The 54,631-nt window shown below is 63.7% G+C and carries 57 protein-coding genes (2 of these 57 cut by a window edge); 28 read left to right on the top strand and 29 right to left on the bottom strand.

Annotated elements, in window-relative coordinates; genetic code table 11:
- Together ACMGT0_RS13865 and ACMGT0_RS13860 are read left to right on the top strand one after the other, a co-directional pair.
- Positions 1–745, top strand: the 3' portion of a protein-coding gene (locus ACMGT0_RS13865; protein ID WP_054062572.1) for an MFS transporter. 458 nt of this gene lie to the left of the window's left edge; only the last 745 of its 1,203 coding nucleotides appear in the window; its start codon lies beyond the left edge, outside the window; it ends in the stop codon at positions 743–745.
- Positions 746–914: 169 nt separating this feature from the next.
- The gene (locus tag ACMGT0_RS13860) at positions 915–1,511 is read left to right on the top strand and encodes an NUDIX domain-containing protein (RefSeq protein WP_054059120.1); all 597 of its coding nucleotides are present in this window, start codon (positions 915–917) and stop codon (positions 1,509–1,511) included.
- 6 nt (positions 1,512–1,517) lie between these two features.
- Here the strand turns inward: ACMGT0_RS13860 and nadE are convergent, their stop codons facing one another.
- The 3 genes from nadE to ACMGT0_RS13845 are packed head-to-tail and all read right to left on the bottom strand — an operon-like array spanning position 1,518 to position 4,233.
- On the bottom strand, positions 1,518–2,345 hold the full coding sequence (gene nadE / locus ACMGT0_RS13855; protein WP_054059121.1) for an ammonia-dependent NAD(+) synthetase: 828 nt from the start codon (positions 2,343–2,345) through the stop codon (positions 1,518–1,520).
- Position 2,346: 1 nt separating this feature from the next.
- Positions 2,347–3,576, bottom strand: coding sequence for a nicotinate phosphoribosyltransferase (gene pncB / locus ACMGT0_RS13850; protein WP_054059122.1), 1,230 nt, complete (start codon positions 3,574–3,576; stop codon positions 2,347–2,349).
- 3 nt (positions 3,577–3,579) lie between these two features.
- Positions 3,580–4,233 carry an isochorismatase family protein gene (locus ACMGT0_RS13845; protein WP_054059123.1) on the bottom strand — a complete coding sequence of 218 codons (654 nt, stop codon included), beginning with the start codon at positions 4,231–4,233 and terminating at the stop codon, positions 3,580–3,582.
- A 168-nt stretch (positions 4,234–4,401) separates the two neighbouring features.
- On the opposite strand from ACMGT0_RS13845, the gene ACMGT0_RS13840 reads away from it, so the two are divergent.
- The 3 genes from ACMGT0_RS13840 to ACMGT0_RS13830 are packed head-to-tail and all read left to right on the top strand — an operon-like array spanning position 4,402 to position 6,189.
- The gene (locus tag ACMGT0_RS13840) at positions 4,402–4,947 is read left to right on the top strand and encodes an adenylyltransferase/cytidyltransferase family protein (protein ID WP_054059124.1); all 546 of its coding nucleotides are present in this window, start codon (positions 4,402–4,404) and stop codon (positions 4,945–4,947) included.
- Position 4,948: 1 nt separating this feature from the next.
- Positions 4,949–5,665: an NUDIX hydrolase gene (locus ACMGT0_RS13835; RefSeq protein WP_054059125.1), complete on the top strand. Its 717-nt coding sequence runs from the start codon at positions 4,949–4,951 to the stop codon at positions 5,663–5,665.
- An 8-nt stretch (positions 5,666–5,673) separates the two neighbouring features.
- Entirely contained in the window at positions 5,674–6,189 is a 516-nt protein-coding gene (locus ACMGT0_RS13830; RefSeq protein WP_416773053.1) for an NUDIX hydrolase, read from the top strand.
- On the opposite strand, the gene ACMGT0_RS13825 is transcribed toward ACMGT0_RS13830, so the two are convergent.
- From ACMGT0_RS13825 to ACMGT0_RS13815, 3 genes are all read right to left on the bottom strand, one after another.
- Positions 6,184–7,026 carry a PhzF family phenazine biosynthesis protein gene (locus ACMGT0_RS13825; protein ID WP_416773051.1) on the bottom strand — a complete coding sequence of 281 codons (843 nt, stop codon included), beginning with the start codon at positions 7,024–7,026 and terminating at the stop codon, positions 6,184–6,186. The genes ACMGT0_RS13830 and ACMGT0_RS13825 overlap by 6 nt on opposite strands.
- Positions 7,027–7,092: 66 nt before the next feature.
- Positions 7,093–8,067, bottom strand: a complete 975-nt coding sequence (hemB, locus tag ACMGT0_RS13820) for a porphobilinogen synthase (protein ID WP_054056483.1) — start codon at positions 8,065–8,067, stop codon at positions 7,093–7,095.
- 173 nt (positions 8,068–8,240) lie between these two features.
- Positions 8,241–8,564 carry a hypothetical protein gene (locus tag ACMGT0_RS13815; protein ID WP_416773048.1) on the bottom strand — a complete coding sequence of 108 codons (324 nt, stop codon included), beginning with the start codon at positions 8,562–8,564 and terminating at the stop codon, positions 8,241–8,243.
- Between the two features lie 196 nt (positions 8,565–8,760).
- Here ACMGT0_RS13815 and ACMGT0_RS13810 point away from each other — a divergent pair, with 196 nt between their 5' ends.
- Positions 8,761–9,075, top strand: coding sequence for a hypothetical protein (locus tag ACMGT0_RS13810; RefSeq protein ID WP_054056481.1), 315 nt, complete (start codon positions 8,761–8,763; stop codon positions 9,073–9,075).
- Positions 9,076–9,308: 233 nt separating this feature from the next.
- Here ACMGT0_RS13810 and rtcA read toward each other — a convergent pair whose 3' ends face one another.
- The 4 genes from rtcA to ACMGT0_RS13790 all read right to left on the bottom strand — a co-directional run bounded on the left by rtcA (position 9,309) and on the right by ACMGT0_RS13790 (position 14,421).
- Entirely contained in the window at positions 9,309–10,328 is a 1,020-nt protein-coding gene (rtcA, locus tag ACMGT0_RS13805) for an RNA 3'-terminal phosphate cyclase (RefSeq protein ID WP_054056480.1), read from the bottom strand.
- Positions 10,329–10,340: 12 nt separating this feature from the next.
- Complete coding sequence (locus tag ACMGT0_RS13800; RefSeq protein ID WP_416773046.1) at positions 10,341–11,129, bottom strand: nucleotidyltransferase domain-containing protein; 789 nt, start codon at positions 11,127–11,129, stop codon at positions 10,341–10,343.
- 127 nt (positions 11,130–11,256) lie between these two features.
- Positions 11,257–12,483, bottom strand: a complete 1,227-nt coding sequence (locus ACMGT0_RS13795; protein ID WP_054056478.1) for an RtcB family protein — start codon at positions 12,481–12,483, stop codon at positions 11,257–11,259.
- A gap of 390 nt (positions 12,484–12,873) precedes the next feature.
- The gene (locus ACMGT0_RS13790; RefSeq protein WP_054056477.1) at positions 12,874–14,421 is read right to left on the bottom strand and encodes a TROVE domain-containing protein; all 1,548 of its coding nucleotides are present in this window, start codon (positions 14,419–14,421) and stop codon (positions 12,874–12,876) included.
- A 204-nt stretch (positions 14,422–14,625) separates the two neighbouring features.
- Here ACMGT0_RS13790 and rtcR point away from each other — a divergent pair, with 204 nt between their 5' ends.
- The 6 genes from rtcR to ACMGT0_RS13760 all read left to right on the top strand — a co-directional run bounded on the left by rtcR (position 14,626) and on the right by ACMGT0_RS13760 (position 21,969).
- Positions 14,626–16,233 (top strand): RNA repair transcriptional activator RtcR, encoded by a 1,608-nt coding sequence (rtcR, locus tag ACMGT0_RS13785; RefSeq protein ID WP_054062577.1) that lies wholly within the window; start codon positions 14,626–14,628, stop codon positions 16,231–16,233.
- Between the two features lie 174 nt (positions 16,234–16,407).
- Entirely contained in the window at positions 16,408–16,851 is a 444-nt protein-coding gene (locus ACMGT0_RS13780; RefSeq protein ID WP_054056475.1) for a CBS domain-containing protein, read from the top strand.
- Positions 16,852–17,221: 370 nt separating this feature from the next.
- The gene (locus ACMGT0_RS13775) at positions 17,222–17,812 is read left to right on the top strand and encodes a histidine phosphatase family protein (protein ID WP_239687877.1); all 591 of its coding nucleotides are present in this window, start codon (positions 17,222–17,224) and stop codon (positions 17,810–17,812) included.
- A 282-nt stretch (positions 17,813–18,094) separates the two neighbouring features.
- Positions 18,095–19,786: a lipid IV(A) 4-amino-4-deoxy-L-arabinosyltransferase gene (gene arnT, locus ACMGT0_RS13770; protein ID WP_416773042.1), complete on the top strand. Its 1,692-nt coding sequence runs from the start codon at positions 18,095–18,097 to the stop codon at positions 19,784–19,786.
- The gene (locus ACMGT0_RS13765; RefSeq protein WP_416773040.1) at positions 19,783–21,348 is read left to right on the top strand and encodes an ArnT family glycosyltransferase; all 1,566 of its coding nucleotides are present in this window, start codon (positions 19,783–19,785) and stop codon (positions 21,346–21,348) included. The genes arnT and ACMGT0_RS13765 overlap by 4 nt, the downstream gene beginning before the upstream one ends.
- Positions 21,349–21,444: 96 nt before the next feature.
- A complete protein-coding gene (locus ACMGT0_RS13760; protein ID WP_054056472.1) occupies positions 21,445–21,969 on the top strand; it encodes a DUF2867 domain-containing protein in 525 nt (174 codons plus the stop codon).
- Between the two features lie 55 nt (positions 21,970–22,024).
- Here the strand turns inward: ACMGT0_RS13760 and ggt are convergent, their stop codons facing one another.
- On the bottom strand, positions 22,025–23,752 hold the full coding sequence (ggt, locus tag ACMGT0_RS13755) for a gamma-glutamyltransferase (RefSeq protein ID WP_416773038.1): 1,728 nt from the start codon (positions 23,750–23,752) through the stop codon (positions 22,025–22,027).
- A gap of 186 nt (positions 23,753–23,938) precedes the next feature.
- Between ggt and ACMGT0_RS13750 the strand changes: the two genes are divergently transcribed.
- On the top strand, positions 23,939–25,384 hold the full coding sequence (locus tag ACMGT0_RS13750) for a SulP family inorganic anion transporter (RefSeq protein ID WP_054056470.1): 1,446 nt from the start codon (positions 23,939–23,941) through the stop codon (positions 25,382–25,384).
- A gap of 227 nt (positions 25,385–25,611) precedes the next feature.
- Complete coding sequence (locus tag ACMGT0_RS13745) at positions 25,612–26,010, top strand: hypothetical protein (RefSeq protein WP_054062580.1); 399 nt, start codon at positions 25,612–25,614, stop codon at positions 26,008–26,010.
- 7 nt (positions 26,011–26,017) lie between these two features.
- On the opposite strand, the gene ACMGT0_RS13740 is transcribed toward ACMGT0_RS13745, so the two are convergent.
- Both ACMGT0_RS13740 and ACMGT0_RS13735 read right to left on the bottom strand, forming a co-directional pair.
- Positions 26,018–26,998 (bottom strand): arsenic resistance protein, encoded by a 981-nt coding sequence (locus tag ACMGT0_RS13740; protein WP_416773035.1) that lies wholly within the window; start codon positions 26,996–26,998, stop codon positions 26,018–26,020.
- A gap of 66 nt (positions 26,999–27,064) precedes the next feature.
- Positions 27,065–27,676, bottom strand: a complete 612-nt coding sequence (locus ACMGT0_RS13735) for a LysE family transporter (RefSeq protein ID WP_416773033.1) — start codon at positions 27,674–27,676, stop codon at positions 27,065–27,067.
- A gap of 217 nt (positions 27,677–27,893) precedes the next feature.
- On the opposite strand from ACMGT0_RS13735, the gene ACMGT0_RS13730 reads away from it, so the two are divergent.
- Positions 27,894–29,108, top strand: coding sequence for an MFS transporter (locus ACMGT0_RS13730; RefSeq protein WP_416773031.1), 1,215 nt, complete (start codon positions 27,894–27,896; stop codon positions 29,106–29,108).
- An 11-nt stretch (positions 29,109–29,119) separates the two neighbouring features.
- Here the strand turns inward: ACMGT0_RS13730 and ACMGT0_RS13725 are convergent, their stop codons facing one another.
- Positions 29,120–30,475 carry an MATE family efflux transporter gene (locus tag ACMGT0_RS13725; protein WP_416773030.1) on the bottom strand — a complete coding sequence of 452 codons (1,356 nt, stop codon included), beginning with the start codon at positions 30,473–30,475 and terminating at the stop codon, positions 29,120–29,122.
- A 396-nt stretch (positions 30,476–30,871) separates the two neighbouring features.
- Here ACMGT0_RS13725 and ACMGT0_RS13720 point away from each other — a divergent pair, with 396 nt between their 5' ends.
- Positions 30,872–31,498 (top strand): hypothetical protein, encoded by a 627-nt coding sequence (locus ACMGT0_RS13720; RefSeq protein WP_416773028.1) that lies wholly within the window; start codon positions 30,872–30,874, stop codon positions 31,496–31,498.
- Between the two features lie 219 nt (positions 31,499–31,717).
- Here the strand turns inward: ACMGT0_RS13720 and ACMGT0_RS13715 are convergent, their stop codons facing one another.
- Positions 31,718–32,590, bottom strand: coding sequence for a LysR family transcriptional regulator (locus ACMGT0_RS13715; RefSeq protein WP_054056465.1), 873 nt, complete (start codon positions 32,588–32,590; stop codon positions 31,718–31,720).
- A gap of 206 nt (positions 32,591–32,796) precedes the next feature.
- On the opposite strand from ACMGT0_RS13715, the gene ampC reads away from it, so the two are divergent.
- Together ampC and ACMGT0_RS13705 are read left to right on the top strand one after the other, a co-directional pair.
- Positions 32,797–33,966 carry a class C beta-lactamase gene (gene ampC, locus ACMGT0_RS13710; protein WP_152974263.1) on the top strand — a complete coding sequence of 390 codons (1,170 nt, stop codon included), beginning with the start codon at positions 32,797–32,799 and terminating at the stop codon, positions 33,964–33,966.
- Positions 33,967–34,009: 43 nt separating this feature from the next.
- Positions 34,010–34,411, top strand: coding sequence for a hypothetical protein (locus ACMGT0_RS13705; RefSeq protein ID WP_054056463.1), 402 nt, complete (start codon positions 34,010–34,012; stop codon positions 34,409–34,411).
- A gap of 7 nt (positions 34,412–34,418) precedes the next feature.
- Here the strand turns inward: ACMGT0_RS13705 and ACMGT0_RS13700 are convergent, their stop codons facing one another.
- Positions 34,419–35,321, bottom strand: coding sequence for a helix-turn-helix domain-containing protein (locus tag ACMGT0_RS13700; protein WP_416773025.1), 903 nt, complete (start codon positions 35,319–35,321; stop codon positions 34,419–34,421).
- 172 nt (positions 35,322–35,493) lie between these two features.
- On the opposite strand from ACMGT0_RS13700, the gene ACMGT0_RS13695 reads away from it, so the two are divergent.
- The 3 genes from ACMGT0_RS13695 to ACMGT0_RS13685 are packed head-to-tail and all read left to right on the top strand — an operon-like array spanning position 35,494 to position 39,284.
- Positions 35,494–36,852, top strand: coding sequence for a glutamine synthetase family protein (locus ACMGT0_RS13695; RefSeq protein WP_054056461.1), 1,359 nt, complete (start codon positions 35,494–35,496; stop codon positions 36,850–36,852).
- 45 nt (positions 36,853–36,897) lie between these two features.
- A complete protein-coding gene (locus ACMGT0_RS13690; protein WP_054056460.1) occupies positions 36,898–37,986 on the top strand; it encodes a polyamine ABC transporter substrate-binding protein in 1,089 nt (362 codons plus the stop codon).
- On the top strand, positions 37,983–39,284 hold the full coding sequence (locus ACMGT0_RS13685; RefSeq protein ID WP_416773023.1) for an NAD(P)/FAD-dependent oxidoreductase: 1,302 nt from the start codon (positions 37,983–37,985) through the stop codon (positions 39,282–39,284). The genes ACMGT0_RS13690 and ACMGT0_RS13685 overlap by 4 nt, the downstream gene beginning before the upstream one ends.
- A gap of 3 nt (positions 39,285–39,287) precedes the next feature.
- Here the strand turns inward: ACMGT0_RS13685 and ACMGT0_RS13680 are convergent, their stop codons facing one another.
- The 4 genes from ACMGT0_RS13680 to ACMGT0_RS13665 form a co-directional block, all read right to left on the bottom strand.
- Positions 39,288–40,889, bottom strand: a complete 1,602-nt coding sequence (locus ACMGT0_RS13680; protein WP_416773021.1) for an ABC-F family ATP-binding cassette domain-containing protein — start codon at positions 40,887–40,889, stop codon at positions 39,288–39,290.
- A 265-nt stretch (positions 40,890–41,154) separates the two neighbouring features.
- Positions 41,155–41,466, bottom strand: coding sequence for an AzlD domain-containing protein (locus ACMGT0_RS13675; RefSeq protein ID WP_162491338.1), 312 nt, complete (start codon positions 41,464–41,466; stop codon positions 41,155–41,157).
- The gene (locus ACMGT0_RS13670) at positions 41,466–42,164 is read right to left on the bottom strand and encodes an AzlC family ABC transporter permease (protein WP_054062589.1); all 699 of its coding nucleotides are present in this window, start codon (positions 42,162–42,164) and stop codon (positions 41,466–41,468) included. Before ACMGT0_RS13670 ends, ACMGT0_RS13675 begins: the two co-directional genes overlap by 1 nt.
- Positions 42,165–42,281: 117 nt before the next feature.
- Entirely contained in the window at positions 42,282–42,941 is a 660-nt protein-coding gene (locus ACMGT0_RS13665) for a ribonuclease T2 family protein (RefSeq protein WP_054056455.1), read from the bottom strand.
- Positions 42,942–43,237: 296 nt separating this feature from the next.
- Here ACMGT0_RS13665 and ACMGT0_RS13660 point away from each other — a divergent pair, with 296 nt between their 5' ends.
- Positions 43,238–44,062 carry an aspartyl/asparaginyl beta-hydroxylase domain-containing protein gene (locus tag ACMGT0_RS13660; RefSeq protein WP_054056454.1) on the top strand — a complete coding sequence of 275 codons (825 nt, stop codon included), beginning with the start codon at positions 43,238–43,240 and terminating at the stop codon, positions 44,060–44,062.
- 390 nt (positions 44,063–44,452) lie between these two features.
- Here ACMGT0_RS13660 and ACMGT0_RS13655 read toward each other — a convergent pair whose 3' ends face one another.
- Complete coding sequence (locus tag ACMGT0_RS13655) at positions 44,453–45,730, bottom strand: serine/threonine transporter (protein ID WP_416773018.1); 1,278 nt, start codon at positions 45,728–45,730, stop codon at positions 44,453–44,455.
- A 488-nt stretch (positions 45,731–46,218) separates the two neighbouring features.
- On the opposite strand from ACMGT0_RS13655, the gene ACMGT0_RS13650 reads away from it, so the two are divergent.
- Positions 46,219–46,764, top strand: coding sequence for a DUF4946 domain-containing protein (locus tag ACMGT0_RS13650; protein ID WP_054056452.1), 546 nt, complete (start codon positions 46,219–46,221; stop codon positions 46,762–46,764).
- 10 nt (positions 46,765–46,774) lie between these two features.
- Here ACMGT0_RS13650 and ACMGT0_RS13645 read toward each other — a convergent pair whose 3' ends face one another.
- From ACMGT0_RS13645 to galU, 6 genes are all read right to left on the bottom strand, one after another.
- A complete protein-coding gene (locus ACMGT0_RS13645; protein ID WP_416773016.1) occupies positions 46,775–47,233 on the bottom strand; it encodes a DUF2214 family protein in 459 nt (152 codons plus the stop codon).
- Positions 47,234–47,443: 210 nt separating this feature from the next.
- On the bottom strand, positions 47,444–48,403 hold the full coding sequence (locus tag ACMGT0_RS13640; RefSeq protein ID WP_054062591.1) for a quinone oxidoreductase family protein: 960 nt from the start codon (positions 48,401–48,403) through the stop codon (positions 47,444–47,446).
- Between the two features lie 34 nt (positions 48,404–48,437).
- A complete protein-coding gene (locus ACMGT0_RS13635; protein ID WP_017906538.1) occupies positions 48,438–48,611 on the bottom strand; it encodes a DUF1427 family protein in 174 nt (57 codons plus the stop codon).
- Between the two features lie 105 nt (positions 48,612–48,716).
- Positions 48,717–49,484, bottom strand: coding sequence for an AraC family transcriptional regulator (locus ACMGT0_RS13630; protein WP_416773014.1), 768 nt, complete (start codon positions 49,482–49,484; stop codon positions 48,717–48,719).
- A 2-nt stretch (positions 49,485–49,486) separates the two neighbouring features.
- On the bottom strand, positions 49,487–50,845 hold the full coding sequence (gene gorA / locus ACMGT0_RS13625) for a glutathione-disulfide reductase (RefSeq protein ID WP_054059650.1): 1,359 nt from the start codon (positions 50,843–50,845) through the stop codon (positions 49,487–49,489).
- A gap of 131 nt (positions 50,846–50,976) precedes the next feature.
- Positions 50,977–51,816: a UTP--glucose-1-phosphate uridylyltransferase GalU gene (gene galU / locus ACMGT0_RS13620; protein WP_054059651.1), complete on the bottom strand. Its 840-nt coding sequence runs from the start codon at positions 51,814–51,816 to the stop codon at positions 50,977–50,979.
- Positions 51,817–52,096: 280 nt separating this feature from the next.
- Between galU and ACMGT0_RS13615 the strand changes: the two genes are divergently transcribed.
- Positions 52,097–52,273, top strand: a complete 177-nt coding sequence (locus tag ACMGT0_RS13615; RefSeq protein WP_192842751.1) for a hypothetical protein — start codon at positions 52,097–52,099, stop codon at positions 52,271–52,273.
- 19 nt (positions 52,274–52,292) lie between these two features.
- Entirely contained in the window at positions 52,293–52,574 is a 282-nt protein-coding gene (locus ACMGT0_RS13610) for a hypothetical protein (RefSeq protein WP_054059652.1), read from the top strand.
- 20 nt (positions 52,575–52,594) lie between these two features.
- Here the strand turns inward: ACMGT0_RS13610 and ACMGT0_RS13605 are convergent, their stop codons facing one another.
- A complete protein-coding gene (locus ACMGT0_RS13605; protein WP_054059653.1) occupies positions 52,595–52,954 on the bottom strand; it encodes a hypothetical protein in 360 nt (119 codons plus the stop codon).
- A 211-nt stretch (positions 52,955–53,165) separates the two neighbouring features.
- Here ACMGT0_RS13605 and ACMGT0_RS13600 point away from each other — a divergent pair, with 211 nt between their 5' ends.
- Genes ACMGT0_RS13600 through alkB form a run of 3 tightly spaced genes read left to right on the top strand, consistent with a single transcriptional unit; the run spans position 53,166 to position 54,363 of the window.
- A complete protein-coding gene (locus ACMGT0_RS13600) occupies positions 53,166–53,471 on the top strand; it encodes a DUF1883 domain-containing protein (RefSeq protein WP_017906757.1) in 306 nt (101 codons plus the stop codon).
- Positions 53,472–53,504: 33 nt separating this feature from the next.
- Positions 53,505–53,666 carry a hypothetical protein gene (locus ACMGT0_RS13595; RefSeq protein ID WP_162491336.1) on the top strand — a complete coding sequence of 54 codons (162 nt, stop codon included), beginning with the start codon at positions 53,505–53,507 and terminating at the stop codon, positions 53,664–53,666.
- A 31-nt stretch (positions 53,667–53,697) separates the two neighbouring features.
- Positions 53,698–54,363 carry a DNA oxidative demethylase AlkB gene (alkB, locus tag ACMGT0_RS13590; RefSeq protein WP_054059654.1) on the top strand — a complete coding sequence of 222 codons (666 nt, stop codon included), beginning with the start codon at positions 53,698–53,700 and terminating at the stop codon, positions 54,361–54,363.
- On the opposite strand, the gene ACMGT0_RS13585 is transcribed toward alkB, so the two are convergent.
- Positions 54,353–54,631, bottom strand: the final stretch of a protein-coding gene (locus ACMGT0_RS13585; protein WP_416773009.1) for an MDR family oxidoreductase. The gene runs 705 nt beyond the window's last position; the window shows 279 of its 984 coding nt (coding positions 706–984); its start codon lies beyond the right edge, outside the window — the gene reads right to left on this strand; its stop codon occupies positions 54,353–54,355. The two genes, alkB and ACMGT0_RS13585, sit on opposite strands and share 11 nt — an antisense overlap.

The raw sequence follows: 54,631 nt of genomic DNA, 5'->3' as shown, positions 1-54,631 counted from the left end.
CCGGCCGCTGTCGAGCGTGGTGGCCGACCACTTCGGCTGGCGCACGGTGTTCATCGGTGCCGCGGTGTTGATGCTGTTCATCATGCTGGTGATCCTGACCACCATGCCCAGGCGCCAACCCAGCCACAGCGCCACCTACGGGCAACTGCTCGGTTCACTGGGCAAGCTGTTCCGTGACCAGCCGGTGCTTCGCCAGCGGGCCTGGTACCAGGGGTTGATGTTCGCCACCTTCAGCCTGTTCTGGACCGCCGTGCCGCTGGAGTTGTCACGGGTCCATGGCCTGTCGCAGTCGCAGATCGCGCTGTTCGCCCTGGTCGGCGCGATGGGCGCGATTGCCGCGCCACTGGCCGGGCGCCTGGCGGATGCCGGACACACCCACCGCGCCTCACTGCTGGCGATGCTGCTGGCGACCCTGAGCTTCGTTCCGGCGCTGGTTCACCCGGCCTATAGCGTGATCGGCCTGGCCGTGACCGGCGTGCTGCTGGACTTCGCCGTGCAGATGAACATGGTGCTCGGCCAGCGCTCGGTGTATGCCCTGGATGCGGCCAGCCGCGGGCGGCTCAATGCGCTGTACATGACCAGCATTTTCATCGGCGGTGCCATCGGTTCGGCAGTGGCCAGCAGTTTGTACGAGCAAGGTGGCTGGGCGGCGATCATGGCGCTGGGCAGCGCCCTGCCGCTGGTGGCGCTGCTGAGCTTCCTGGTGGTGGCCGGTCGGCAGAAACGGCTGGCTGCGGTGGCCTGACCATCGGGATTGGTGGTGACCGGTCTTTGGTTTTCGCGGATGAATCCGGCTCCCGGTTTTGTGGCGCACACAGGATTTGGGCTCGGCACGTCATTCGCGAAGGCGCCCCCCCACAGCCACCACCGAATCCAAGTATGATCGACATTTTGCTCACCACAGGGCGTGGATCATGACCGCAACGAAAGACCGGGTTCGCATCGTCGACAGCACCGTCCTCTCCGACGACTGGTACCTGCTGAAGAAAACCACCTTCGATTTCCTGCGCAGCGACGGCACCTGGCAACGCCAGAGCCGCGAGACCTATGACCGTGGCAATGGCGCGACCATCCTGCTGTTCAACCGGGAAAAACGCAGCGTGGTGCTGACCCGCCAGTTCCGCTTCCCGGTGTTCGTCAACGGCCATGACGGCATGCTGGTGGAGGCCGCCGCCGGCCTGCTGGAGAACGCCTCGCCCGAAGAGCGGATTCGCGCCGAGGCCGAGGAGGAAACCGGTTACCGGGTGCAGCATGTGCAGAAGATCTTCGAGGCCTACATGAGCCCCGGCTCGGTCACCGAAAAGCTGCACTTCTTCCTGGGCGAGTATGACGGCGACAGCAAGGTCGGCCATGGCGGCGGCCTGGAGGCCGAGGGTGAAGACCTGGAGGTCCTGGAGCTGTCCCTGGAAGATGCCCTGGCGGCAGTAAGGCGCGGGGAAATCGTCGATGCCAAGACCATCATGCTGTTGCAGTACGTGGCCTTGAACAACACCCTCGATACCCCGCGCTGATCCACCTCAGACCGGCGAGTACGGCAAGGCCCGCTTGTGCGCGGTCCGGGCGTAAGCCGCTTCGATGATTGCACTGACCTGCGCCGCCACCGGCTCGCCCAACAGGTAGGCGTCGATCTCGGCGTAGGTGCAGCCATAGGCGGCTTCGTCCGGCTTGCCCGGCACCAGCTCCTCCAGGTCCGCCGTCGGCGTCTTGAACACCAGGTGCTCCGGTGCGCCCATGGCCGACGCCAGCCGACGCACCTGGCCCTTGGTCAGGCCCGACAGCGGCGCCAGGTCGCAGGCCCCATCACCGAACTTGGTGAAGAAGCCCATCAGCGCCTCGGCGGCATGATCGGTGCCCACCACCAGCCCGTCGACGAAATTGGCCAGCGCATACTGGGTCATCATCCGCGCCCGGGCCTTGACGTTGCCCTTGACGAAATCCACCCGGGCCGGGCTGGCTTGCAACGCCTCGACGTCGAGGCTGTCCATCAGCCCCTCGACACAGGCCGAGATATTCGCGCTGCTGATCTCGTCCGGCCGGATGAACGCCAGGGACGCCTGGGCATCGCTTTCGTCGGCCTGGGACCGGTACGGCAGGCGCATGGCGATGAAACGTGCCGCCACGCCCTCCTCGCGCAACTGCTCGACCGCCAGTTGGCACAGCCGGCCGGCGGTCAGCGAATCGACCCCGCCACTGATGCCGAGCACCAACGCCCGGCAGCCGGAACGCTTGAGCGTCGCCTTGATGAAGTCGATACGCCGGGCCAGTTCCACGGCCTCGTCACCACCGGCCAGTTGCCGGTTCACGCCGAGTGCCTGGGCAATACGATCCTGAGTCGCGGTTCCCATCTCACACCTCCAGTTGCCGATTGATTTCAGTCACCTTGAACACCTGCGCCGCGTAGCGCAGGAACGACGGGTCTTCACAGACGTTCTTCACCGGGTCGTCGGAGAACTTCACCACCGGTTCGCCGTGCACCCGCACCAGCTTCATCACGATGCTCAGCGGTTCGACACCCTCGACGTCGCACGCCAGGCTGGTGCCCATGCCGAAGCCGAAACGTGCCTTGCCCCGCACATGGCGCATGATCGGCAGGCACTTCTCGAAGTCCAGGCCATCGGAAAACATCAGTTCCTTGCTCATCGGATCGATGCCCAACTGCCGGTAGCGCGCCAGCACCTTGTCGGCCCAGACCAGCGGATCACCGGAGTCCTGCCGCAGGCCGTCGTAGAGCTTGGCGAAGTACAGGTCGAAGTCCTTGAGGAAAAAGTCGGTGCTGATGCAGTCGGTCAGGGCGATCCCGAGCCGGCCGCGATACTCGCGTACCCAGTTTTCCAGGGCTGCGTTCTGGCTTTCGCGCAGGCGACCGAGTTGCTGGTGCACCATCAGCCACTGGTGGGCCATGGTGCCGATCAGCGGCAGGTCGAACTCGTAGGCCAGATGGGCGTTGCTGGTCCCGACGAACACCCCGGGGAAGTCGCGGCGCATGATGTCCACCACCTCGCGCTGGGCGCGGAACGACAGCCGCCGGCGGGTCGAAAAGTCCGACACCCGCAGGTCGGCCAGTTCCTCGCGGCTGAGGTTCTTCTCCAGCCATTCGAACTTCTGGTAGAGCTTGCGGCTGACGTCCTCCAGCAGCACATCCGGGTACTTCTCGCGGTTGCGCAACTCGCTGACCAAGGCCAGCACCGGCTGCTCGAACATGATGCAGTGCAGCATTGGCCCGCGGACGCGGATAGCCAGTTGCCCATCCACTTCGCTGACGTGGATGTAGCGCAGGTTGAAGCGGAACAGGCCGAGGAACTGCTCGAAGTCCGCCGTCAGGTACTCGCGAAACCGCCGGTTGAACAGGAAGCGCAGCTCGCCTTCGCGCATCTGCAGGCCGGCGAGCTTTTCCAGCTCGGTGCGCACTTCGGGAATCAGGTGGCCGAGCTTCTCCCGGGAACGGACGATGAACTGGTATTCCACCTCGACGTTGGGGTGCTGGTGCAACACCGCCTGCATCATGGTGAAGGTGTAGTAGTCGGTATCCAGCAAGCCCTGGATGACGCCGCCTTCGCGGTTGAATGCGCTTTCCATGAATTACTCCTTGTGGCCGGTCGCACGGACCAGCTGTTCGCGACTGTTGACGACTTCGATACGCGCCTGCTGCAGGTCGTGGATGGCCTGCTGCGCGCCCTCGGCGCTGATGGCCCGGCAGGCCGGCAGGTAGACGATGACCTTGAAACCGGCCCCCGCCAGTTGCAGCGCGGTGGTCTTGACACAGAAATCCAGGGCCAGGCCGCCGACGATCACCTGTTGGACCCCGCGGGCATTGAGGTACTCGATCACCCCCGTGGAGAGCTGGTGGTAGAGGTCATGGAAACAGGCCCCGTAGGGGTGCAGCGCCGGCTCCACGCCCTTCCAGACGAAGTAGTCGTAGTCCTGGGGCGCCGGCAGTTCGTCAAGCAGGGTGAAACCTTCGGTACCGGGGACGCAGTGGCTGACCCAGGTCAGGTCGGCATGTTCCAGGCCGGTGGGCTTGAGCATGTCCTCGTGGGACTCGACCACCCAAGGCGCCTGGGGACTGTGGGCGTCCTTGCTGCCGACGCGGATCCCGGCCAGCGAGGCCATGAAGTTCAGCTCGGCACCGATCAGGTGGCCACCGACGACCGGCAGTTCATCCGGGCAGAGTGGCGTGAAGCCCTTTTGGGCATCGACATCGAAGGCGGCGGTCGTGATCACTTGAGCAGTCATGGCAGGTTCTCCCTTTGCGATAAGACAAAGGTACATGTCATGTACTTTCAAATCAAGCCCGATTTCAAAAATATTCAGATCACCCATTTAAAAGCTACGAACCGCGAGGAACCCTTCTTGACCAATAAGTACATGACAAGTACTTTTAAGAAAAAGGAGATACCTTCCATGTACGAGCTCGCAATTTATGGCGGCGCCTTCAACCCGCCCCACGCCGGTCACGCCCAGGTCATGATCGAGGCTTCGCGCCATGCACGTTCAGTGTGGGTGGTGCCCTCCTTCAGGCACCCCCATGGCAAGCGCATGGCCGAATACGAGCGGCGCCTGGGCTGGTTGCAGGCAATCGTCGAACAGGTGCGGCCGGCCTGCGCCTCGGCGATCTCGGTGAGCCGGATCGAGCAACAGTTGGCCCGACTGACCGACGCACCGATCTACAGCTATGGGCTGCTCTGCACCCTGGCCGACATCACCAGACTGCCAACCCGACAGATCGCCCTGGTGGTCGGGCATGACGTCGCCGCGCAACTGCCGGACTTCCATCTGGGTACGCAACTGCTCGAACGGTTTTCGGTGCTGTGCGTGGATGAACAGGTGGGAGTGCGCAGCACCCTGCTGCGCGAACGGCTGGCCCTGGGCGAGACACTGCCCGCCCACTGGATGGCACCGGGGATGAATCCGGTAGACTACGGACTCTATGCCGCACACAGGAACTGACATGCCGGACCCGATCCCCAGCTCACCGAAGAAAAGCGACTACCTGCACACCGTCGACCTGTGCGTGCTTTTCTACTGCCGCGAGACGCAGGCGCTGCAGATCCTGCTGCACAAGCGCGAGGCCGAGCCGTTCCAGGGCCATTGGGCGCTGCCCGGCCTGGTGGTCAACGGCGCGGTGCCCGACCTGACACTGGCCGACGCGGTGGAACGCCTGCGCGCCAGCGACAAGGTCAACCTGCCGCTGGCCTGGATCGAACAGGTCGGTACCGTCGGCGATGCCTTCCGCGATCCCCGCTGCTGGTCCTCCTCGACCTACTACCTGGCGATCGTCGCCGAACCGCCGAGCCTGAACGAACACCAGGCCTGGTTCGCCCTCGACAGCGTTGCCGACGGCTCGTTGCGCCTGCCGTTCGATCACAACACGCTGGTGGCGGCGACCCAGGAACGCCTGCTGTCCAAGTCGCTCTACAGCAGCCTGCCGTTGACCTTCCTCGGCGCCGAGTTCAGCGCCCCCGAGGCCACTGCGATCTTTTCCCTGGTGCTGGCGCGCCCGGTGCTCAAGACCAGCACCCGCCAGCGCCTGCTGAAGATGACCGAAGCCGGTTACCTGCGCGAAACCGGGCGCAAGAAACAGGGGGACGGCGGCCGCCCGCAGGCCACCCTGGAAAACCTCAAGCCCGGTGCCCTCTACCTGTTCGACCGCTGTTTCCTGGAGTGAAAGCCCGCATGAAGCCCGATACCGAATCCGAATGCCTGTTGCACACGCCCTACTTCGACGTGGTCAAGCAAGGCGGCTATTTCATCGTCAAGGAACGCCAGGCCATCAACGGCGTGGTGGCGATCCCGGTGATGCCCGACGGACGCCTGATGCTGGCGGTGCTGCAGCGCCGGGCCATCGGCGCGCAATCCATCGAGTTTCCCCGTGGCGCGATCGACCCGGGCGAGACCGCCCGCGATGCCGCGGCCCGCGAGCTGCTGGAGGAGACGGGCTGGCCGGCGCGCAATGTCACGGAGCTGGGGTTGCTGCACAGCAACACCTCACTGATCGCCAGCGCGGTGGCCGTGTGCAAAGTGGACATCGAGGGGGTGGCCAGCGAAAGCACCGATGGCGAAGTCGACAAGGTACTGTTCGTCACCCGACAGGAACTGATGGCGATGATCGCCGCGGGCAGGATCACCGACGGCCACACCCTGTCGGCCGCCATGATGCTGGTCGCCCAGGCTCCCGGCCCGACGTTATAGCGTCACGCTGCCGCTGATGCAGGTCACGGCGGCACCGCCGACCCAGATCTCGTCGCCGACCTGCTCCACCCGGACCCGCCCGGCACGCCCCATCGCCGTACCCTGGCTGACCCGATAGGACTGCGGCGCCCGCCCCTCGCCCAGCAGCCAGCGGGCGATGCCGGCGTTGAGGCTGCCGGTGACCGGGTCCTCGGGCATGCCGTCGCCGGCGATGAAGGCCCGCACCTCGAACTGGCACTCATCGCCATGGAGTTCCGGATGCCAGGGCGCAACGACACCCACGGTCAAGCCTGCCAGTTGCACGTAGTCGGGCCTGATCGCCAGCACCCGCCTCCGGTTGGGCAACATCAGCACCATCCAGTCCGCCCCGTTGTCGACCCACTGGGCCTCGAGCACGTCTTCAGGCGCCAGGCCAAGGCCCAGTCGGGCCCGCTCGCGCAGTTCCGGCTCGACCGGGCCGGCACGCAGCAGCGGTGGCGCAAGAAACGCCAGGTCCTCGCCCTGGCGGCGAATCCGTACCAGGCCGACGCCACACTCCTGGATGATCTCGTCGCCCCTGGGGACACCGCCGACCTCCAGCCAGGCATGACAACTGCCCAGCGTCGGGTGGCCGGCAAAGGGCAGTTCCCGGGTGGAGGTGAAGATCCGCACCCGATAGTCCGCCCGCGGGTCGCGGGGTACCTGCAGGAAGGTGGTTTCGCTGAGGTTGGTCCAGGTCGCGAAGGCCTGCATCTGCTCGTCGGTCAACGCATCGGCGGCGAACACCACGGCCAGCGGATTTCCCTTGAGGGGTTGGCGACTGAACACATCCAGTTGCTTGAAATCGTGCTGGCTCATGGCGCTACTCCCTGTCGAAAGAACGTGATCGGTGGTCAGTGCGCCATTTCAACACACAACCCTCGTTCAAATCCCGTCGCGGGCAATGTCCATCGCAAAGTAGGTCAGGATGATATCGGCGCCGGCGCGCTTGATCGCCCCCAGGCTCTCGCGCACCACGCGATGCTCGTCGACGGCACCGGCCTGGGCGCCGAACTTGATCATCGCGTATTCACCGCTGACCTGGTAGGCCGCCAGCGGCAGGCGCGAGGCTTCGCGGATATCGCGGATGATGTCGAGGTAGGCCCCGGCCGGCTTGACCATCAGCGCGTCAGCGCCTTCCTGCTCGTCCAGCAGCGACTCGCGCACCGCTTCGCGGCGGTTCATCGGGTTCATCTGGTAGGCCTTGCGATCACCTTTCAGCGCGGTGCCACCGGCTTCGCGGAACGGCCCGTAGAGGGCCGAGGCGAACTTGGTCGAATAGGCCATGATCGAGGTATCGAGAAAGCCGGCGGCATCCAGCGCACCGCGGATGGCCTGGACCTGGCCATCCATCGCCGCGGACGGCGAGATGAAATCGGCCCCCGCCTGGGCCGCGACCACCGCCTGGCGGCCGAGATTGCGCAGAGTCGCGTCATTGTCCACCGCATCGCCATGCAGCACGCCGCAATGACCGTGGGAGGTGTACTCGCAGAAACAGGTATCGGACATCACCACCATTTCCGGCACGGTGTCCTTGCAGATCCGCACCATGCGCGCCACCAGGCCCTGCTCGTTCCAGGTGTCGCTGCCATCCGCGTCGAGGTGGTGAGACACCCCGAAAGTCATCACCGACTTGATCCCGGCACGGGCGTAGCGCTCGATCTCGCTCGCCAGCTTCTTCTCGGGAATTCGCATCACCCCGGGCATGCTGGTGATGGGTACGAAATCATCGATGCCCTCCTCGACGAAGATCGGCAGGACCAGGTCGTTGAGGCTGAACTCGGTTTCCTGGAACAGGCCGCGCAGGCTTTCGTTACGGCGCAGGCGACGCAGGCGCGTGGTCGGGAATAGCTGTGACATGGAATTTCCCAAAGCAGATTCAGAGACGGATTCAGAGGCTGCCGAGCTTAGGTCAATCGACCAGCGGTTTACACCGGCAGATCAGGAAAGCTCTATTGCACCCCCTGCAACAGTCTGCCGCCCACAAGACCCGCGGCACCAGCGGTTTTCACCGCGAAATCAAGACTTGCCGGTCATTTTCCGGCCATCCGGCCTATTGGCCAAACCGCCAGCGGTGGTGAATTTGCAACATGTAGTGCGATAAAAAAATCACTACAAAACCATTGACGGGCGCTTTTTGCCCTTGCATGATGAAGCCACTCCCCGATCGGGAGTGCTGCAAAAAGCTGTTGTGACAACAGGCTCGACAAGCCGTCGAGCTGTTCCGGATCTGTACTGCCCACAAGGCAGATTGATGAAGCTGACCTGTCGTGATCGTCCCAACGGGCGAGAAGCACCGGCCTAACATCCTCAAAATGCTTGTGGCTGACTTCGTTACTGTCGTCGGCGCCGTTCAAGGATCGCGCTGCTGCTTCTTTTCGTCGAGACGTCCTGTGTAGCGGGCCTGAACCCACGCTACACGAATCATCACCAGGGCTGGCGCCACATTCCACGGGCAGTATTGCCCGCATGCGGCACCTCAGCAATTCGCCGTCTTGGCAACGATACACGCGTAAACCAGACAGATTAACGAGTGGTCAAAGGGGCTTTAACATGAATCTGAACAATCATCCAACTCTCGATCAACTGGCTGAACTGTTCGCATCCCGCAAGGACAGCCACGACGACCATATCCTCTGGATCAGCGAAACCGGAGAGGTAAGGCTCGATCGCCGCGCGTCCCATGTCGACGAGCAGCATTTCAGCCGCGCCCAGCCCAACCTGCTGGCCTGCCTCGTGATGTACCGTCGCGGTCAGGGCTACACCGGGAAAAAGGCGGCGGCGGACAAGGACTTCATGGGCCGCGTCATGCAGTCCCTGAAGGCCGAATGGGCCTCCCACCATCACGCGCTGGCCAAGAGCGCCTGACGGCCTGAGCCATCGAGCCCACCCATGATGGGTGGGCTCACTCCCACCGACGTGCAAAAATCCAGAGTCCTGCCGGATTTGCCCAGCTCAGCGTAGCGCCTCTCTTCCACACTGAAGTCATTGCCTATCACCTGCGGCCCGATTCCATTGAGGAGAACCCCACGGGCGACCGCGCCTTCGCGCCCAGGGCCTGCCACCGGGTCAGTTCCGGCGCCAGCGGCAGCCGCGCTTAGTCAGGCCCGACACTCGACGTGCAGCACACCGTCCGCGCCTGACGTGCAGCGCATTTCCAGTGGCAGGAAGGCTTCGATCACCCGCATGTTGCTCTGCAGGTGCCCGGTCATCTGCGGCGTGGTAAAACTCCCACCGCCCGCCATCGCCATGGGCAGTAGCAGTTGATCGGCCAGATGCTCGCCCACCGCCGCCTTGCTGTTCAACCAATGCCGTGCCGCGTCGACCGCCGCATCGGCGACCGCCTCGGAGCGCACGTTGAACTGCCCGAAGGCGCAGAACACCTCGCTCAACCGCTCGCAGCGAAACTCCAGCAACAACACGTTGCCAGGGCTGTCCGCCGCGATACGCTCCGTGCGACAGGCCTCTTCGGGCAAGTGCAGGCGCTTCGCTACCCGGGCCAGCTCACGCTGGGCAACGTCTTCGACAATACCGCCGAGCAGCACCCGCGCATCACGCGCCAGCACTTCACCGCGCTCGGTCAGGTACAAGGGCTGCAAGGTGGAAGGCTGGACGAACACTTCCAGTTCGCCACCCCCGGCCGGCACGAAGCCGTGGCGCAGCAGTTGCAACTCGACCTTTGCGCCCATCCGCCGCAGCAGCGGCAACCAGGCGCGCTCGAGGAACTCGTATGGCGGTGCCAACGGGTTGTGGGTTCCACCACTGATCAGCACCCGGCTAGGCTCCGGCGCCCGCAGCAAGGCCGGCAGCAAGGTCTGCAACACCAGCGAACAACTCCCGGCCGTACCGATGGCAAAGCGGAAATCCCCGCCCCGAATCGCCCCCGGCTCGAAATACAGGCTTTGCGAACCCAGCTGTGCGCCTTCCACCTGAGCCCCACAAACTTCGGCAGCCGCCAGCACCGCCGTCAGGTGCTGACGCAGCAGGCCGGGCCGGCTGCGCCGTGCCCGAATGTTACCGATACGCAGTGCCCGCCCGGTCAACATCGACAGGCTCAGGCCGCTGCGCAACACCTGGCCGCCGCCCATGGCGCCGTCCAGTTCGATCATGTCCTTTTTCATAGGCTTCCTGAATCATGCATAAGTACGGACCATCTCCCTCAGGTAGTGGTCCAGTCGTTCACTGTTCTCATGGTTGCGCGGCAAGACCGGCACCGGCCGCTCCAGTTGCGCCTCGATGAAGCCGTGCAACGCCGGGCGACGCGGGCCATGGGCGGCCTCGTCGGCGCTGCGCTTGAGTTGCAGCAACTCATCGACTTCCGCCAGCAGCATCGGATCGTCGACCGTCCCGAGCAGCGCATCGAAGGTCATCGGCGGCCGCCCCCGTCCCAGGTCAATCCAGCGCACCGCCAGCAGGGGCCGCAGCACGTAGAAGTACTTCTTGAAGCGCACCGTTTCCCCTTGCAGGTAGCCACGAAAAGTCTTCCTGGCCATCGACAGGTAGTGATTGCGCGCGGCGGGCGGGCTGTAGAACGCCTCGGCCAATTCACGCAACGAACGGGTCGCGGCCTCCTCACGGCGATACACCAGGGGCGAATCGAGCCATTCGAGCAGGGTCGGGTTGGACTTGCGCAGCAACCCCAGGGTCTTGCGCAACTCCCAGCCACCGATATCCAGCTCATCGTCCAGCGGCCGCTCGATCACATCCCGTGCCTCGTTGACCTGGATGAACCAGTCCGGCTTTTCCACATAGACGAAGCGCACATCGTAATCGCTGTCCGTCGAGGAAAAACCCCAGGCACGGCTGCCCGATTCGCAGGCATACAGCACCTTCACATTGCGCTCGCGCTCTATCCGCGCCAGCTCCTGCAACACCCGGGCACGCATGGCGTCATCCAGCGGGTGGCGTTCGAAGTGTTCCATTTCCCTATCCTTTCAACCGGTTGCACTGGCAACCCATGCACTCAACAGGCGCCGCCCCGTCCAACATGATCTTCATCCTTCTTTTGCAACGGAGCAGAGTCCCCCTGGGCAACCCCATCCCCTTGCCCTACCCCTTCACACAAACCACCTGCCGCAAGGTATGCAGCACTTCCACCAGCTCACGCTGGGCGTGCATCACCTGGTCGATGTCCTTGTAGGCCATCGGGATCTCGTCGATCACCGCTTCGTCCTTGCGGCACTCCACATGGGCCGTCGCGCGGATCTGGTCTTCGACCGTGAACATCTGCTTGGCCTTGGTCCGGCTCATGACCCGCCCGGCACCATGGCTGCAGGAGCAGAACGATTGCTCGTTACCCAACCCGCGGACGATGAAGCTCCTGGCCCCCATGGAACCGGGAATGATCCCCAATTCACCCTTCTTCGCCGAGACCGCGCCCTTGCGGGTCACCAGCACCTCTTCACCGAAATGCCGTTCCTTCTGCACGTAGTTGTGGTGGCAGTTCACCGCCTCCAGCGCCACGTCGAACGGCTTGCGAATCACCTGGCGCGTGGCGGCGATCACCGCCTCCATCATCACCGCACGGTTCTGCCGGGCGAAGTCCTGGGCCCAGGCGACCGCTTCGACGTAGTCGTCGAAGTGCTGGCTGCCTTCCTCGAAGTACGCCAGGTCCCGGTCCGGCAGATTGGCGATGTGTCCGCGCATATCGGCACGGGCCAGTTCGATGAACAGGTTGCCGATAGCGTTACCGACACCACGCGAACCGCTGTGCAACATGAACCAGACCCGGTTCGCCTCATCCAGGCAGACCTCGATGAAGTGGTTACCCGACCCCAGGGTTCCCAGGTGCTTGCGATGGTTGGCGTTCTTCAGTTTCGGGTACTTGTCGGCAATGGCCTTGAACCGCGGCTCCAGCGCCGACCAGGCCAGGTCGGCCACACTCGGTACCTCTTCCCAGGCGCCTTTATCACGGCCACTGCGTGGGCTGGTACGACCATGGGGAACTGCCCGCTCGATGGCGCTACGCAGGCCCTGCAAGTTGTCCGGCAGGTCGCTGGCGGTCAGCGAGGTGCAGGCAGCAATCATCCCGCAGCCGATATCCACGCCCACCGCCGCCGGGATGATCGCGCCCACCGTCGGGATCACGCTGCCGATGGTCGACCCCTTGCCCAGGTGCACATCGGGCATCACCGCCATGTGCTTGAAGATGAACGGCATCTTCGCCGTGTTCATCAGTTGCTGGCGAGCCTCGGGCTCGACCGGAACCCCCTGGGTCCAGAGTTTGATCGGTTTGCCGTTGGCGACTTCGAGCAAGGTGTAGGTCTGGTCTTGCATATTCTTCATTTCCTGATGGCCGCAACTTCGGCCTTGTCCTGGTTTGACGGCGACAACGAGGGGTGAAACCTGCGCCACGCTCTGCCATTGAGCTATCACCTTGCGGTGTACGGGAATCGAACCCGCGACCACGGCGTACTGTAGTTCCACCGGCATTCGCCGGGTAAATCATCAAAAGGGTGGTACGACAAGGGAAGTGACTGATCCGTGTTGCCACGGGCCGGATTCAGACCGGCATTCAGATGTACAGCCACTGGCATTCGTACCTTTCGTGACAACCGACAAGAGGGTGATGAGACGTCTTTGGATGTAGTCCCACCGGCATTCGGTTGCCGCGAAATTCAACAGGGTCGCGCCCTGCCCATCACGGGCGAGCAGGCTTTCCTTCGTTCAGATCGGCAGTTCGTCGATCACCTGCACCCAGTGCCGCGCACTGTAGGTGCCGGCGGTGAACTGGTCGATGACATCGAACACCGCGTCACTGAAACCGCCGACATTGAGGATGTCCGGCCGATCCGGTGCCTGGGTGCTCGCCCCGGGCTGCAGGTCGATGCAGATCAGGCGCGCATCGGGGTTGATCCGGCGCAGACGCTCCCACTGCAACAGGGTTTCACTGGCGCCATAACGGCGATCATCGATCCAGGATTCGTTGTCCGAGACCAGGATCAGGGTATCAACCCTGGCCTTTTCACGAACCAACTGTGCCAGGGGCGCCGAACAGCAGGTTCCCCCGCCACCGATCGCGGCCAGTTTCTGGGCATTGCTCATGACGCTGTCGCGTGGGTTGAGCTGCACCTTCACCACCTCGTTTTCAAAGGGCATCACCCTCGCCTGCGGCGTCTTGCGCAGCACGGCAGCCGCGATCATCGCCGCCACATCGATGCAGCGCACCGCCGTGGTCGCCCCCTGGCGATAACCGGTGACCGGGCTGTGCATGGAACCGGAAACATCCGGGCAGACCACCACCGAGCCGCGCAAGGCCGGGACATTGTCCAGCGACAACTCCAGGGCATCCTGCAACGCCTCGCCAATCACCGCCGGCACCTCCTCGCCGATCATCCGGTAGGCCGCGAGCAACTGGTACGGATAAACCCGCGCCTTGGCCACCTCCTCCGGGCTCGACAACCGCGCGGCCACCGCCGCGGCACATCCCGCAACCTTGAAAGCATCGTGGCGGGCCAGGGTGTTCAGGTTCATCCGCAGGGCCTGCCAGCCCATGTTCATCGCCAGCTCCGCCCACTGCTGCGGGTCCAGTGCCTCGTTGCCCAGCAACTGGAACGGTACCTGCGGCAGTTGCCGGCTCGCCCCGCCACGAAACTCCAGCAGCGATCGGGTCAGCGGCGGCAAGGCATCGAACGCCACCGGCTTGCCGATCACCCAGGCGAAGAATGCCTCGCGCCAGGCCTCTGCCGGCTTGGGATGAACCATCTTCAGCACGTCGGCCAGGGACGGCTGGTTACCCACCGAAGCCTGCAGCAACTGTCGCTCGCTGGCGTTGTTCAGCCACTCCTGGACCAATCGCTTGGGCTGCGAGCCCAGCGACTTGCGCCCGGTGACACCGCTGCGCAGGATCTGCACGAAGTTGCGCAGCATCTTGCCGCTGTCCACCACCTGGGCGAATACCACCGGCAGCATCACCGACCGCTGGGCCGCCAGGGCTGCCAGCAGCAAGGCCGGCATATCCTTCATGTGACCGTGCTGGCGAGCGTAGATCGCCGCCTTGGCGACGAAGGCACTGTCGACCTCGGCCACCCGCTTGAGCACTTCGTCCAGCTGACCTTGTGCGCTGGCATGGTAGGTCTGGTTCAGGCAACCGGTCACCGCCAACTGTGCCAGGGCATGGCGAGCCGTGTAGGCGTATGCCGCAGCACCGGAGGCATTGTGGGTATCACAGGCCACAGGCTGGGTGCGGGTCTGGAACAGTTGGGTGTTGGCCATCTTGGCTTCTCGCTCTGTTGTCTCGTTCGTTGCCAGAGATATTGCAGAGCACGTGCCAGCTTTCCAGAACCCGCCCAATATTTTTATAAACAATTGATTTTATTGATAAAAATATTTTAACCCAAAAAAATCCAACTCAATGACCCGACGACCCCGTGATTTTTATTTATCATTGGATATCGTCATTTATCCAAAAAGATAAACATGTCCAGCAAGCGTACGGTCACCATCGGTTTCATCGGTTCCAACCTCGATCGCGTCGGCAAGGGCGCCAACCGCTGGGGGCATTGGCGGCCCAGCATCGGCCTGTGCCAGCAGCCCGACCTGCTCGTCCATCGCTTCGAACTGATCCACGGCACCGATGCCCGCGATGTCAGCCTGGCCGAGCGGATCCGCAACGACATCCGCCAGGTATCGCCGGAAACCGAGGTGCGCCTGCACCCCATGACCCTGCGCAACCCCTGGGATTTCGAGGAGGTGTACGGCGCGCTGGACGACTTCACCAACGCCTACCACTTCGATACCGAGCATGAGGAGTACCTGGTGCATATCACCACCGGCACCCACGTGGCGCAGATCTGTTGGTTCCTGCTGACCGAAGCGCGCTACCTGCCGGCACGCCTGGTGCAGACTTCGCCGGCCCGACGCCTGGACGAAGAGGCCCGGGCCACCGGCACCCACACCCTGATCGACCTCGACCTGTCGCGCTACGACCGGATCGCCAAGCGCTTCAGCGACAGGCGCCTGGAGGGCCTGGCCTTTCTCAAGTCCGGGATCGCCACCCGCAACGCCGCCTTCAACCGCACCATCGAGCAGATCGAGCGGGTCGCCGTGCGCTCACGTGCACCGATGCTGCTGATTGGCCCGACCGGGGCCGGCAAGTCGTTTCTCGCCCGACGCATCTATGAACTCAAGCGCAACCGGCATCAGGTCGAGGGCCGGTTCGTCGAGGTCAATTGCGCCACCCTGCGTGGCGATGGCGCCATGTCGGCGCTGTTCGGCCACACCAAGGGCGCGTTCACCGGCGCGCAAAACAGTCGCGAGGGGCTGTTGCGGGCAGCCGATGGCGGCCTGCTGTTTCTCGACGAAATCGGTGAGCTGGGCCTGGACGAACAGGCGATGCTGCTCAAGGCCATCGAGGAGAAACGCTTCTTCCCGCTGGGCTCGGACAAGGAGGTCGACAGCGATTTCCTGATCATCGCCGGCACCCATCGCGACCTGCGCAGCCGGGTGGCCGAAGGCCTGTTCCGCGAGGACCTGTACGCCCGCATCAACCTCTGGACCTTCGACCTGCCCGGCCTGGCGGACCGCCGCGAAGACATCGAGCCGAACCTGGATTTCGAGCTGGAGCGCCACGCCCGCGAACAGGGCCACCTGGCGCGCTTCAACGTGCAGGCGCGGCGCCGCTACCTGGCCTTCGCCTGCTCCAGCGAAGCGAGCTGGCTGGGCAACTTTCGCGAGCTGTCGGCCTCGATCACCCGCATGGCGACCCTGGCCGACAGCGGGCGTATCGACGAAACCCGCGTCGAGGAGGAGATCGGCCGCCTGCGCCGCGCCTGGGGCCTGAGGGAAGCCACGGACGCCGTGGAGCGCCTGCTCGGCGAGGGCGCCGGGGATATCGACCTGTTCGACCGCCTGCAACTGAAGGCGGTGATCGAGGTCTGCCGCCGTGCCAGCAGCCTCTCGGATGCCGGCCGACAACTGTTCAACGCCTCGCGCCAGGCCAAGGCCAACCCGAACGATGCCGACCGCCTGCGCAAGTACCTGGCACGGTTTGACCTGGACTGGAAACAGCTGAAGGACGACGCTTGAGGGCATTGCGTGGGATAAAGGCGCTCAAATGAGCGGAAAATGACGTTTTTTCGCGTCTGGAGGCCGCTTTCTGTATCGTCCTCGCGGGATCAGTCTACGATTCTGTAAGACCGGTCGCCATGGAGTGTGGCCGCGACACAAGAACCAGATGAAAACCGCAAGAGAGAGCCATCCATGAAGACCGTCGCAGAACTGTTGAAACTCAAGGGTAGCCAGCGCCAGGAGGTTTACACCGTCCGCAACGATCACACCGTGTTCGAGGCACTGATCAAGATGGCCGAGAAAAACGTCGGTGCCCTGCCGGTGGTCAGCGAAAGTGGCCAGGTGGTCGGCATCATCAGTGAACGCGACTACGCCCGCAAGGTGATCCTGCACGGGCTGAGCTCGGTGACCACCAAGGTCAGCGAGATCATGAATGCCCCGGTCATCACCGTGGACACGCACCAGCGGGTCGAGACCTGCATGGCCATCATGACGGAAAAGCACCTGCGTCACCTGCCGGTGGTGGAAGACGGCCAGCTGATCGGCCTGCTGTCGATCGGTGACCTGGTCAAGGAGGCCATTGCCGAACAGGCCGACCTGATTCGCCAACTGGAACAATACATCCGCGGCGAATAACCGTTTTTTCCACTGAGTTGCCAATGTCGATCCAGCCACGATCGGCATTGGCATGCCGGACATCCCCCCGCAAACCCCTCGCACAAATACTCCCGGATACGGCCCAAAGCCCCGTAAATCCGGGGGAATTCGCACTTCCAAATTTTTCACAACGCTTTCACTTCGCGCCCACCTGCGCCTCTTTAAATTCCCACTATCGCGATCAGCCCTCCGTGGACGCCTGATCACGAGGGTCATTTACCGGGCCGATGCCCTTTCAAAGTTGCCAGACCAGTCGATGGGGGAATTCGTGGTTATCCTTACTGCCGTCCAATCCGTGTTGCCGCAGCCCCTCAAGCCCCGCGTCAGGTCGGCACTGCTGGCAGTCGGCATGGCCCTGGCTGCTCTGATGGCCACCGGCTTTGCCCTGTGGCCCAGGACCCCCATCGACCTGGCGGTGCGGGATCACCTGCGCAGCACTGGCGTCTATGCGCAATGGAAAGCCGGGGATGTGATCGTACTGGTACGCCACGCCGAGCGCTGCGACCGTTCGAGCAACCCCTGCCTGGGTCCGGAGGATGGCATCACCCGCCTGGGCAACCGCTCCGCCGCGCAGGTGGGCAGGGCCTTTCAGCAGGTCGGCATGAACAACACCGACGTACTGAGCAGCCCGACCACGCGCACCGCCCAGACCGCGCAGGCGATGTTCGGCAAGAGCGCCATCACCGCGGACTGGCTGGTCAGTTGCGGGCCAACCCTGGGACAGGATGCGCTCGCCCACAAGGCGGCTCATCGCAACCTGGTGCTGGTGACCCATAGCGGTTGCATCGACGACCTCGAAAAACAACTGGGTTATCGCCACGTCGCCAAGAGCGAATACACCAGTTCGTTATTTGTCTCGGTAGGTGCCGACGGCCAGCTGAAAATGCTCGGCATTCTGAATGCCGAAGATTGGCCAACCGCCCTCGGCACCAGGATATGAGCGGCATGTAACGGACACTTTGCAATTTTAAACATCACGACCATGGAACCGGGTCGTCAAATGAATGCATCTTGCTTCGCCCACTTCGGTTGAAGTCTCGCCCGCTGCCAGATCCGGCATTTACGTCTGCGCCACAATCCCCCCCAGGCTCGGTTCCTGTCGTGAACCTGAATCTGTCCAGGCAGGCGTGCACCCATGGTTTGCAGCGTTACCGGTCGGACAACCGCTGTCGCGAATCCTGGTTAAAACCCTTGTGGCGGTAGAGACCGCTAAGGCCAACTCATGAACGCTCACATTCCCCACCTCTCCCCCGCGACGCTCAGGCGCTGGTCGCTGCCGGCGCTGATACTCGCCTTCGGACTCTTCTATCTGTTGCCGATGATGTTTCACGGCCTGTGGACCCCCGACGAAACCCGCTACGCCCAGATCAGCCAGGAAATGTTGCTTAGCGGTAACTGGACCGCTCCACATTTCATGGGCCTGCGGTACTTTGAAAAACCCATCGCCGGCTACTGGATGATCGCCATCGGCCAGGCCATCTTCGGCGAAAACCTGTTCGGTGTGCGTGTCGCCTCGGCGCTCAGTACCGGGCTCAGCGTGTTGCTGACCTACCTGATCGCCCGCCGCCTGTGGAACGACCCGCGCAAGAGCTTCGCCTCGGCCCTGCTGTTCATGAGCTTCGGCCTGGTCGCCGGACAGGCCGGCTATGCCAACCTCGACCCGCAGTTTACCCTGTGGTCGAACCTCAGCCTGGTCGCTTTCTGGTTCGCCAGCGACAGCCAGCAGCGCCGCCAGCGTCTGTGGGCCTGGGCCGTGCTGGGTCTGGCCTGCGGCATGGGGTTCCTGACCAAGGGGTTTCTGGCCCTGCTGCTGCCGGTGCTGGTCGCCCTGCCCTACATGATCTGGCAGCGCCGCCTGGGTGAGTTGCTGCGCTGCGGTCCGATCGCCGTGGTGGTCGCACTGGCCGTCGCGTTGCCCTGGGTGCTGGCGGTCAACGCCCAGGAACCCGACTACTGGAATTTCTTCTTCTGGCACGAGCACATCCAGCGCTTTGCCGGCAACAACGCGCAACACGCACAACCCTGGTGGTTCTACCTGCCGTTGCTGGTGGTGTCGTGCCTGCCCTGGTCGGTGCTGCTGGTGCCGACGTTCAAGCAGGCCTGGCAGCAAAGACGCCAGGCCGGCATCGGCTTCCTCTGGTTGTGGTTCGCCCTGCCGCTGGCGTTCTTCAGCCTGAGCAAGGGCAAGTTGCCGACCTACATCATGCCCTGCCTGCTGCCGCTGGCACTGATGATGGGCCATGCGCTGATCGATCGGGTGGCCCGTGCCGAAGGCCGCATGCTGCGCCTCAACGGCATACTCAACCTGACCCTGGGCGTGGTGGCGCTGGCTGGCCTGCTCGTGCTGCAGGCGACACGCGGCCTCTATGCGAACAGTCATGCCGAGGTGTTCAGCCTGTCGCTGGTGTTCATCATGCTGATGGTCTGGATCATCGCCAATGCCCTGCAGGTCCTGCGCCCCGTGGCGTTCTGGGCGATGCCGGCACTGGGTATCGCCCTGCTGGTAAGCCTGCTGCCGGCCGGCATGCCGGCCAGCGTGGTGAACCACAAGATGCCCGACCAGTTCATCGCCGAACACCTGGATGAACTGCGCCAGACCAGGCGCCTGCTGAGCAACGAGCTGGGCACTGCCGCGGCGCTCTCCTGGCGCCTGCAACGTCCACAGGTCGATTTGTTCAACACCGTCGGCGAACTGAAATATGGCCTGGATTACCCTGATGCGCAGGGGCGCCAGGTCACGCTCGAAAGCGTCGGGCAGTGGATGAGCGAAGCCCGCAGGCAAGGCTCGGTGGGGGTGGTCATGCGCGTCAGGGACACTGCGCAAATGGAGGAGCTCGGACTGCTGCCACCCGATGGCAAGCGCTACCACAAGGGTGACAGCGAGATCATTATCTTCCCGCAGACCCGGCCATGAACCTGAGCCACTGGAAAACCGACAGAGGCGCCCTGGCCCTTTTGCTCGGCGTTTCGGCCCTGCTTCTGCTGTCGGGCCTGGGCTCGCGGGAGTTGTGGGGCGCGGAAACCCGCTGGGCAAACATCGCCTTGCAGATGCTGCAGTCGGGCAACTATTTCGACCCGTATCTCAAGGGGCTGCCCTACTACGACAAGCCCCTGCCCTCCTACTGGCTGATCACCGCCAGCGCCAAGCTGCTGGGGGGACTGGGCAACGTTTCGCTGCGCCTGTCCTCGGTGATTGCCGCCTGGCTGAGCGTGTGGCTGGTCTACCTGATCGGTGAGCGCCTGTGGCGCAAGGGTACCGGCCTGGTGGCCGGCTGGATGCTGGCGACGACCTTCTACTTCGTGTTCTGGGCCCGCGTGGCCACCGCCGATATCCTCACGGTGTTCGGTGTACTGGCCGCTGTCTGGTGGTACTGGCGCGACCCGGATGACACGCGCCTGGGACGCTACGCGATGTTTTTCCTGATGCTGGCACTGACCTCGCTGCTCAAGGGCCTGATCGGCTTCGTACTGCCGGGACTGTTATTGCTGCCACACCTGTTGGCCGGGGGCCGCTGGAAGCGCCATCTCAACCTACGGCTGCCGACCGCCCTGCTGGCCGCCCTCGCGCTCTACGCTGTGCCCTTCGTGCTGTCGAACCTGTACGGTGCGCCGACCTACGGCGAGAGTGGTCTGGCACTGGTGTTCAGGGAAAACGTCGTGCGCTTTTTCGATCCTTTCGACCACATGGGCCCGATCTACACCTACCTGATCTACCTGCCGGCCTACACCCTGCCCTGGGCTCCCTGCTGGATGCTGGGCCTGTGGCTGGCACTGCGCCAATGGAAACGGATCGAGCCCAATACCCGCTGGCTGGTCTGGGGCCTGGGCCTGTTGTTCGTGTTCTTCACCGCCAGCGGCAGCCGCCGCAGCTATTACGTGCTGCCGCTGGTGCCGTTCGCCCAGTTGCTGGCGGCCTGGTGGGTGACCCGAAGCATGGCGCAAAGACGCGCCGACGGCAAAGTCAGCGGCCCCGGCTGGGCCAAGGGTTTCGCTGCGGCGGCAGGATTCGTGCTGCTGGTCGTTGGCATCGCCTATCCGTGGAGCAATGGCGGTGGTGGTGCCATGCGTTTCGCCGACGACGTGCAGGCCAAGGCCAGCCAGCGGGCGCCGTGGGACGAATGGCAGATGGTGATGATCGAGGTCGACAACAAGCTGCCGATGTACCTGAACAACCAGGGCAGACCCTTTTACTACGTGCAGGAAAACCAGGATTACCCGCGCAACGGCGACAGCGACGACCTGATCGACTGGCTGGAAAGAACCAGCGGCCGCCGCTGGGACCCGACGCGGACGCTGATCGTCACCAGCTTCCGGGCCGGCGAGCCGCTGCCCCTGAACTACCTCGCGGCCGATCATGACGTCGTGCTGACCCAACCCACCAACGGTGCGCGGCTCGCCCATACCCGCGAGGATGGCAGCGTCGCCTATATCCCGCGGCGTGAAGGCCCGCTGGAAACAGTGGGCCGCCCGCAATAGCGGATCGGGCCGGATGCATGCAGCGGCCGGTTCACGTAGAGTGGAGACCCCGACATGGCTCGGGGCTCCATTCATTTCCCGCAAGGATCGCCATTGATGAAGCCCGCCGTGCACCGCTGCCCGGTACCACCCGACTCGAGTATCAACCGCCTGCTGGCCAACGCCGACTTCGTCGACAGCCAGTGCATCAGCGATAGCCATCTCGACCGCACGGCCCTGCGCCATGCGTTGAACATGATGGCGACGACACCGGCCTGGATCGACGGGCTGATGCAGTTGCGCAATCGCCTTGTGGGCCTGTTCGGGCTCAAGGACCTGGGGCGCCTGACCCGCATCGACCTGGCGCGGGCGGATGCCGACTACCGGGAGAACGATCGCGTCGGGATCTTCACGCTGGTCTCCAACCAGCCGGATGAAGTGATGCTGGCCGACCGCGACAGGCACCTCGATGTCTATCTGACGCTGCACCGCTCGCCCGTCACCCCAGAGGGTACGCGCACCCTCACATTGTCGACGGTGGTCCACACGCACAATCGGCTGGGCCGCCTGTACATGCTGCCGGTGGCGCCGTTTCACCGGCTGATCGTGCCGCTCACCCTGCGAAACGCCGGCCGCCGCTGAACCGGCCAGCGGCCCCGGACGCCCGCAACGCGCCAGGGCCGCCGCCGGCGAGCACTCAGTAGCCCAGCGACAGGCCGGTATTGCGCCGCGGGTCATTGGCCCCGTAGAAGCGGTTGTTGCCCACCGGCTTGCCATCGAGCGACGGCGCGCCGACCAGGATCGCCGCCAGGTGATTCAGCGGCTGCGGGCCGGTGAACCGGTGCCCCCAGCTTTCGAGAATCTTCTGCGTGTCCGGGCTTATCGCGTAGGTCTCGAGATTGGTCTCCTCCGGCAGCCATTGCTGATGGAAACGTGGCGCATCCACGGCTTCCTGGATATTCATCCGGTAGTCGATGACATTGAGGATGGTCAGCAGTGTTGCGGTGATGATCCGGCTGCCACCGGGCGTACCGACCACCATGACCGCCTTGCCATCCCTGGTGACGATCGTCGGGCTCATCGATGACAGCGGCGTCTTGCCAGGCGCGATGGCATTCGCCTCGCCCTGCACCAGGCCGTACATGTTCGGCACGCCGACCTTGGCGGTGAAGTCGTCCATCTCGTCGTTGAGGAGGACCCCGGTCCCGCTCGCCATCACCCCGGCGCCAAACCAGTCGTTGAGGGTGTAGGTCACCGACACCGCGTTGCCCCACTGGTCGACGATCGAATAATGGGTGGTGTTGTTGCCTTCATGAGGCGCCACACCCGGCTTGAGGTCCCGGGAGAGTCCGGCCTTGTGCGGATCGATCGCGGCCCGCAGCTTCTCGGCATAGGCCTTGTCCAGCAGGTGCGCCACCGGGTTCTTGACGAAATCGGGATCGCCCAGGTAGCTGTTGCGATCGACATAGGCGTGGCGCATGGCCTCGATCTGGTAGTGCAGGCCCTGGGCCGAGTGATAGCCCAGTTGCTGCATCGGATAACCTTCGAGGATGTTCAGGATCTCGCAGATCACCACGCCACCGGAGCTGGGTGGCGGTGCCGAGACGATGTGGTAGCCGCGGTAGTCGCACTCGATGGGGGCCAGCTCGCGGGTCTTGTACCTGTCGAGGTCATCCTGGGTGATGATGCCCTTGCCGGCCTGGCTGGAGTCGACGATGGCCTTGGCCACCCAGCCCTTGTAGAAGCCGTCGGCACCCTTGGCGGAGATTTCCCGCAGGGTTTTCGCCAGGTCCTTCTGCACCAGTTTCTCGCCGACCTGCAGCGGCTCGCCCCTGTTCAGGAAGATTGCACCGGAGTCGTGGATATCCTGGCGGAACTCGTCGGTGGCGGTGTGCAACAGGTCGATGTCGCCCTGCTCCAGTGCGAACCCCTCCTCGGCCAGCCTGATGGCCGGGGCGATCACGTCGGCGCGCTTTTTCGTGCCGTATTTTTCCAGTGCCCGTTCCAGGCCGGAAACCGTGCCCGGCACGGCAACCGCCAGGTGTCCTTTCGAACTCAGGTTGGGGACGACGTTGCCGTCCCTGTCCAGGTACATGTTGGCCGTGGCGGCCAGCGGCGCCTTTTCACGGAAGTCGAGGAAAGTCTTGCGGCCATCGGCCAACTGCACGGTCATGAAGCCGCCACCGCCGAGGTTACCGGCTGCCGGATAAACCACCGCCAAGGCGTAACCGACCGCCACCGCGGCATCCACCGCATTGCCGCCCGCCTTGAGCACATCCACCCCGACGTGGGTGGCCAGGTGTTGCGCGGTGACGACCATGCCGTTCTCCCCGGCGACCGGTGCCTGGGACGCCGCATGGACAGGGGTAACAGCCAGAATCAGCGCCGTCGCCAGCAGCGAGCGCGCAAGGGTTTCGAATTTCATGAGCCGAATTCTCTTTTTCTTATTTGCTGGGAACGCAGACGCCTGTCTGCGCAGGCCCTTGACAAGGTAGCCGCTGCGAATGCCCGTTACCGACTTTTTTGCAGGACCTGTTACATTTCCGTAACATTTCCCGCCTTTCATATAGCCCTCGCTTGCTCCCCCGCTGGCCCCCATCTCAGGTACACCATGAAACCCGCCCGCCTACGCGCCGATGTCCTGGCCGGACTCACCACCGCTTTCGCCCTGGTGCCCGAGTGCATCGCCTTTGCCCTGGTCGCTCATCTCAACCCGCTGATGGGCCTGTATGGCGCCTTCATCATCTGCACACTGACCGCGCTGTTCGGCGGCCGGCCGGGCATGATTTCCGGTGCCGCAGGTTCCATGGCGGTGGTGATCGTCGCCCTGGTGGTGCAGCACGGCGTGCAATACCTGCTGGCGACGGTCGTGCTCGGCGGCCTGATCATGGTCGCCTTCGGCCTGTTGCGCCTGGGCAAGCTGGTGCGGATGGTGCCGCACTCGGTGATGCTCGGCTTCGTCAACGGGCTGGCGATCATCATCGCCCTGGCCCAGTTGGAGCAGTTCAAGGACGGCGAGGGCTGGATCCGCGGTGAACCTCTGGCCGTGATGCTCGGCCTGGTGGCACTGACCATGGCCATCGTCTACCTGCTACCGCGCCTGAGCCGCAGCGTACCGCCGGCGCTGGTGGCGATCCTCGGGGTCGGCCTGCTGGTCTACCTGTGCGGCCTGCCGACCCGCACCCTGGGCGACATGGCCCACATCGCCGGCGGCCTGCCGCTGCCCACGCTGCCGCAAGTGCCGTGGAACCTGGCAACCCTGCAGATCATCGCCCCCTATGCGGTGCTGATGGCCCTGGTCGGCCTGCTGGAAACCCTGCTGACCCTCAACCTCACCGACGAGATCACCGAAACCCGCAGCTACCCGGATCGCGAGTGCACCGCACTGGGCGTGGCCAACATGGTTTCCGGCCTGTTCGGTGGCATGGGCGGTTGCGCGATGATTGGCCAGACGGTGATCAACCTCAGTTCCGGTGGCCGTGGCCGACTGTCCGGCGTGGTGGCCGGGCTGATGGTCCTGCTGTTCGTGCTGTTCCTGTCACCGCTGATCGAACGTATCCCGCTGGCCGCACTGGTGGGAGTGATGTTCGTGGTGTCCCAGCAGACCTTCGCCTGGGCTTCGCTGCGGGTGCTGAACAAGGTGCCGGTGAACGATGTGCTGGTGATCATCGCGGTCACGGTGATCACGGTGTTGACCGACCTGGCGATGGCGGTGCTGTGCGGGATCGTGATCGCTGCGCTGAACTTCGCCTGGCAGCATGCCCGCGAACTGTACGCCGATACCCATCAGGAGCCCGACGGCAGCAAGCTGTACCGCTTGCACGGCACGCTGTTCTTCGCCTCGACCACGCCATTCCAAAACCTGTTCGATCCGGCCAACGACCCACAGAAGGTGGTGCTGGACTGCCGCCACCTGAGTTTCGTCGACTACTCGGCGATTGCCGCACTGAAAAGCCTGCGGGAACGTTACGCCAAGGCCGGCAAGCACCTGCGGGTCGAACATCTGTCGGAACGCTGCAAGCAGCTGCTCAAGCGGGCGGGAGTGCAACACGGATAGGCATCCGGTCTCTGCCTGATCGCCGCGCCGTCTATTCACCCCGGCCCGGTATACGAAGTGGCTGACAACAAGCGGAATAATGGCTTGGAAATATCGGGACACAACTGACAAACCTCGGGACAGCACGCCTGCACAATCTGCGAAGATGGAGAAACAGCCTACCCGGCTGTCCGCTCCCATCGGTCGTCACCGATTGAGAAAGCGTACATGGAACAAGGAGTGTCAGGATGAAAGCCCTTCTATTGATGATCGCCGGCCTGCCCCTGGTCGCCTGCGGCAGCGACACCCCGCCAACCGCCAATGCGGTGCTGGAGGCCCTGAAGGCCAACGGGGTGCCCTTCGGGGCCGTGAGCTACCCGAAGCGCAAGCCCCTGAGCCTGCTGCCCAACACCTACAAGGAGCGGGTGGAAGTGGCATTCCCCAGCATCGCGCCCAAGGGCGGCCAGTTCTTCGTCTGCGAGACCCGCGAATACTGCGATCATCTGCAGGAGCACTTTCATGCCTTGCGGGCCCTGGCCGGCCCGCATGTCTATCGCTCGAAAAGCGGCCGGGTCCTGGCCCAGCTCTACAGCACCCTGGAGCAGCCGGTCGCCAATCAGATCCGGGCCGCCATCGAGGAACTGTAGAAGGGCGTCAGCCCTGGGAGTCATCCGGGCGATTGCGCCAGACCAGCGCCGGAATGGCACGCACATAGATCAGCTCCCCCACCAGCTCGACCAGGGTCTGGGTGATCACGGCGGCAGCTGCCAGGCTGCGGATATCCTCGGGTAACGCCAGGGCCAGCGGCAGCACCACCAGGGAATTGCGCGTGGAGGCACTGAAGACGACGGCACGGGCCGCGCTCGCCGGCAGTCGGCACAGGCGCGCGGCCAGTGCACCCGCCAGCGGTGCCAGCAGCAGGAAGCCGAGGTACACCGGCAACACCGGCGCAAGACGCTCGATATCGCGCACCACTCCGGCGATCTGCGATCCGATCACCGCCACCAGCACCGCGGCCATCGCCGGTACCGGCAGCCAGGCCCAGCTGTCGTTCCAGGCCGTGACCACTCGCGAACGGCGGGCCAGTGCCGAGGTCGTCAGGGCCAGCAGCAATGGCGCGACGATCAGCATGAGGAAGGCTTCGACAAACGGCCCGACCGCTATCACCACCGCGGACTGACCACCCAGCATGCAGGCCAGGTAGACCGGCAGCAGTATCAGTTGCAGCAGCAACAGGATCGGCGTCGCCGCCAGTACCCGCCGCGAATCGCCCCTGCCGATATGGGTGAACACCACCACGTAGTCGATGCAGGGCGTGAGCAGGACCAGCAGTGCCCCTGCCAGAATGGCCGGATGCGCCACCAGGCCGCGACTCAACGCCCAGGCCAGCAGTGGCACCAGCACGAAGTTGGCCAGCAGCAACGCCGACATGAAGCCCTTGTGGCCAAGGCCCTGGCGCAAGTCGAGGAAGGGAATCTGCAGGAACATCGCGTACATCAGCACCGCGATCGCCGGCGTCACCAGGGCATCGAGGCCCCGGGCGATACCGGGAGCCATCAGCCCGAGCAGTATCGCGATGATCACCGCAACGAAGTAGAGCGGTATCTGGTTGCGCTCAAGTGCGTCCCGATTCAAGCCACGTCCCCCTGCCGCAAGAGCGGGTAAGCCCATGCAACGGGGGGACGTTCGTCGAGCGGCGAATTACTGGACCGCCACACGGATGCCGAAGCCGATCAGGAACATGCCGGCGACCTTTTCCAGCGCCGTGGTCAGCTTGCGGCTGGACCGTACCTTTTCGGCGAAGAAGTGCGTCAGCAGCACCACGACCAGGCCATAGAGGAAGGTCAGCGACGAGACGGTCACCGCCATGAAGGCGAAGGTCAGCACGCCCGGATGCCGGGCCGGGTCGATGAACAGTGGGAAAAACGCCATGTAGAACAGGATCGCCTTGGGGTTGAACAAGGTGATGATCATGGTCTGGCGCAGGTACTGGTGGGCTCTCATCTCGAAGGGCATCGCCGTGCCGGACTTGGCGAACAGCAGTCGGCTGCCGAGATAGAGCAGGTACGCCGCGCCCATCCACTGCACCAGGTGAAACGCTGCCGGATAGGCCTTGAGCAGCGAGGCCACGCCCGCGACCGCCAGCCACATCAGTACCTGGTCACCGAGGATCACCCCGACGGTCGCCGCCAGCCCTGCGCGCACACCCCCCTTGCCGGTCGAGGTGATCAGGGCGAAATTTCCCGGCCCCGGAATCAACAGCAGAATCACGAACGCGAGCACGAACGCCCCGTAGTTACTGACACCCAGCATCACCTGCACGCCTCCTCGGTTCCACGAGGCACCAGCATGCGCATCCCCCGCCAAAGAAGCAAGAGATCGAGGTGCCCTGGCCCAGCCCGGCGGTCACTTTCAATCTGGCGTTGAAAGTTCATCAAGGAACCGGCCCATTATCAAATGTCCTGCGATGCCGCAGATTACCGCCCTCGCCGATGCGATCCCGAATCCACCCTGGAAGGTAGTCCCGGACATGAACCATTCACTGCTCGCCAGCCAGCCTACGCTCACGGCTGCCCGCCTGCCGATTGCGCGCCTGCTGGCGCTGACCATGACCAGTTTCATCGCCACCGCCAACGAAACCGTCCCGGCCGGGCTGCTGCCGCAGATCGCCCGGGGGCTCGATGTTTCCGAAGCCCTGGCGGGCCAGTGGGTGACACTCTGCGCCCTGGGCTCGGGGCTCGCGGCGATCCCGCTGACGCTCGCCACCCGTGGTCACGGGCGACGCTCATTGCTGCTGTTGACCCTCGCCGTGTTCTTTCTCGGCAATGCCCTGAGCGCCCTGTCGTCTTCCTATGCCCTGACCCTGCTTGCCCGTCTGCTGATCGGCGCGGCCACCGGCCTGGCCTGGAGCCTGCTCGCCGGCTGCGCACGGAGCATGGTCGAGGTGCCCCTGCAAGGCCGTGCCATGGCCCTGGCGATGCTCGGCATTCCGCTGGCCCTGGCGCTGGGTGTACCGCTCAGTGCCTGGCTCACCCACTGGGTTGAGTGGAGAACGATCTTTGCCCTGCTCTCGGGGTTGAGCCTTGTGCTGATGCTCTGGGTGAGGCTGGGAATTCCCCAAACCCACACGCCAGGCCCCATTGCCCGCCTGCCCCTGCGCAGGGTGCTGAACACGCCGGGCGTACGGCCGGTGTTGCTGGTGGTCTGGCTCTGGATCATGGCGCACTACAGCCTCTACACCTATATCGCCCCCTTCCTGGAAAGTGCCGGCCCGGCCGTATCGCTGGAACGTGTGCTGCTGGTTTTCGGCATTTCGGCCATGCTGGGCATCTGGCTGGTGGGCCTGCTGGTCGATCGCTGGCTGCGCCGGCTGGTCCTGTTCAGCCTGGGCATCTTCGCCGCCGTGACGTTGACCCTGGGTCTGAACGGCGCCTCGACGGCCGTGCTGTATGTGGGCGTGACACTCTGGGGCCTGAGCTTCAGCGGCGCGCCAACCCTGCTGCAGACCGCATTGGCCGATGCGGCCGGCGAGGCTGCCGATACGGCGCAGTCGATGCTGGTGACCGCCTTCAACCTGGCGTTTGCCGCCAGTGGCGTGATGGGCGCACTGCTGCTGGACACCTTCGGCGCGGCGTCGATTCCCTGGTCGCTGCTGGCCTGGCTACTGCCGGCCTGGCTGATTGCCTGGGCAGCCCGCCGCCACGGTTTCCCGGCGGGACGACGCTCGCCACGCAAGCCGGCCTGAGCGCCCGACGATCAGATCAGCCGTTCGATCCGCTTGTGCCGCCAGACCTGCTGATAATAGACGGCCTGCAGCAACAGCATGCCGACATAGGCCGCCGGGAAAGCCATCCATACGCCCTCGAGGCCCAGACGGGCATCAAGCAGATAGGCCACCGGCAGCTCAATTGCGACAATGCAGAAAATGATGATCAACACCGGCGCCATCACCGTGCCACTGGCCCGCATGATGCCACCGATCAACGCCTGGAAGCCGAATATCAACAGGCTCCAGAGCAGGATGTGCAACAGGTGGCCGGCGGTGGCCCTGGTCGCCGGATCGGTGATGAACAGGCCCAGCAGCCAATGGGAAAGACCATATCCGAGGGCGATCAGCCCACCGGTCAGGCCGGTGTTGATCAGCATGCCCGTGCGCAGGATCGGCCCGATCCGCTCCAGGCGCCCTGCCCCGATGGCTTGTGCGCCGAGGATCGAGGCGGTGATGGCGATCGACAGCGCCGGGAACTGTACGTAGTTGACGATCTGCGTCACCGCGCCATAGGCCGCGGTGGCCTGGGAGCCGTGCTGGTTGACCAGCGCCAGGATCACCAGCTCGGACAACGACAGCACGATCATCTGCAGGCCGGTCGGCAGGCCGATACGCAGCACCTTGCCGAGGATCGCCCGATCCAGGCGCATCGCCGCCAGCATTTCGCGGTCCGGTGCCATGACACTGTCCTGCTGGCGCAGACGCAACCCCAGGAACGCCATCGCACAGGCCGTACTCGCCAGGCTAGCCAGGGCCGCGCTCTGAATACCCATCTGCGGCAGCCCCAACCAGCCACGGATCAGTGCCGGCGTCATGACCAGACCGATACCGGTGGACACCAGCAAGGCCAGCAAGGGCGACAGCGTGTCGCTGATACCGCGCAACAGTTGGGTGAACAGGATGAAAATCAGCAACAGCGGCATGGTCAGCATCATCACCTGCGCGTAGCCGACCGCGTCGTCCAGGACATCGGCGGGCGTACCCAGCGCCTGCAGGGCCGGCCGGGCGAAAATGCTACCGAGTACCGCCGCCACCAGTCCGATCAGCATGCCCAGGGTCAGGGTCGCGCCCACGACGGCCTTGAGCGCATGCAGTTCACGCGCGCCCCAGGCCTGGCCGATCAGCACCGAGGCGCCGGCCCCCAGGCCGATGATCAGGGCAATGAAGAAGAACACCACCGGAAACATTCCGGACACCGCCGCCAGGGCTTCGGTGCCCAACATCTGACCGATGTAGATACTGTTCAGCGTGCCGGAAAACGACTGCAGGAAGTTGGACAGCACCATGGGTGCGAGGAAAACCAGATAGACCTGCCAGAGAGGACGCTGCGGGTGCGGCTGCATGTAGGACTCGGATCTCGGATGAGGTACATCGACGTAGGCGCCGACTCTAACCTATAGAAGATTCGTGAGGGACTTTTGTCACCTGCCCAGCTTCTGGGCGAAGGGATTTTCCTGACGTTGTCCAGCCATTGCGGGTCCGGCCTCGCCTGCCCGGGATCGACCTGGGTGACGCGCACCAGACTGCGCCTGAGCCGAATACAGGGCTGCCCGGATCACTAAAAGGTGTTTCAGCACTCGCCTGTGAGAGTGTCTGGACTGCACAGCGGACATCGTTGAATGGCAGGCAACAAGCTAGGCAATTGCCCACAAAATCTGAAGAACGAACTGACTATCAGGCACTGCCAGCTTGAATCGACTATCGCACCTGGATCGCTATCGTCTATCGCAGGAGCAATGATGAACTTATCCCTGAGCCTATACGAGGCGCTGACCACCGCCAGCGCTCCCCCCGATAAAGCCAAGGCAGCGGCAGATGCCTGGGAGGCCGAAATGCAGAATCTTGCGTCAGGATCCGATCTGCGACAGACCGAGGAACGCCTGCTGGCATCGATCTCCGAGCAGGGCAAGGACCTGCGCGCAACGATGAGCGAGCAGGTTCACGAACTGCGAACCACGATGAACGAGCAGGTTCACGAACTGCGAACCACGATGAACGAGCAGGTTCACGAACTGCGCGCCACGATGAACGAGCAGGCTCACGAACTGCGCGCCACGATGAACGAGCAGGTTCACGAACTGCGCACCACGATGAAAGAACAGGCCCATGAGCTGCGTACCCTGCTCAAGGAACAGAACCACGAGTTGCGTACCCTGATGTTCCAGCAAGGTGCCGAACTCCGCACGCAGAGCCACGAACAAGGCAGCGAGCTTCGCCTGTTGATGCAGCAGCAGGGCGCGGACCTCCGGTTGTCGATGTCCGGGTTGCAGGCACAGATCAACGTGATGCGCTGGCAGATTGGCCTGATTCTCATCTGTGTCGCGATACCGCTGCTCAAGCTGGCGTTCGACCTGCTGACCCGCTGAGCCGGCCAGCCACAAGACGAGTGCCACTGACTCCAGGCACCGAATCATCATTTCAATTGATCATTCAAATCGTGAAACGGAATTTTTTATTTGCCTCGGTTCCCGACAGGATAAGTCACCTTTCAACCGTCGGATGCTCCACCATGAACCTGAACCTGGCCATTGCCTGCGCAATCGTAGTCTCTTTCGCCGTTGCGCTGATTCACACCTGAGTTCCCATCAACGCAATTGCTCGACCAGCCAGTTGCGAAAGGCCGCCATCGCCGCCGTTTCGGCACGCGACTGCAAGCGGGTCAGCCAGTAGCTGCCCGTGACGATACCGATATCGAAAGGCTGCCGGATATCACCGGTATCCAATTGGCGAGAGAACATCATCGGCGGCGCCAGCGCCACCCCCGCTCCCTGCAATGCAGCCTCCATCATCGCCAGCGACGAATCGAAAACCACACTGTCGGCCACCAGGCTGTTGCTCGGCAAGCCGGCACGCTGGAACCACTCGGGCCATTCATCGGTGCGGTAGGAACGCAACAGCGTCTGTTTCAGAACATCCGCCGGAGACTGCAATTGCTCGGCGACCTGCGCAGTGCACAACACCGAGAGCGGTGCCTCCAGCAAGCGCATGGCGTCGACGCCATGCCAGGCTCCCGTACCGAAACGAATAGCGAAATCGAGCCCCTCGGCCGCCACATCCACCCGGTTGTTGTTGGTGGACAGGCGCAGGTCGATAAACGGGTGGCTCTCGCGAAAATCCGCCAGCCGCGGCAACAACCACCCCACGGCGAACGTGCCCACCGCCCCCACCGTCAGCACCTCCCGGTAGTGCCCACCCTCGAACCGGCCCAGGGCCTGGGCAATCCGGTCAAACGACTCGCACAGCACCGGCAGCAGGCTCTCGCCTTCGGCGGTCAGCATCAGGCCACGGGGCAGGCGCTTGAACAGAGCGACCTGCAACTGGCTCTCAAGGCTCTTGACCTGATGGCTGACCGCCGCCTGAGTCACGCACAACTCGACCGCTGCCCGGGTAAAACTCAAGTGCCGCGCGGAGGCCTCGAAAGCCCGCAGGGCATTGAGTGGCAAATGAGGACGGACCATGGCGCTTGCTCCTAGTTTTTCTAATGGCTAATCCGAAATTTCATCGTTTGTCGAGGGGCTGACTCATCCCCTAGATTGAGCTTCGCCCCGCAACTGCGCCGTGGACCAGGCAAGCCTCACGCCATGGACCGGAACATGGACGACGGTCCAGAAAACAGCCCGACAGGATGCGGACAAACAATCAAAATCATGGAAAAAGCCAGATTATGCCGATAAGACTCACAATTCGTGACAAATTACTCACCAGCCTCTTGTGCCTGCTCAGCACCGGGAACAGCTTTGCCGGCCAGACACCCGTCGACCCGCTCAAGGCCGTCGTGGATGCCGCGATTGAACCGATCATGCAGGAACAGGGCGTCCCCGGCCTGGCCGTGGCGGTCCTGGTCAACGGCCAGGCACATTATTTTAACTACGGTGTTGCCTCCAAGACGGACAAACAGCCGGTAACAGAAAACACCCTGTTCGAGATCGGTTCGGTCAGCAAGACCTTCAACGCCACACTCGCGGCCTATGCCGTAGCCCAGGGCAAACTGTCGCTGGCGGAAAACACCAGCCACTACCTGCCCGAGCTGCGGGGCAGCGCCTTCGACAGGATCAGCGTGCTCGACCTCGGTACCTACACCCCCGGCGGCCTGCCGTTGCAGTTTCCCAACGAAGCGGACAGCACCGACAAAATGATGGGTTACTTCCAGCACTGGAAGCCGATCTACCCTGTCGGCGAGCGCCGCCAGTATTCCAACCCGAGCATCGGCCTGTTCGGCTACGTGGCCGCCAGGAGCCTCGGCCAGCCATACGACGACCTGATGGAAAGGACCCTGCTGCCCAAGCTGGGGCTAAAGCACACCTACCTCAGGGTTCCCAAGGACCAGATGAGCCGCTACGCCCAGGGCTACACCAAGGAGGACAAACCCTCCCGGGTCGGCCCTGGCGCGCTGGATTCCGAGGCCTATGGCATCAAGACCACCGCCAGCGACCTGCTGCACTACGTCCAGGTGAACATGCGGCCCCGGCAACTCGACGCGCCCCTGCAACAGGCGATCAGCCTGACCCACAGTGGCTACTACCGGTTCGGCGACACCACCCAGGGCCTGGGCTGGGAGTTCTACCCCTCCCCGGTCAAGCTGGACACCCTGCTCGAGGGCACCTCGTACAAGATGCTCGAACCGCAGGACATCACCCGGTTCAAGACCCCACAATCACCGCAGGCCGATAGCTGGGTCAACAAGACAGGCGCCACCAATGGCTTCGGCGCCTACGTGGCGTACCTGCCGGCGAAGAACATCGGCATCGTGCTGCTGGCCAACAAGAACTACCCCAACCCGGTGCGGGTCAAGGCCGCCTACCAGGTACTGAGTGCCGTGCAAGGCATGCAGTAACCCCATGGGCAAAAGCCCTTGCACTTGGCTATGATCGGAGGTCATGAACACCCTGCCTCCGATCCGCCAGCCCTGTCCTCCCGGCGCCTGCAATTGCGAGCGGGAACGGCTGCTGGAGACACCCGGTAGCGACATCCGCATCCTGCGCCTGACCCGCCAGGAAGAGAAAATCCTGCTCGAACGCCTCGAAGACCTCAAGAGCCTGGCCGACCTCGAACGCCTGCAACAGCGGATGTACGAGCAACTGGGCATTCGCCTGACCATCGCTCCTGGCCCCAACGAAGTGCGGACCATGCGCGGTATCGGCATTCACATCGAAGAGCTGCCGGGCCTGTGTCGCAAGACCCGCCAGTCGATCCCGGCAGCGATCCGCCGCGGCCTGGAAAAACGTCCGGAAATCGCCTACGAACTGCTCAACGCCCACGACCTGCTGGGCGGTCTGTGAACCCCTCTCAGCGGCTCATCTGCCGACGCTTCAGGGTCTGGCTCGGCAACTCGCGGAACAACGCCCGATAGCTGCTGGAAAACCGTCCCAGGTGCCAGAACGACCAATGCATCGCCACTTCGGCGACGGTGCTCCGCGCCTTGCCGTGCAGCAGTTCGTGGCGCGCGCCGTTCAGACGGCGCAAGCGCAGCCATTGGGTCGGGGTCATCCCGGTGAACGCCTTGAAGGCATGCTGTAACTGGTGCAGCGACACGCCGGCCACCTGAGCAAGTTCCAGCAGGTTCAGGGTTTCCTCGGGGGCATCGGCCGCCCATTCGCCAATGCGCTTCATGATGCCGCGCTCCTCCGTGCGCCGTTGCCACGAGCCGCGGTCCAGGCAGGCGTTATCGAGAAGGTACAGGCAATCCTCCAGCAACTGCTGGCTCAGGGCCTCCCGGCTTGGCGGATCGCCAGCCTGACTCAGACGAGTCAGGGTTGCGCTGAGCCAGCGGCCGAACAACGCATTCTGCTGCGAGTTGAGCGGCGCCATGAACAGGCCGTCGAGCCGGGCGATGTCCAGGCCGTGATGCCGAACGAACTCAGGGCCGAACACCACCGCCACTTCCTGGTAGTTCTCCGGTGTGATCCAGATGTTGCGGCTCTCGCCATTGAGCACATACAGGGCGTTGTCGCTGCGGTCGAAACAGAAGGCCAGCGCGCCCGACGGGGCACTGAAGTTCTGCTCCACACGGGTGTTCATGCACTCCTCGTAGATCTGCACGCCCTGCAGGTCCAGGTAGCGAATCTGCCCGGCGAAATGCCCTGGCGACATCTGCTGGTAATGCTGGACCCAACCCGGTGTCGCCCGGATCTGTTCGGTCACGTCGGCGGTCTTGAACGCCTGGACCCGCAAGGAATTTGGCTCTGTCATGGGAGACCATCGCGCACCTTTATGGTGCATCTTGGTATGGGAAAAGTGGATAGATGGAACCGCGCAACTGACAGCAAGATAGTCGCCAACGCGCTGCAGGGGAAGCCTCCCGCCGTTTTCAGGCAAGCGGAAGGCCCAACCTGGCGTCGATGAAACCAACGACGAGGTCCTTATGAACGCCCCTTTCGATCAGCTGTCCTCATGGCTGAAAGAACACAAGATTACCGAAGTGGAATGTGTGGTCAGCGACCTGACCGGCATCGCCCGCGGCAAAATCGCACCCACCAACAAGTTCCTGCATGAGCGAGGCATGCGCCTGCCGGAAAGTGTGCTGCTGCAAACGGTAACCGGGGACTTCGTCGAGGACGATGTCTACTACGACCTGCTCGACCCGGCCGACATCGACATGATCTGCCGCCCCGACGCCTCGTCGATCTACCTGGTGCCGTGGGCCATCGAACCGACCGCGATCGTCATCCACGACACCTTCGACAAACAGGGCAACCCGATCGAGCTGTCGCCACGCAACGTCCTCAAGAAGGTCCTGCAGCTCTATACCGACAAGGGTTGGCAGCCGATCGTAGCGCCGGAGATGGAGTTCTACCTGACCCAGCGCTGCGAAGACCCGGACCTACCGCTCAAGGCCCCGCTGGGTCGCTCGGGCCGTGCCGAAAGCGGTCGGCAGTCGTTCTCCATCGACGCCGCCAACGAATTCGATCCGCTGTTCGAAGACGTCTACGACTGGTGCGAAGCCCAGGGCCTGGACCTCGACACGCTGATTCACGAAGACGGCCCGGCGCAGATGGAAATCAACTTCCGCCACGGCGATGCCCTCGACCTGGCCGACCAGATCACCGTGTTCAAGCGCACCCTGCGCGAAGCGGCGCTCAAGCACAACGTCACCGCGACCTTCATGGCCAAGCCGATCGCCGACGAGCCTGGCAGTGCCATGCACCTGCACCAGAGCGTGGTCGACATCGCCACCGGCAAGCCGATCTTCGTCAACGCGGACGGTTCCAAGAGCGAGCTGTTCCTGCACCACATCGGCGGCCTGCAGAAGTACATCCCCAAGGTGCTGCCGATGTTCGCCCCCAACGTCAACTCGTTCCGCCGTTTCCTGCCGGACACCTCGGCTCCGGTCAACGTCGAGTGGGGCGAGGAAAACCGCACCGTCGGCCTGCGGGTGCCAACCTCCAGCCCCGAGGCCATGCGCGTGGAAAACCGCCTGCCGGGCGCCGACGCCAACCCCTACCTGGCAATCGCCGCCAGCCTGCTGTGCGGTTACCTGGGCATGGTCGAAGGCATCGAGCCCAACCCGCCGGTGGAAGGCCGCGCCTACGAGCGGCGCAACCTGCGCCTGCCGATCACCATCGAGGACGCCCTGGCCCACATGGAAGATTGCCCGACCCTCGACCGCTACCTGGGCAGCCAGTTCGTGCGCGGCTACGTGGCGGTCAAGCGCGCCGAACACGAAAACTTCAAGCGGGTGATCAGTTCCTGGGAACGTGAATTCCTCCTGCTCAGCGTCTGATCCCCCAACCCGACCTCACCCACAACCACTCAACGAGGTGTCGACATGCGTCTATTGAAATCCGTGGTCCCCTTCACCCTGGCGCTGCTGTTCGGCGCCACGGCTCACGCCGAACCGACCGTCAGCGTCTACAACTGGACCGACTACATCGGCGAGACCACCCTCGCCGACTTCCAGGCCAAAAGCGGGATCAAGGTGATCTATGACGTGTTCGACTCCAACGAAACCCTGGAAGGCAAGCTGCTCGCCGGCCGGACCGGCTATGACGTGGTGGTGCCTTCCAACCATTTTCTCGGCCGCCAGGTGAAAGCCGGGGCGTTCCTCAAGCTCGACCGCGCGCAATTGCCGAACTGGAAAAACCTCGACCCGCAACTGCTCAAGCTGCTGGAAAAGAACGATCCGGGCAACGCGCACTCGGTGCCCTACCTGTGGGGCACCAACGGCATCGGCTACAACGTCGACAAGGTCAAGCAGGTACTGGGTATCGACCACATCGACTCGTGGGCGGTGCTGTTCGAACCGGAGAACCTGAAGAAGCTCAGCCAATGCGGTGTCTCGTTCATGGACTCGCCGGACGAGACCTTCCCGGCGATCCTCAACTACCTGGGCATGGACCCACGCAGCTCCAACCCCGAGGACTACAAGAAGGCCGAGGCCAAGCTGCTGACCCTGCGGCCGTACATCACCTACTTCCACTCCTCCAAGTACATTTCGGACCTGGCCAACGGTGACATCTGCGTTGCCTTCGGCTACTCCGGCGACGTGTTCCAGGCCGCCAACCGGGCCAAGGAGGCGAAGAACGGCATCAACATCGCCTACTCGATTCCCAAGGAGGGCAGCAACCTGTGGTTCGACCTGCTGGCGATCCCGGCCGACGCCGCCAACGTCAAGGAGGCCCATGCCTTCATCAACTACCTGCTCGATCCGCAGGTGATCGCCAAGGTCAGCGCCACGGTCGGCTACGCCAACCCCAACCCGGCCGCCCAGCAGTACATGGACGCCGACCTGGTGCACAACCCCGAGGTCTACCCACCGCAGGAAGTGCTCGACAAACTGTACATCTCGACCACGCCGACCCCGGAAATCATGCGCCTGATGACCCGTTCCTGGAGCAAGGTGAAGACCAACAAATGAGCCACGACAGCACCATGGAACATGCCCGTTCCTATTACGCTGCCACCGCCCACTCGATGCCGGACCGCCCCCGGCTCGAGTCGGACCTGGTCGCAGACGTCTGCGTGATCGGCGGCGGCTTCACCGGCGTCAATACCGCGATCGAGCTGGCCCAGCGCGGCCTCTCGGTGGTCCTGCTCGAAGGCCGGCGCATCGGCTGGGGCGCCAGCGGGCGCAATGGCGGCCAACTGATCCGTGGCATCGGCCATGATGTCAGCGGCTTCGCCCGCTACGTCGGCAAGGACGGCGTGCGCTACCTGGAGCGGGCCGGCATCGACTCGGTCGCGCTGGTTGGCGAACGGATCCGCAAACATGCCATCGACTGCGACCTGCGCTGGGGCTTCTGCGAACTGGCCAACACCGCGGCGCAGTTCGCGGCATTGCAGGCCGAGCAGGAACACCTGGCCCAACTGGGGTATGCACATCAAACGCGAATCGTCGAATCGCGGGACATGCGCCAGGTGGTGGCGTCCAGCGCGTATGCCGGTGGCCTGATCGACATGGGCTCCGGGCATCTGCATCCGCTCAACCTGGTACTGGGCGAAGCGCGGGCAGCCGAGTCGCTGGGGGTACGGATCTTCGAACAGAGCCCGGTGCTCGAACTGCTGCATGGCAGCCGCGTGCGGGTGCGCTGCGCCCACGGCAGCGTGCGCGCCGACAACCTGGTGCTGGCCTGCAATGCCCACCTCGATGATCTCGAACCGCGCCTGAGTGGCAAGGTGCTGCCGGCCGGCAGCTACATCGTCGCGACGCAACCGCTGACCGCGGCGCTGGCCGCCGAACTGATCCCGCAAAACCTGGCGCTGTGCGACCAGAAGGTCGGCCTGGACTACTATCGACTGTCCGCCGACCGCCGCCTGCTGTTCGGCGGCGCCTGCCACTACTCCGGGCGGGATCCGGCGGATATCGGCGCCTACATGCGGCCGAAGATGCTCAAGGTGTTCCCGCAACTGGCGGATGTGCGCCTGGACTTCCAGTGGGGAGGCAAGATCGGCATCACCGCCAACCGCTTCCCCCAGGTCGGCCGCCTGCGCCAGCAGCCGAACGTGTTCTATGCCCAGGGCTATTCCGGTCACGGCGTCAATGTCACCCACTGGACCGCCCGGCTGTTGGCCGAAGCGATTCACGCCGGACAGAGCCAGGGCATGGACATCTTCAGCGCGGTCCCGCACATGACCTTCCCCGGCGGCAAGGCCCTGCGCTCGCCGTTGCTGGCGCTGGGCATGCTCTGGCACCGGCTGCGCGAGGTGCTGGGCTGAGCATCACGCCCAGGGTTGCAGTTGCCAGCCATCGACGCCGGCCTGCAACCGTTCGGTCAGTTGGAGCCGATCGAGAAAACGCCGGTCATGGGACACCACCAGCAGCGCACCGTGAAACTGAACCAGCATGCTTTCCAGGGCCTGCAGCGACGGCAGGTCCAGGTGATTGTTCGGCTCGTCCAGCAACAGCAGCTGCGGCGGCTCGTCCGCGTAGAGCACGCTGGCCAGCGCCCCCTTGAGTCGTTCGCCACCGCTGAGCAGGCCGCTGGGCTGCATGACGCATTCGGCCCCCAGGCCCAACTGCGCCAGACGGCTACGCAACTCGCCTTCGCTCGAATGCCGATTCACCGCTCGCAACTGTTCCAGGATCGAACGCTGCGGATCGACAGCGGACAGGGCCTGGTCAAGATAGGCCAGCGTGCCATTGACCGTGAAGTCGCCGCCCACTGGCGGTAGCTGCCCAGCCAGGACCTTGAGCAGGGTGGACTTGCCGCTGCCGTTGCGCCCCACCACGCCGATCCGCTGCTGCCCATGCAGGACCAGGCTGAGCTGTCCCTGTACACGGGGCAGGCGCAGGTCGTCGAGGACCAGCACCCGCCGTCGCGCAACCTGCGCACTGACTGGCGCCTGCAGCACGACCGCCACCTCCTGCTCCACCGCGCGGGCCGCTTCACGCACCTGTTGCGCCAGGTTTTCACGTACCGCCGCCTGCTGGGCCTGCTGCTTGCCACGGGTGTTTTCACTGATGCCCTTGCGACGCCCCAACAGGATCGGCGCCTGGTTGGCCTGCCCGGCCTGCCGTTCGGCACGGGCCTGGCGCTGCTCCTGGCGCGCCTGCTGAAGCCGTAGGGCCTGCTCGGTACGCTTGCGTTCGAGCCGGGCGTGCTCCAGCTGGCGCACCGCCTCGTCGCGCTCGACGGCCTTCTGCTGCAGGTAAAAACTGTAGCCGCCGCCATAGCTGCGCAGGCCCAGGCTGGACAGTTCGACGATCCGGCTCATCTGCTCCAGCAGCTCCCGGTCATGGCTGATCACGATCAGGCCACGGGGCCAGCGCCGCAGTTGCTCCATCAGGGCCTGACGCGCAGGCCGATCGAGATGATTGCTCGGCTCGTCGAGGATCAGCGTCTGCGCATCCGACAGGCTGGCTCCCGCCAGCGCCACGCGCATCGCTTCGCCACCGCTCAGGCTGGCGACGGGACGGCTGATGTCCAGCCCCTTCAGGTCATGGCGCTCCAGTTCGGCCTGCAGTTGCTGGCGAATATCCCAGCGCTCGCCGACCTGGTCGTAATCGGCCGTATCGAGACCACCGGCTTCGATACGCTCCAGGGCTGCCAGCAGTTCCTGCACGCCGAGCAATTTCGCGATCGAGGCATGGGGGTCGAGCTGCTGGGCCAGATAGTGGACCTTGCCGCCACGCCGGCAATACCCTTCGGCCGGCGATAGCTGCCCCGCGAGCAGGCGTGCGAGCACGCTCTTGCCGACGCCATTGCGCCCGACAATCGCCGTCGGTTGTCCATCGAAGCGGGCATCGAGCCCGGAAAAAAGCACCCGGCCATCGGCCAGGACATAGGAAACGCTTTCCAGCGCCAGGTACGAATTCGTCATGCGAACTCCCATCAATGCCATGGACTCCACCCTGCAGCAGGGGGTGCGGAGACTGACCGTCGGAACAGACGGCGGCATCAATTGCGCATTGGACGAACACCTCGAAAAAAGCAATGGGCCGTCAGTATCACCGTGACCGACGCCCCCTGACAAGACTATGCCAACGCGCAGAAATCGCTGCGGCCGTCACAGGTGACCCGGATCGTCAAGGAAGGCGACGTCGGCACGCTCGCAGCCCCTGGGGCTGAACCACCGTTTCCAGGAGCTACAGCCACCAGCGCAAGAGGAAGAAGAACGCCATGCTCAGCAACATGCTGAGCAGCGTGTTGCGGGTATAAAGCACCAGGCCGACGGCCACCAGCGAACTGATCAGGTAGGGATTGTCCCACTGCAGGTTCAACTGCCGGTCCGGCATGAACACGATCGGCCCGCAGATCGCCGTCAGCATCCCCGGCACGGCAAAACCGAGAAACTGCCGGGCATTGCTGCTCAGGCGCAACGGCAGGCGCGGTTCGAGAAACACATAGCGGTTGAGGAACACCAGCAGCCCCATTCCGACAATCACGGCCCAGACCATCATTCACGCCCCCGATACAGCTTGTTGCAGACGAAACCCGCCGCCATCCCCGCCAGCCCCGACAGCACCAGCGCCGACCCCCACTGCCAGTAGCTGAACAGCACCGAACAGAACAGCGACACCGCCACGCACACCACCGTCGGCACGTTGCGTACCACCGGCGTGATCAGGGCGATGAAGGTGGCGGCAATGGAGAAATCCAGCCCCAGGTGTTCCAGCCCGGGAATGCTGCTGCCCAGCACGATTCCGGCCAGGGTGAACAGATTCCAGGCGATATAGAACGTCAGCCCCACCCCCAGCGCGTACCAGCGATCGAACTGGTGTCGGTCGTGCTGGCTGGTCAGGGCGAACAGCTCGTCGGTCAGCAGAAACCCCAGGCCAAGGCGCCAGCGTCCCGGCAGCGGCGCGATCACCGAGCGCATGCTCATGCCGTAGAGCAGGTGTTGCGAGGTCAGCAGCGCGGTGGTCAGCAGGATCGAGAAGATCCCCGCCCCGCCCTTGAGCATGCCGATAGCCACCAGTTGCGCGGCGCCGGCAAACACGATGCCGGAGAGCCCCTGGCCTTGCAGAGGGGTCAGATCGGCCTCGATGGCCATGGAGCCGGCCAGCAGCCCCCAGGGTGCGGTCGCCAGGGAAAGCGGCATGATCGCCACGGCACCGCGCAGGAATGCACTGCGGGGCAAGGAATGTTCGGACATGGAAGCTCGGACGTCAGTAAAGGGCTGCCGACTGTGGCAGGCCCTTTGCGCCGTGTCTTGAACAATCTTGCAACGCTGAGCGGCGCCAGCCGGCACCGCTCAGGATGCGAACCGCGCTCAGCGGATCGGCGGCAGACGTACCTTGCCGTCGCGGCACTGGGTTTTCACGCCCTTGCCGCACGACTCGAAACCCAGGTCCTTGTTCAGGCACACCCGGACTTCCGACAGTTGCGGACCGCTGCAACCCACCGTGACGCCATCGGCCGGCAGGCCCGGATTGCCCTGCTGGAACAGCTGGACGATTTCTGCGGCGGAGTACTCCCGGACGCTGGTCGACGGCTGCAGCTCATCGGGGATGTGCACCTTGCCCAGGGCCTGGTCGGTGGTCTGCAGGTAGCGGTCGGCGCCCAGGCCACTGCAGGTGCCGTGCTTGCTCCACTCATGTTCGAGCAGCTTGGCCGTCGGGAACATCGTGCTGCCCTGCTGGCGCTGGGCAGCCGTCAGCGGTGTCAACGGCGCACAGAACTGCGGCCAGCCGCCCTTGGCATACTGCGGCCAGAGTCCGTGGAGCACAAAGCCGTAACCCTTGCCCTTGCACTGTTCATTACCGGCATGGGTCAGGCAGAAGGTCGGCGACCACGACAGGCTCAGCAGGTAATAGTCGAACTCGCCAGCCTGCCCCTTCTGCCTGTTCTTTCCCGATGAAGACTGCTGATCCGCCTGTGCGCCGCCCATCGACAACATCAGCACGGCCAATACCACGCAAATCCACTTCATACTGACTCCCTGCTCCTGGTTAGGTTGGACATCGATCCCCGATGTCAATGATGGCTCTACACGAATCCCGTTAAATAAATTGTTAAGAAACCTTACAAAACAGTAACATTTGATACGATTATCCCTCGCCCGAACTTCTATCATGGCAGGCATCGCTTGACCTGCCCGGCCTGCTGGTTCGGGCAAACCGTCGCCCCGGACGGTTGCGCACCCGAACACGGTGCTTTCCTGGGTTCCAACGCGCCATCCGGCGCCCGCCACTACCTGCTGCAATCGCTCTAAGGGAGCCCCGGTTCATGAGTATCCGCAACATCCGCAAGAAAGTCGTCTCGCTCCTCTGGACGCTGGGCGTGCTTCTGGTCATCTACTGCTTCCCGAAAACCGTGTTCGGCTTCCTGGCGCTGGTGGTGATCTGCGGTATCTACGATTTCCTGCGCAATGGTATCTATACCGCCGAACTGGCGAAGAAATATTTCATCGGCAACGGCCGCAATACCTGGGTCCTGTCGCCGTTCAACACCCTGTTCGACCTGGTGAGCCGGCGCAACCGCGGCGTCTATCGCATGCAGGACCTGCCCGAAGACTGCCAGCGCGAGTTGCAGCAGGTCATCGACCGGGCCATGGACCACAAGGACGAGATCATCCAGTACCTCGACGGCCGCATGGCCCAGAACAAGCGCGGCATGCTGTTCTTCCAGTGGTACGGGCGCAAGATCGACACCGAACTGGACATCCGCGAACTGCAGCAGAAATTCCCCTATGTGAAGACCGTCGGCGTCTCGGTGTTCAACGCCAACCAGTCGACCTCGTTCCACTTCGGCCCGCTGCGCATGATGTTCCGCGTGCTCTACAACATGGCGCCGGCACCGCATCATGACGGTGTCTACATCCAGTGCCGCAAGGACAAGCACTTCTGGCATGACGACCCGTTGTTCATCTTCGACGACACCCTGCTGCATGCCTCGTTCAACAAGAACGACACCAAGCGCTACTGCCTGTTCATCGACATCGTGCGGCCGTCCCGCACGCCGTTCATCCTGCGCGGCGTGATCGCCGGCTTCGCCGGTGCGGTGTTCGCCCTGCGCCGGGTGTTCTACAAGAACTGGAAGCTGATCCAGTAAGCCCCACCCCACCCTGGGCGCCGCATATCCGCTCGCCCAGGGCCCTCCTGCACAAACACCACCTACATACCTGCCCGCCCCCGCTGCCTGACGGTGGAAAACGGCCCGGCCGAGGTCCGCCGGCATATCCAGACGGCCTTCAGCCGGGTCGGTTGCGAGGGATTGAGCGAGCGTGAGCACAAGACGGCGCACATACTGCCGCATGGCCATTGGGCGAAGGCCACGGCGAAGGAAATGAACAGTTCCCGCAGACCGTGCGCCTGCACCGCAAGAATTTCTATCTGAAGCCTTGAGGTGGGAGCCGGCCTGCTGGCGATCCGGACAACGCGGTTTTAAGCCCTACCGCGTTGAGGCCATCGCCAGCGACCGTCTCCTGAAGGGGGTGTTGGATCAGGAGGCCAGCGAGTAGATCAGCGCCGAAATCGATACCAGACCGACCAGCGTGACGAACACGTTGGACAGCTTGCCCGAGTACTGACGCATCGAGGGAACGCGGCGGATCGCATACATCGGCATCAGGAACAGCAACGCGGCGATGATCGGCCCACCCAGGGTCTCGATCATGCCCAGGATGCTCGGGTTCAGCGTTGCCACCAGCCAGCAGACCACCAGCATGAAGGCCGCCGTCATGCGGTCCAGGGCCTTGGCACCGGGCTTGCGGCCGCTCTTGATGATCAGGCCCTTGAGTCCTTCACTGGCACCGATGTAATGGCCCAGGAACGACTTGGCGATCGCCACGAAGGCAATCAGCGGCGCGGCGAAGGCGATGGTCGGGTTGCTGAAATGGTTGGCCAGGTACGACAGGATCGACAGGTTCTGCGCCTTGGCTTCGGCCAGTTGGGCCGGCGACAGGGTCAGCACGCAACTGAACACGAAGAACAGCACCATCACCACCATCAGCAGGTGGGCGCGGGACAGGATCTGGCTGCTGCGCTCTTCGGCGTGCGCCCAGTAACGGCGCTTCTGGTCCACGGCGAAGGCCGAGATGATCGGCGAGTGGTTGAACGAGAACACCATCACCGGAATCGCCAGCCACAGCGTGTGCAGCAGTGCCGACGGCTCCGGCAGGCTGCTGGCGGTGGCGAGAATACCGCCGTTCCAGTGCGGGATCAGGTACACCGCCAGAAGCGCCAGGGCGACGATGAACGGATAGACCAGCATGCTCATCGCCTTGACGATCAGTTGCTCACCACACCGTACCACCGCCAGCAGGCCGAGGATCAGCGCCAGGGACAGGATCGCCCGCGGCGGCGGCGCGATGTGCAACTGGTGTTCGAGGAAGCTGCCCACGGTGTTGGTCAGGGCGACGCTGTAGATCAGCAGGATCGGGAAGATCGCGAAGAAGTACAGCAGGGTGATCAGCGCACCGGCGGTCAGGCCGAAATGCTCCTCGACCACTTCGGTGATGTCCGAACCATCGCGCCCGGAGAGCACGAAGCGGGTCAGGCCGCGGTGCGCGTAGAACGTCATCGGAAACGCCAGCAACGCCAGGATCAGCAGCGGCCAGAAGCCGCCCAGCCCCGCATTGATCGGCAGGAACAGGGTTCCGGCGCCGATCGCCGTGCCGAACAGGCCCAGCATCCAGGTGGTGTCGTGGCGGCTCCAGCCGCTCAGTGCAGCGGGAGCCGATTCATAGCGTTGGTCGACGCTGTTGGCCTGGTCATTCATCCGGTCGAGTCTCCGTTAGCCGGTCATTACCACGCGACCGGGGCGGAAAACAGCTTATTGGCAGCGCCCCGGCCATAAGAGGGGCGCGATTGTCCGGGATAACGCTTGAGAAGCAAAGGGCTAGCTGAGCAACGGTTGCCTGTGCCGGGGTTTCCGGGGGCGTCTGTGCCGTTGCCTGACGGCCTGTACGCCCTGGTTGCGACCTGTCGTCACAGCGCTGAAAAGCCGTACGTTCCTTGAACTTGCCGGCAATAGCCCACGCAATCGCGCATGGAGCCTGGATCCACCCTGGCGCTCAACGGCGGGTTCGGATTAAGTTGCTGATTCAGCAGGAAAAATGGAAATTCCGATAAAAATACCCAGGGGCGCGCCCCGTCGGGCACCCGAAGGCGCTCTCCCCACCCGGCCCCGCAGAAGAATCGGCCTGTGGCGCCCAACTATTGATACACTGTAACAACCCATTTCATCCTCCCTTGCCAGTACCCTCCATGATCCCAGTGCAATGTCGTGTCTGTTTCACCGCCCTGCTCCTGCTGCTGGGCGGCTCGTCCGCCCTCGCCGATGACCTGATGATCACCTGGCCAGGCGACTGGGAAGTGCAGACCCTGCCACCCGCGCAAAACGCCGTGGGCGAGGTGATCAGCGGTCTGCGCCAGCGTGCGGTGAAGAACGATGCCAACGGCGACCCGCTGATGGTCATGGAACTGACCCAGTCCGCCCTCACGCCCGGGCATCAGGTCAACCTGCCCGGCGTGCTGCTGGAAATGCGCAAGGCGGTCCAGAAGAACTTCGTCGAGCGCGGTTTCATGAGCGTCTGCAACCGCATCCACGACAGCACCCTGGGCGGCATGCCAGCGGTGGAAACCACCTGCACCATCACCCAGAACGGCGGCCACGTGATGACCCAGACCCTGGTGGCCGCGGCGCGTGAGGGCAAGGCGTACTCCCTGCTGTACGCCGGCTCCGCGGATGGCTACAAGGCCCAGGAAGCGACCGTCAATGGCATCCGCGCCAGCCTGCACCTGGAGCCCTGAACCACGGCCTTCAACCGGCCAGGAAGCCTCGGGCCATGCCACTGGCGGCGATCACGATCAGCATGATCAGCAGCGCCTCGACATGGCTGAGCCGGGCGAACAGCCGGGCCCGGCCAATGTCGATATAGGCGCCCTTCTTCTGCGCGATGCGCCACTTGATCAGGCTGATCATCGGTGCCAGCTCCAGCAGCAGGACAATCACGAACAGCGTCAGCTTGAGGTGAAACAGCGGCTGGTGCAGGTAATAGTCACTGCCCTTCTCGAAACCGCCGAAGGCGCGCAGGCCGCCGGTGATCAGCAGCACCGCGGCACTGATCCCCCACAGGTTGTCCCAGACGAAGACCGGGCGCAGATCGGTCGCAGCGCTGCCGCCAAGACGCAACAAGGCACCACCCCGACCGAACACGGCGGCCAGGGCAATGCCGTAGGCCAGGAGGTGAAGAGCGGCCAGGAACCAGTGGACGAGCATGGTGGTGTCTCCATTGTTGGACACCACAGTTGTAGCTCACTCCCCCGATCTCTGCCGATGACTTCCTGCTGATGAGCGCCTGTAGGAGCCGGCGGTGCGGCGATCCGACTTGCCCGCGAAGCTTTCAGCGACCTCAAGGGCCTCTTCGCGGGCAAGCCCTGCTCCTACAGCGGGTCCTTCGTACGCATTTCGGTGTACGACTCCATCATCTCAAGGCAACAGAATCACCTTCTCGCTGCTGCCCTGGTTGACCTCGGCATAGCGCGTCGGCCCTTCGGCCAGCGGCGATTCGCGCAAGCCCGACGGCAGCTCCAGCAGCCCCTCATCGAAGAAACGCCCGAACTGTTCGAGCATCCGCGCGCAGGCCGCAGTGCCATAGAGCAGCGAATTGATCCCGACCACCGAGCCCCCCTTGCGATACAGCGCCAGCGCCGGCAATTGCACATGCCCGTCGACCGGTGCGGCGATGATCGCGATACGGCCGAATGTCGCCAAGGCACCGACCGCCGCCGGCAGCCAGAAGCCGGTGGTATCGAAGATCACCTCGGCCCCTCCGGGGAACACGCCATTGACCGAGGCTGCCAGGTCTTCGGGCTGGCCCAGCACGACCGTCTCGAACCCCCGCGCCTGCAACGCCAGGGCCTGCTCCGGCCGACGGACTGCCGCCAGCACCTGCGCCCCACGGATCTTCGCCAGGGCGATCGCCGCACTGCCGACCGCGCCATTGGCGCCGATGACCAGCAGCCGGGTCCCGGCCTTCACCAGGCTACGCTCCAGGGCATCCCAGGCGGTGGTGTACGGCACACCGAGGCTGGCCGCCTGGGCAAAGCTCAAATGCGCCGGCTTGCGCGCCACCCCCTCGGCCGGCAGGGTCAGGTACTGCGCATGGGAACCGTCGCCGGTGAAGCCCAGCTCCTTGCCGGTGCCCCAGACTTCCTGGCCGAGCAGCGCCTGCGGGCCCTCGACCACCACTCCGGCGAAGTCCCGCCCGGGTACCCGCGGCAAGGTGGTGTAGGAAAAACGACCCAGTACGTTCTTCACATCGCTGGGGTTCAGGCCGGCAGCCTTGACCTGTACCAGCACCTCGCCGGCGGCGGGCACGGGCATGGGCAGGTCGACCCATTGCAGGGCGCAAAGATCACCGGTTTTCGAAAATTGCAGAGCTTTCATGGAGTGCGTATCCAGATAGGGAACGGAAAGGGGTTCAGGACAACCAGCCAGCCACCAGTTGCTTGCCCAGCGGCCAGGCCTTCTCGCCCAACTGCATGCCGAGCAAGCCCACCAGGGCCACCGCGGGAGGCGCCGGGGAACGGAAATCGAGCCCGCCGTACAGCAGCCCGACGGCAAGACCGATAACGAGAGAAATCAGGTAGCTCATGATGAAATCCAGGCTCCGAAAGGGAATGCCTGCAGTTTATGGCCGACAAACACGGGCTGTCGGCCAAAGGCTTCTGGATATCGGTCAAGCGAGGGAGAAAGGGGTTCAGTTCACCGGGTAATGCGAGGGCGAGATGCCCAGGGCCCGACGGAACATGTCGCTGAAGCTGCTGGGCGAATACCCCAGCGACCGGGCGATGCGGCTGACCGGTACGCCCTGGATCAGCTCGGCCACTGCGGTCGCCAACTGCACCTGGCGCCGCCATTCGGCGAAGCCCATGCCCAGTTCCGCCTGGAACAACCGCGCCAGGGTGCGCACGCTGGCCCCGGCGGTCTCGGCATGCTGGTCGAAGGAAATCGCCAGCGACGGGGCACTCATCACCGCCTGGCACACCGTCAGCAGGCGCCGGTCGCTGCCGGAAGGCAGGGCGATCTTCAACATCGAACGCCGCGCCCGCCGCAGCTCCAGCAGGGCCAGGCGGGTCAGTGCGTCGTAGTACTCGCCCTGGGTCTCGTCGGCCTGCGCCACCAGGCCGATGATCAATTCGCGCAGCAGGCCGCCGACCTCGATCACCTGCACCGTGCTTTCCAGCGTCGCGGCCAGGGCCGGACGCAGGTAGATGTTGCGCATCTGCAGGTCCGACACCACCCGGATCCCGTGGGAGACGCCCGGCGGCAGCCAGACTGCCCGCTGCGGCGGCACCGCCAGGGCCTCATGGGGCGTCTCGACCCACATCACCCCGGACATCGCATACAGCAACTGCCCCCAGGCATGCTCGTGGGGCTCGATGAACAAGCCCCGCGGGTAGGTCCGTGCCAGCGGTTGCACCGGCCGGTCGGTGTCACTCAGGTCGGGCGGCGCGGCCAGGGCCATGGTCAGCCCGCGACAGGCGTACGCAGGGTGACGAATTCTTCGGCCGCCGTCGGGTGCACGCCGATGGTTTCGTCGAAGTCACGCTTGGTCGCCCCGGCCTTCAGCGCAATCCCCAGCCCCTGAATGATCTCGCCAGCGTCCGGTCCGACCATGTGGCAACCCAGGACCTTGTCGCTACGGGCATCCACCACCAGTTTCATCAGGGTTTTCTCCTGGCAATCGGTCAGGGTCAGCTTCATCGGCCGGAAGCGGCTCTCGAAGATCGTCACCTCATGGCCCTGCTCCCGCGCCTGCTCCTCGGTCAGGCCGACGGTACCGATGTTCGGCTGGCTGAACACGGCGGTGGGGATCAGCTTGTAATCGACCGGGCGATACTGCTCGGGCTTGAACAGCCGCCGGGCGACGGCCATCCCTTCAGCCAGGGCCACCGGCGTCAATTGCACACGGCCGATCACGTCGCCCAGGGCGAGGATCGACGGTTCGCTGGTCTGGTACTGCTCGTCGACCTGGATGAAACCCTTCTTGTCCAGTTTCACCCCGGTGTTTTCCAGGCCCAGGTTGTCCAGCATCGGACGCCGCCCGGTGGCGTAGAAAATACAGTCGGCCACCAGCTCGCGACCGTCCTTGAGGGTGGCCTTGAGGCTGCCATCGGCCTGCTTGTCGATACGTTCGATATCGCTGTTGAACTGCAGCGTCAGGCCCTGCTTGGTCAGTTCCTCGGCCAGGTGCTTGCGCACCGCGCCATCGAAGCCGCGCAGGAACAGGTCGCCGCGATACAGCAGCTGGGTCTCGGCGCCCAGGCCGTTGAAGATGCCGGCGAACTCCACGGCGATGTAGCCGCCACCCACCACCAGGATGCGCTTGGGCAGTGCCTTGAGGAAAAACGCCTCGTTGGAACTGATGGCGTGCTCATGCCCCGGAATGTCGGGGATCTGTGGCCAGCCGCCAGTGGCGATCAGGATGTGTTTGGCGCTGTAGCGCTGGCCGTTGACCTCGACCTGATGCGGGTCGACCAGCTTGCCATGGCCTTCGAGCAGGGTGACGCCGCTGTTGACCAGCAGGTTGCGATAAATGCCGTTGAGGCGGTTGATTTCCTTGTCCTTGTTGGCGATCAGGGTCGCCCAGTCGAAGTTCGCTTCGCCCAGGGACCAGCCAAAACCCTTGGCCTGCTCGAAATCCTCGGCGAAGTGCGATCCGTAGACCAGCAGCTTCTTGGGTACGCAACCGACGTTCACGCAGGTGCCGCCCAGGTAGCGGCTTTCGACCACCGCCACCTTGGCTCCGAAACCGGCGGCAAACCGCGCCGCCCGCACACCGCCGGAACCGGCGCCAATCACAAACAGATCAAAATCGTAGGCCATGTCTATCTCCTCGGCAGGCACACAGCATACTCGCTGTAGCCTCTCAGGTCAGTTAGCCATTACATAAGGGCGCATAACAAAAAAGCCACCCGAAGGTGGCTTTTTCTGGAACGCTACGAAGCTGAAGGCGCTTAGTAGGCCTTGCCAGTCTTGTAGAAGTTCTCGAAGCAGAAGTTGGTCGCGTCGATATAGCCTTCGGCGCCACCGCAGTCGAAACGCTTGCCCTTGAACTTGTAGGCAATCACACAACCGTCCTGGGCCTGCTTCATCAGGGCGTCGGTGATCTGGATCTCGCCCCCCTTGCCCGGTTCGGTCTGCTCGATCAGGTTGAAGATGTCCGGCGTCATGATGTAGCGACCGATGATCGCCAGGTTCGACGGCGCATCTTCAGGTTTTGGCTTCTCGACCATGTTGCGTACGCGGTACAGGTCATCACCGATCAGGTCGCCGGCGATCACACCGTACTTGCTGGTTTCCTGCGGGTCGACTTCCATGATCGCCACGATGGTGCAGCGGTACTGCTTGTACAGCTTGACCATCTGCTTGAGGACGCCGTCGCCTTCCAGGTTGACGCACAGGTCGTCCGCCAGCACTACCGCGAACGGCTCGTCGCCGATCAGCGGACGACCGGTCAGAATGGCGTGGCCCAGGCCTTTCATTTCGGTCTGGCGGGTGTAGGAGAACGAGCACTCGTCCAGCAGGCGGCGGATACCGACCAGGTATTTCTCCTTGTCGGTGCCCTTGATCTGGTTTTCCAACTCGTAGCTGATGTCGAAGTGGTCTTCCAGCGCGCGCTTGCCGCGGCCGGTGACGATCGAGATCTCGTTCAAGCCAGCGTCCAGCGCTTCTTCGACGCCGTACTGGATCAGTGGCTTGTTCACCACCGGCAGCATTTCTTTGGGCATGGCCTTAGTCGCTGGCAGGAAGCGAGTACCGTAACCGGCTGCTGGGAACAAGCATTTCTTGATCATATGAGTCCTTAAAAAGGGCGGTGTGTACGAGTTTCGGCGCAGTCTAATCAGGCGGCGGTCACCTTACAATGCCCCGCTGATAGCATCCTGACGCCAACATAGAGAAAAACGACGGCAGATAGTTCCAAGGCATCGACAAATAGTCTGACGCCCGGTATTCGAGGCGACTGATGAGCCCCTCCTGCCCCACCTTCAAAACCCTGATTCTAGCTGCTGATAGCGGCTCGCGCCGGGTTCTGCGCTATCATCGTGACATTTCCCCAACCAGTGAGACGAAGCGATGTCGGCAGCGAAGAAAGTGAACGGTTACCTGATTACCCAGGCCACCGATGGCCAATGGTGGGTGGCCGGTGTCGACGGCGAGCAGATTGCCGGGCCGTTCGCGACCGAGGCCCTGGCCAGTGAAGTGGCCTCGGTGTTCGAGGATACCCCCGCCCCAACGGCCAAGCGCCGCTAAAAATAAAGGGCTGAACGACATGAAGGGTTTTCTGGCATTGCTCGCGGTACTGGCCCTGGCGGGATGCGCAACGGCCTCCAAAACCTACCTGGACAACGGCCAGCAAGGCCTGGAAATCGATTGCTCCGGCGAAGCGATGTCCTGGGCCAAATGCTACGAAAAGGCCGATGACTCCTGCGCGGGTACCGGCTACACCATCGTCGGCACCGATGGCACGCCGCAGCCGAAGGAAAGCGACAAGACCCTGGGCGTGGACGTCGGCAACTTCAAGAGCCGCACCGTGGTCGTGATCTGCAAGTGACCGGCGTGGGCGGGCCGGCCTCAGGGCTGGCCTGAAATGCAGCGGGTCGCCGCATCGAGCACCGCGCTGGAACGCAGCGGGTTGTTCGACATGCTTTCATAGAGGCGGATGCTGCTGCCCCCCGAACGCTCCTCGATATCGAGCAGGGCCGCCGGCGAACTCGACAGACGATCGCGCACCACCATCCTGATCCCGCTCTTGTGCGGGGTCAGCAACGAAGGACCGCGGCTCTTGTTCAGAATCGTGTCCACACAGTTGGCATATTCATTGGGCTTCTTGCCCGAAATCACATTCAGCGTCGGCGGTGTCTGCTGGATTTCCGAAACACTTGCACATCCGCCCAACGCCAACATCGCAGCGACCCAAGCGCCCCACTTCATGAAAAACCCTCCAATAAAGACGCTCCGACAGCATCAATGCGATTTTTCTCCGTTGCGAAGAGGAATTTAATCCAACTTTTATGGCGACAAGCCGGTGTAATCCGTCAGACTTGTCACCCTACCCGCAGAATCCATCCATCGCAGCGATAAAACCAGGCTGCGCCACATGCTATCTTTTTGATTTTGTAGAAAAAGCCTTCTGGAGGCGGTCATGAAATTCATCCACCAGCGCGAGCACCTCAACGAAGACGACATCGTCGTGATCGAATGCTCCCAGACCTGCAACATCCGCCTGATGAGCGACGCCAACTTCCGCAGCTTCAAGAACGGCGGCCGCCACACCTACCACGGCGGCGCCTTCGACACCTTCCCGGCCCGGATCACCGTGCCCAGCACCGGTTTCTGGAACATCACCCTGGACACCGTGGTGACCAAGCGCGCCATCAGCGTCACCCGCAAGCCGAACCTCAAGCATTCGATCCGCATCATCCGTCGCTCCGCCTCGAAGCTGCGCTGAATCTCCCCTTTCCTTTTAGTGAGTGGAATGACCGTGACTACCAAATACGTCATCAAGTACACCCTCAACGGTGAACGCCGTTTCGAGTTCGCCCAGTTGGAGAACGGCACAGAGGCCGAGGCCCGTGCCGCGCTGGAAGCCGTGCATGGCAAGGACGATGTGATTGCCGACGTGAAAGTCAGCAAGGCGCTGTAAGCGCCGCGCCGGACAATGCCGCGAGCAGCGCATGACCCTTGATCTGTTTGCCGACGACGAACTGCGCCAACCCGAACGCCACGAGCGGATCGGCGAGCAATCGTGGGTGCTGCGCGGCTTTGCCCTGCCCCGGATCGAGCAACTGCTCCCGGCCCTGCGCGAGGTGTTGCGCCAGGCGCCGCTTCGGCAGATGGTCACCCCCGGCGGCTTCACCATGTCGGCCAGCCTGAGCAGTTGTGGCCGTTGGGGCTGGACCAGTGACCGCGACGGCTATCGCTACAGCGCCGTCGACCCGCAAAGCGGCCAGCCCTGGCCGGCGATGCCCGAGGTGATTCGGCAGTTGGCCGTCGACGCCGCCAGGGCAGCGGGTTTCGAAGACTTCGAACCCGATGCCTGCCTGATCAACCGTTACGTGCCGGGAGCGAAGATGTCCCTGCATCAGGACCGCAACGAGCGCGATCTCGGCGCCCCGGTGGTCTCGGTCTCGCTGGGGCTGCCGGCGATGTTCCTGTTCGGCGGCCACGAACGCGCCGACAGGAGCCAGCGCATCCCGCTGCTGCACGGCGATGTGGTGGTCTGGGGTGGCGTCGACCGCCTGCGCTTTCACGGCATCCTGCCGGTCAAGGACGGTCACCATCCAGTACTGGGGGCCCAGCGCATCAACTTCACCCTGCGCCGTGCCGCCCTCAACGGTTGACGTCCACCACCACTCGTCCACGCACGTGCCCGGCGAGTAGGCGCGGCGCGACCTCCAGGGCTTCCTGCAGACCGATTTCGTGACTGATCAATGCCAGTTGCTGGAGATCGAGGTCACTTGCCAGGCGCTCCCAGGCCAGGATGCGCTGCGCCCTGGGCTGGGTCACGCTGTTGATCCCGGCCAGGGTCACGCCACGCAGGATGAACGGCGCCACCGTTGCCGGAAAGTCCATGCCCTGGGCCAGGCCGCAGGCGGCGACGGTGCCATT

The sequence above is a fragment of the Pseudomonas sp. RHF3.3-3 genome (assembly GCF_048069595.1).
GTDB lineage: Bacteria > Pseudomonadota > Gammaproteobacteria > Pseudomonadales > Pseudomonadaceae > Aquipseudomonas > Aquipseudomonas fuscovaginae_B.
The sequence above is the reverse complement of the archived record's forward strand: the minus strand, read 5'-3'. Positions and strand labels throughout refer to the sequence as shown.

Excerpts from the sequence above, each read along its gene's own strand:
- ACMGT0_RS13795 (WP_054056478.1), bottom strand. The coding sequence starts at position 12,483 with ATGCAAGACCAGACCTACACCTTGCTCGAAGTCGCCAACGGCAAACCG.
- ACMGT0_RS13680 (WP_416773021.1), bottom strand. The coding sequence starts at position 40,889 with ATGACGAATTCGTACCTGGCGCTGGAAAGCGTTTCCTATGTCCTGGCC.
- pncB (WP_054059122.1), bottom strand. The coding sequence starts at position 3,576 with ATGGAAAGCGCATTCAACCGCGAAGGCGGCGTCATCCAGGGCTTGCTG.
- ACMGT0_RS13775 (WP_239687877.1), top strand. The coding sequence starts at position 17,222 with ATGGCCCTGGCTGCTCTGATGGCCACCGGCTTTGCCCTGTGGCCCAGG.
- ACMGT0_RS13635 (WP_017906538.1), bottom strand. The coding sequence starts at position 48,611 with ATGAGCTACCTGATTTCTCTCGTTATCGGTCTTGCCGTCGGGCTGCTG.
- ACMGT0_RS13615 (WP_192842751.1), top strand. The coding sequence starts at position 52,097 with ATGTCGGCAGCGAAGAAAGTGAACGGTTACCTGATTACCCAGGCCACC.
- ACMGT0_RS13780 (WP_054056475.1), top strand. The coding sequence starts at position 16,408 with ATGAAGACCGTCGCAGAACTGTTGAAACTCAAGGGTAGCCAGCGCCAG.
- ACMGT0_RS13660 (WP_054056454.1), top strand. The coding sequence starts at position 43,238 with ATGAGTATCCGCAACATCCGCAAGAAAGTCGTCTCGCTCCTCTGGACG.
- alkB (WP_054059654.1), top strand. The coding sequence starts at position 53,698 with ATGACCCTTGATCTGTTTGCCGACGACGAACTGCGCCAACCCGAACGC.
- ACMGT0_RS13800 (WP_416773046.1), bottom strand. The coding sequence starts at position 11,129 with ATGGAACACTTCGAACGCCACCCGCTGGATGACGCCATGCGTGCCCGG.
- ACMGT0_RS13645 (WP_416773016.1), bottom strand. The coding sequence starts at position 47,233 with ATGCTCGTCCACTGGTTCCTGGCCGCTCTTCACCTCCTGGCCTACGGC.
- ggt (WP_416773038.1), bottom strand. The coding sequence starts at position 23,752 with ATGAAATTCGAAACCCTTGCGCGCTCGCTGCTGGCGACGGCGCTGATT.
- ACMGT0_RS13745 (WP_054062580.1), top strand. The coding sequence starts at position 25,612 with ATGAAAGCCCTTCTATTGATGATCGCCGGCCTGCCCCTGGTCGCCTGC.
- ACMGT0_RS13690 (WP_054056460.1), top strand. The coding sequence starts at position 36,898 with ATGCGTCTATTGAAATCCGTGGTCCCCTTCACCCTGGCGCTGCTGTTC.
- ACMGT0_RS13810 (WP_054056481.1), top strand. The coding sequence starts at position 8,761 with ATGAATCTGAACAATCATCCAACTCTCGATCAACTGGCTGAACTGTTC.
- ACMGT0_RS13700 (WP_416773025.1), bottom strand. The coding sequence starts at position 35,321 with ATGACAGAGCCAAATTCCTTGCGGGTCCAGGCGTTCAAGACCGCCGAC.
- ACMGT0_RS13765 (WP_416773040.1), top strand. The coding sequence starts at position 19,783 with ATGAACCTGAGCCACTGGAAAACCGACAGAGGCGCCCTGGCCCTTTTG.
- ACMGT0_RS13835 (WP_054059125.1), top strand. The coding sequence starts at position 4,949 with ATGCCGGACCCGATCCCCAGCTCACCGAAGAAAAGCGACTACCTGCAC.
- ACMGT0_RS13655 (WP_416773018.1), bottom strand. The coding sequence starts at position 45,730 with ATGAATGACCAGGCCAACAGCGTCGACCAACGCTATGAATCGGCTCCC.
- ACMGT0_RS13860 (WP_054059120.1), top strand. The coding sequence starts at position 915 with ATGACCGCAACGAAAGACCGGGTTCGCATCGTCGACAGCACCGTCCTC.
- ACMGT0_RS13725 (WP_416773030.1), bottom strand. The coding sequence starts at position 30,475 with ATGCAGCCGCACCCGCAGCGTCCTCTCTGGCAGGTCTATCTGGTTTTC.
- ACMGT0_RS13600 (WP_017906757.1), top strand. The coding sequence starts at position 53,166 with ATGAAATTCATCCACCAGCGCGAGCACCTCAACGAAGACGACATCGTC.
- ACMGT0_RS13665 (WP_054056455.1), bottom strand. The coding sequence starts at position 42,941 with ATGAAGTGGATTTGCGTGGTATTGGCCGTGCTGATGTTGTCGATGGGC.
- ACMGT0_RS13675 (WP_162491338.1), bottom strand. The coding sequence starts at position 41,466 with ATGGTCTGGGCCGTGATTGTCGGAATGGGGCTGCTGGTGTTCCTCAAC.
- nadE (WP_054059121.1), bottom strand. The coding sequence starts at position 2,345 with ATGGGAACCGCGACTCAGGATCGTATTGCCCAGGCACTCGGCGTGAAC.
- ACMGT0_RS13685 (WP_416773023.1), top strand. The coding sequence starts at position 37,983 with ATGAGCCACGACAGCACCATGGAACATGCCCGTTCCTATTACGCTGCC.
- ACMGT0_RS13750 (WP_054056470.1), top strand. The coding sequence starts at position 23,939 with ATGAAACCCGCCCGCCTACGCGCCGATGTCCTGGCCGGACTCACCACC.
- ACMGT0_RS13695 (WP_054056461.1), top strand. The coding sequence starts at position 35,494 with ATGAACGCCCCTTTCGATCAGCTGTCCTCATGGCTGAAAGAACACAAG.
- ACMGT0_RS13605 (WP_054059653.1), bottom strand. The coding sequence starts at position 52,954 with ATGAAGTGGGGCGCTTGGGTCGCTGCGATGTTGGCGTTGGGCGGATGT.
- ACMGT0_RS13640 (WP_054062591.1), bottom strand. The coding sequence starts at position 48,403 with ATGAAAGCTCTGCAATTTTCGAAAACCGGTGATCTTTGCGCCCTGCAA.
- ACMGT0_RS13830 (WP_416773053.1), top strand. The coding sequence starts at position 5,674 with ATGAAGCCCGATACCGAATCCGAATGCCTGTTGCACACGCCCTACTTC.
- gorA (WP_054059650.1), bottom strand. The coding sequence starts at position 50,845 with ATGGCCTACGATTTTGATCTGTTTGTGATTGGCGCCGGTTCCGGCGGT.
- galU (WP_054059651.1), bottom strand. The coding sequence starts at position 51,816 with ATGATCAAGAAATGCTTGTTCCCAGCAGCCGGTTACGGTACTCGCTTC.
- ACMGT0_RS13730 (WP_416773031.1), top strand. The coding sequence starts at position 27,894 with ATGAACCATTCACTGCTCGCCAGCCAGCCTACGCTCACGGCTGCCCGC.
- ACMGT0_RS13670 (WP_054062589.1), bottom strand. The coding sequence starts at position 42,164 with ATGTCCGAACATTCCTTGCCCCGCAGTGCATTCCTGCGCGGTGCCGTG.
- ACMGT0_RS13650 (WP_054056452.1), top strand. The coding sequence starts at position 46,219 with ATGATCCCAGTGCAATGTCGTGTCTGTTTCACCGCCCTGCTCCTGCTG.
- ACMGT0_RS13720 (WP_416773028.1), top strand. The coding sequence starts at position 30,872 with ATGAACTTATCCCTGAGCCTATACGAGGCGCTGACCACCGCCAGCGCT.
- ACMGT0_RS13610 (WP_054059652.1), top strand. The coding sequence starts at position 52,293 with ATGAAGGGTTTTCTGGCATTGCTCGCGGTACTGGCCCTGGCGGGATGC.
- ACMGT0_RS13845 (WP_054059123.1), bottom strand. The coding sequence starts at position 4,233 with ATGACTGCTCAAGTGATCACGACCGCCGCCTTCGATGTCGATGCCCAA.
- ACMGT0_RS13825 (WP_416773051.1), bottom strand. The coding sequence starts at position 7,026 with ATGAGCCAGCACGATTTCAAGCAACTGGATGTGTTCAGTCGCCAACCC.
- ACMGT0_RS13715 (WP_054056465.1), bottom strand. The coding sequence starts at position 32,590 with ATGGTCCGTCCTCATTTGCCACTCAATGCCCTGCGGGCTTTCGAGGCC.
- ampC (WP_152974263.1), top strand. The coding sequence starts at position 32,797 with ATGCCGATAAGACTCACAATTCGTGACAAATTACTCACCAGCCTCTTG.
- arnT (WP_416773042.1), top strand. The coding sequence starts at position 18,095 with ATGAACGCTCACATTCCCCACCTCTCCCCCGCGACGCTCAGGCGCTGG.
- ACMGT0_RS13630 (WP_416773014.1), bottom strand. The coding sequence starts at position 49,484 with ATGGCCCTGGCCGCGCCGCCCGACCTGAGTGACACCGACCGGCCGGTG.
- ACMGT0_RS13840 (WP_054059124.1), top strand. The coding sequence starts at position 4,402 with ATGTACGAGCTCGCAATTTATGGCGGCGCCTTCAACCCGCCCCACGCC.
- ACMGT0_RS13735 (WP_416773033.1), bottom strand. The coding sequence starts at position 27,676 with ATGCTGGGTGTCAGTAACTACGGGGCGTTCGTGCTCGCGTTCGTGATT.
- ACMGT0_RS13790 (WP_054056477.1), bottom strand. The coding sequence starts at position 14,421 with ATGGCCAACACCCAACTGTTCCAGACCCGCACCCAGCCTGTGGCCTGT.
- ACMGT0_RS13760 (WP_054056472.1), top strand. The coding sequence starts at position 21,445 with ATGAAGCCCGCCGTGCACCGCTGCCCGGTACCACCCGACTCGAGTATC.
- rtcR (WP_054062577.1), top strand. The coding sequence starts at position 14,626 with ATGTCCAGCAAGCGTACGGTCACCATCGGTTTCATCGGTTCCAACCTC.
- ACMGT0_RS13705 (WP_054056463.1), top strand. The coding sequence starts at position 34,010 with ATGAACACCCTGCCTCCGATCCGCCAGCCCTGTCCTCCCGGCGCCTGC.
- rtcA (WP_054056480.1), bottom strand. The coding sequence starts at position 10,328 with ATGAAAAAGGACATGATCGAACTGGACGGCGCCATGGGCGGCGGCCAG.
- hemB (WP_054056483.1), bottom strand. The coding sequence starts at position 8,067 with ATGTCACAGCTATTCCCGACCACGCGCCTGCGTCGCCTGCGCCGTAAC.